The organism is Colwellia sp. SU-HH00943 (assembly GCF_057546125.1).
In genome coordinates, this window is sequence record NZ_BAAJLW010000001.1 from 1,038,087 (window position 1) to 1,095,757 (window position 57,671).

The following is a 57,671-nucleotide window of genomic DNA, read 5'->3' on the forward strand; positions in this document are numbered from 1 at the left end:
CCAGTCAATTGCCGTTTATGGACAACTTGACAGTCAACTTAGCAAACAGTGGTCACTTACCACAGGCTTAAGAGTTGAACAGCGCAGTAGCGACTATATAAATTCAGATGGTTTCAATGACAGTCCTGAAGATACCATGTTTGGCGGTAAGTTAGTTCTTAGCTACCAGCAAACTGATGACAGTTTTTGGTATGGTTCAATCAATCGTGGCTTTAAAGCTGGCGGAGCCAATACAGACGGTAGCTTACCTGATGAACTACGAACTTTTGATCCTGAATATTTACTTAACTACGAGTTAGGTTATAAGGTTTCTTTATTGGATAACGCCGCTTATCTACGAGCAGCTGTTTTTTACATGGACAGAGAAGATGTTCAAGTAAAAAGTTCCAAAACCATTGTTAGACCTGATGGCAGTTCAGAGTTTATTGCTTACCTTGGCAACGCAGCATCTGGCACCAATAAGGGTATTGAAATAGAGACGAGCTGGCAGATAAATGACCTCGTTGAGCTATACGGCTCCCTTGGCTTGCTTGATACTGAATTTAATGATTTCATCAATGCCAACGGTGAATCATTAAGTGGTAGAGAACAAGCACATGCGCCAAACTACCAATATAATTTAGGTGTTAATTTCCAACCAAACCAACATTGGCTAGTGAATATCTCAGTTGACGGTAAAGATAGCTATTATTTCTCTGATAGCCATGATGAACAATCAGAGTCAGTGGCACTGCTCAATGCTTCATTAAGTTATTTAGGCGATAGCTACCAAGTCAAAGTTTGGGGACGTAACTTAACAGACGAAGATTATGCTAACCGTGGTTTCTATTTCGGTAATGATCCTAGAGATGGTTATACTGCCAAGCAATATACTCAACTAGCTGAGCCGCTTGTTTTTGGCGTGACGTTAGATTATCAATTTTAATACTATTAGCGCGAGCAAGGTGATATCTTCATACCTAAGCTGATTAACTAACCTGAGGTTTGTATAAGAAATTGTGCAACACCTATTAAATCAAACGCTTAGGATTGTTTGACATTTCTAGCGAGGAATTTTTGCTATATTCAAGGAAAATTTGCGCGTCAATAGCTGGTCTATTGCAAGTAAGTTTAACGAAGAAGACAGTAAAAATAACCGCTTGAAACGCTTTGTTTATGCAAATTTCAGGTTAACTACTTGTTCACGCTAACATTAAGGAATTAAAATGCAAATTTCGATAGAGCTAAGCTTATACCCACTTGCTGAAGCGCAATATAAAAATGAAATTTGGGCTTTCATAAAGCGGCTACGCAATGTTGACGGCTTGAAGGTAGTGACTAACGGTATGAGCACACAGGTTTTTGGTGAATATGATTTAGCCGTTAGCAAGGTCATGGCAGAAATCAAACATGTGCATAGTACAACCAATGCCGCCGTTTTTGTTTGCAAGTTTATTAATGGTGATCGCTCACAGGTAGAAGCTGAAAATTAATGATTGAGCTCTTCAATAGTTTTATTCAATACAGTGCAACACTGCCTTGGTTAGAATTAACGGCCATGTTGTTGTCATTGGCTTATGTCATATTAGCAACCCAAGGCTCTATATGGTGCTGGCCTGCTGCCTTTATCAGCACAGCCCTATACTCCTTTATTTTCTACGATGTTCTACTGCTCATGGACAGCCTGTTAAACATCTACTACTTATTAATGGCGGTTTATGGCTTTTGGCTATGGAGACAAAAAACAAGTTTAGATGAGGAGGTACAACCCAGCAGTTTTATTGTCATCTCCCACTCAGCAAGCTGGCATTTAAAAGTATGCACTGTGCTGACAATAATCTCGTTGGTTGTTGGTTATCTAATGGCAACATTTACCCCTGCTGATTTTCCAATTCTTGATACCTTCACTACAGTATTTGCGGTATTTGCCACTTATTTAATTACTCAAAAAGTACTTGAAAATTGGCTTTATTGGCTAGCCATCGACTTTGTGTCTATCTATTTATACCTAGAGAAAGATTTACAGCCTACAGCCTTCTTATTTATTATTTATGTCATTATTGCCAGTTATGGTTATTTAAAATGGCGAGAGATGTATTCAGTTCAAATGAATGCAAATCACGCTAAATAAATTCAATGAACATAATAGAAACCCTCAATAATTTACCCTGTTTTACACAAATAAAAACCGTGATTCCAATCGCTGAAGGTGACAGCAATAAGTGTTATCAAGTGGTTGAAAATAGACAACAGTTTTTTGTTAAAAGCGCTCCTTCAATAAACGAAGTTAATGCCTCGCTCAAGGCTGCTAAAAAACACCTTAGCCCAATCGTGATTTATCATGATCCGAACTGGTTGGTCACACAATTTATTAACGGGGAAAGTTTAGCGCTCAAGCAATGTACAACGAATGAAAAAAGATTGATTGCCATAAAACTGATGGCAAAGCTCCATCAGATAGATCACTCTGTTAAAGAGCTTGAACCTGAAAACCTGATGCATGAGTTAATGGCTAACATTGAGTTTTCAACATCTCAAAGGCAAGTGTTATTAGCGTTTGCTAACAAAATCAGCTCTAAGTTGATTCACACTGATGACCTTGTTAATTGCCATGGTGATTTAAACTTTGGCAATATCATAATCACCCCAGAAAATCATAGTGTATTAGTCGATTTTGAGTGTGTTTGTGCTGCCCCTGCAGAATATGATTTAGCGATGTTTATCGCGATAAATAACTTAGACAACCAATACATTCCAACGCTTATTGAACAATACAAAGAATACGCTTCTCAAGATATTAACCGTTCACAATTAGCGCACTTTTTATTGTTTAGTTACTTCATCAATGGCTTATGGTATTTAAACGCCTACAACAATACATATGATGAAAAATTGAAAGGCTTAGCTGAGCAACAATGGAGAAATATTCCTAATTTGAAAATAGGGAATTTCTTTTTTAATTAACCAACCCCCCCTAATAACTCACTCGAAACTACCATTACTACCATTACTAAAACCCCACTCGTTGTAACGTTATTTATAGTGCATTTGCACCATATCAAAACTGACTTAATCCATTTTAAACACAAAACAAAAATAATACCCCTATATTTCAATAACTTATTAATTGGCTTGTTATTTGCGTGATAATGCTATAACTAACAAATAACTATGTAGAGGCATTATGATAGTCTTTCTACCTATAACGTATTTAGTCAGATTACTGGGTATTAAGTTCACCCTCGCCTTTTTCGTCACCCTAATGTTAGTGTTCATTGGTGTTGTGCTCGCCACTAACAGCGCAGGCATCATAATATTTGCTATCATACTTACTTATCTATTTACGGGATTAACCGTAATTCTCTCCAACCAATTACTGCAATTTAACCAGCTAATCAATAACTTCAACCCCGAAGATTTTGACTATCGTACTTTAAAGTTTGATACCTTATTGTCAGAAAATACCATTCTGCCGCTCTTACTCTCTTTTCGTGAATTAACGCGCATTAACAATCAACAAAAAGATCAATTAAAAGAAGTGGGGCATTCTGCAACACAAGTTATAGAAACCGCGCAAAGTGTATCAAATAATGTGAAAAAGCAATTTGACGCAACCTCTTCAACCGCTTCAGCAATATTAGAGATGAATCAATCGATTTGTGAAGTTAGTGACAAAATTTCGGCCACTCACCTTTTAGCCCAAGAGGCTAATAACACCGCTCAAAATGGTCAAAATCAAATTAATGCGCTAACAGAATCAATTGCGGAGGTCACTGATGTGACGACGCAAACACAAGAAGGAATGCATGCCCTCGATAAACTTGCTCAAGAAGTAACCTTGATCACAGAATCCATTCAAACTATCTCTTCCCAAATCAATTTACTGGCATTAAATGCCTCTATTGAAGCAGCGAGAGCAGGTAGTTTTGGTCGAGGATTTGCAGTCGTCGCAGAAGAGGTGAGGAACTTAGCCATAAGTACCCATCAATCAAGTGACCATATCGCCAACAAAATCAGCATGGTCCTTAATAAAAGCAATGAAACTGTTGAGCACATGAAATGTGTTGTTGAAAAAACCAATATCTGCAATGAGAAAGCGGTAAGTGTTAAAGAGAATTTAAGTTCTATTGCCTTAGCAACAGATTCAGTACAACAAGAAACAGAAGTTGTATCTGTAATCGCTGAGCAGCAAGCCCTAGCGACCGAAGAAATATCACAACATATTGAGAAAGTCGTTCAAAGCTCAGAAGCCAACGCCAATACTGCCATACAAGCTGAACTGGTCGCCGAACATTTAAGAGAGCTAACTAACTAAATCTGCAGTTATTAACCCAACAATTACTGAGACCTTTATGAACTTTTATCAAATAATTTTACCGATAATCCTACTACTCATTATATTTTCTTTGCAATTTAATATTGCCAAGAAAAATAAACGTAAAGCACAGCAACAAGGGTTGAATAACGTTACCAGCATTAAAAAAATCATCTTTTTAATCCAGCAACATAGAGGGATGACATCGGCGTACTTAAACGGTGACAAAAGCACTCTTAATCAAATCAACACGATTAGGCGAAACATTAAAAACAGTATCAGTAACAGCAGTAGTACTTTAGATGATAATGAACGTTGGCAGAGCTTTCTTGAGCATTGGCAGCGCCTGGGTAACGGTGAAATAAAAACAAGTTCAGAAAATAGCTTTGCTCAGCATACCAAGTTAATCAGCAACTTATTATATTTAGTGGAAGATGAAGCTGAGAAGGGGTTGTTATTTTCGCAATTCTTACCCCAGTTTCCACAAGCGGGTTATGTATGGCGAGAAGTTATTAATGTCACCGAATTGATCGGACAAGCAAGAGCTATCGGAGTAGGTGTTGCCACACAAACCGTTTGCTCCAGTATCGATAACATTCGGTTGAGTTTTTTACAGCAACAAATCAGTGAAGTAATCGGTAAAGTATTAAACGACCTATATAGTTTGCCGCAATTTCAATTACAACATAACCAGTTAATCAGCACCGCTCAAACTCATGCACAAGCATTGATAAAAACCATTGAACATGAATTGCTTAGCCATGAGAAGGTTACAATTAACCCGCAAGAGTATTTTGACCAAGCCAGCTCTGTCATTAAATCAATCGATGATGTTTTCGAACACCAATTAATGCAAATTAGTGACGTGTTAGGAGTCATTAGGTAATGCATTGTAAAGTTATTAAAGGTGAAAGAAACTAAATATGGATTCTCTGCTAACCATCATTGTTATTTCTTTAGCTATTTCAAGCATTATCAATATTATATTGACGAAATTATCTATTTCTCACATTGTCGGTTACATCATTACGGGCGCATTAGTTGGCGGCCTTTTCACTAAAACCATTGATGAAAATCAGCTGTCACTTGAGTTAATTGGTGAGTTCGGCATTGTTTTTTTAATGTTTACCATTGGCCTTGAAATGTCTGTGCCTAAGTTAAAAAAACTGCGAAAAGCTATTTTTATAAATGGTGCCATACAGGTTTGTTCAAGCGCAATTATCATCTTTGCTGCTTGTTATTATTTGTTTGCTATTGCCCTCACACCTGCGGTTATCATTGCCCTAGCGTTTAGTTTGTCGTCTACCGCTATAGTACTAACATATTTAAAAAAATCTAAAGATATTGTTACTCCTTATGGTCAACAATCGATGGCAATATTGATTTTTCAAGATTTAGCCGTCATTCCTATTTTATTATTACTCGGCTTTTTATCGAATGATGACTTACCAATAATAGATGTACTGACAAACACGCTGATTTACGCAATTTTAGTGATTGTTTTTATGTTTACCTTAGGTAAGCGCCTTATTAATTGGCTTTTGCACTTTTCCACTAAAGCTAAAATGGAAGAGATCTTTTTAGGCTCAGTACTTACCATAGTACTCAGTTCGTCAATAATCGCACATCACCTAGGTTTCACCTATTCACTAGGCGCCTTTATAGCCGGTATGATCATTGCCGAAACGAACTTTCATATGAAGGTTGAGTCAGATATTGCTTCATACAAAGATTTGTTATTAGGTGCGTTTTTCTTTTCTATCGGCAGCAATATTGATCTTGGCTATTTTCTAGAAAATGTTCATATAGTTTTAGCTATTTTAGCGCTCGTAATGCTAATAAAAGCATTAGTCGTGTACCTTTTAATTCGTCAAGAAAGTAATAAAAGCGACGCGATAAAGTCTGCTCTTGCCTTATGCCAAGTCGGCGAGTTTTCTTTTGCTATTTTTGCCCTTGCCAGTAAGCAGTCACTTATTGAAGCACCATTAATAGACATTATGATTTTAATCAGTGTCTCGTCTATGCTAATTACCCCATTCATGGTGAACAATATTTATAAAATAGCAGCTCTTTTTGTCACTGAGTTTTTTGAATCGGACAAAATTACCCCTATCAAGGCCAAGGACCACTGTATTGTTTGTGGTTTTGATGTACTTGGACGTATTGTTGCTAAAGAGCTGCTGAAACTAAATGCACCTTTTGTCATTATTTCAGACAACCTGCAGCATGTGCTTTTAGCAAGGCAGAAAGGATATTCTGCTTATTTTGGACATTTAGATAAGCTACCAGTGCAAGAATCACTTAAGGTAGAGCAATCAAGCAGTATTATTGTCACAGTGAATACTATCGGCTCAAAAGTACTTATTTGCGAATCGATTATCGAGTACTTTAGCCATGCTAAATTAATTGTTAATATCAATTCATTAGAGGAACGGGAGCAATTAGCTCACCTACCGATTAAAGCCTATGTTCATGCACAACGTGAAACAGCCTCATTGCTAGTGCAACAGAGTACTTTATTAACTAAACCACTTGAGTAACAAGGCTCAGAGTATGTTTCAATTAAGAATACAAAGCTAAAACCAGATCCGTAATTAACTCGATTTTGAGGGGTTTAATGATGAGATATCATTACTTGGTTGTTTGTGTATAAAATTCAGCGATATATTGGCCACCCTTAATTTTAGCAATCAAACGTAGCTTATAACTATCGCCTTTTTTACTAGCCACATTACGTAAATGTGTTGGGCTTTCCCAATAATAAGGACTTTTTTGCATGCCAAGGGGATAAGGAGACATTTTATCCTCTTTATCAACTAGAAACAGCGTTGCACTATCTAATGGAAAGGTCGAATTTACTTCCGTCACACCCGCTTCATCAGAAATATTTACTTTAAATTCGCCTGATTTCAGAATACAGCTTTGATTAATAATATCACAATGACCTTCTGGCACGAGCTGAATTACTTTTTCTTTTAATGCTTGATTTTCATCATATATATCTGCACCAATATAGCCTAACAAAGCCAAAAAAGGAGCAACCATAAAAGCAACTTTAAGGTGTCTATTCATATTAAATTTCTTTTTAAAATTATTGTCTTATCTAAAGTAATTAGAACAAATCTGTGCTGAAAAAGAAAGGCTAGACAACATGTTACAAAGTAAGAGTCGACTAGCCTTTTATTCAATTTTGATAGGTTCGATACTTAATGGTCAAATATCAAACTCATCATTTTAGTGAGCGTGAGCTGCAGTAGTTTTACCTGGTAAACGCATATGGTCAACCATATCTTGTATTTCAGATGGAGCTGGACCAGTCACTTTAAGCATGGCAAACGCTACACCAAAGTTAACTAATGCGCCAACTGAACCAAATGCATTTGGTGAAATACCAAAGAACCAGTTCTCACCCATACCACCTAAGAATGACGTACCTGGGATAAACATAATGCCTTTGTGTTGGAATACATAAAGCATAGTTACACCGATACCAGCAATCATACCTGAAATAGCCGCTTTACCAGACATCTTCTTAGAGAAGATACCCATCATTAGCGCAGGGAAGATACTTGATGCTGCTAAACCAAAGGCTAACGCAACCGTACCAGCGGCAAATCCTGGCGGATTCATACCTAAGTAACCTGCAAATAAGATGGCAATCGTCATGGTTATACGACCAGCAAGTAACTCATTTTTCTCCGTCATATCCGGAACAAAGACCCCTTTCATTAAATCATGGGATACTGATGAGGATATTGCTAATAACAAACCAGCAGCTGTTGATAGTGCTGCGGCTAAACCACCTGCTGCCACTAACGCGATAACCCAGTTTGGTAAGTTAGCGATTGCAGGGTTAGCTAGTACCATAATGTCACGGTCAACTTTAACCATTTCATTGGTTGCTGTATCTGCAGTGTACTGTACTTTACCATCGCCATTTTTGTCTTCAAATTGCAGTAGACCTGTTTTTTCCCAGTCTTTGAACCATTGTGGACGTTCGTCATATACAAGGTTTTCACCTGCTGTTGGCTCAATAGTGTTCATTAAATTGAAACGAGCCATAGCACCAACCGCTGGAGCAACTGTGTATAATAATGCGATACAAATTAATGCATAACCTGCAGACTGACGTGCTGCTTGTACTGAAGGTACAGTAAAGAAGCGCATAATTACGTGAGGAAGACCCGCAGTACCGATCATAAGAGACATAGTATAAGCGAACATATTTAATGTACCGCCTAAATTAGCCGTAGTATATTCTTTAAAGCCTAAATCAGTAACCACCATATCCAATTTATCTAGTAAGTAAACACCGCTACCATCAGCTAACGTGCTACCTAAACCTAATTGTGGAATTGGGTTACCGGTAAGTTGTAGTGAAATAAATACCGCTGGAATAGTGTATGCAAAAATCATTACACAGTACTGAGCTATTTGCGTATAAGTAATACCTTTCATACCACCAAGTACAGCATAAACCCAAACAACTACCATACCAATCACTAGACCAAAGTCATAATCAACTTCTAAGAAGCGAGAGAATGCAACACCGACACCCTTCATTTGACCGATAACGTAAGTCACTGACGCAATGATTAGACAAACTACAGCAACAATACGTGCTGTTTTTGAATAATAACGATCAGAGATAAACTCAGGAACAGTAAATTTACCATGCTTACGCATGTAAGGAGCAAGTAACATGGCTAGTAATACATAGCCACCGGTCCAACCCATAAGGAAAACAGAACCACCGTAGCCTAAGAATGCAATTAAACCTGCCATTGAAATGAATGACGCCGCACTCATCCAGTCAGCGCCAATCGCCATACCGTTTTGAAATGGTGTAATACCACCACCCGCTACATAGAAATCACTCGTTGAACCTGCACGAGCCCACCAAGCAATACCGAAATATAAAGCGAAGGTGCCGAATACAGCGATATATGTATATAGTTTTAACTCATCCATGCTTAATCCTCCACGTGATATTTTTGATCAAGCTTATTCATTTTGGCGCCATACCAAAAAATTAAGGCAAGAAATGAGTAAATTGAACCTTGCTGTGCAAACCAAAAACCAAGTTTGTACCCACCTAGACGAATTGCATTCAGTGGCTCTACAAGTAACAAGCCTAACCCAAATGAAACTGCAAACCAGATTGCAAGACATATAAAGATTAGGCGAAGATTCTCCGACCAATAGGTTTCTTTATTTTCCACAATAGTCTCCTAGCGACGTTATGACCTTTATTTCACATTAGTGTGAGTATTTTTATTAGGCCTTTTTATTTAGTAATAATTATCAGTAAAAGTATGGATATAGATTTTCCCCAAAGGCTGCAAACTGCAGTGGCAAAAATCCATATTCAACTTTAACTATTAAACAATCTAACAAGCTTTTTTTTTTTCGGGTATTAAACTTTAGTCTAGATCGCCAGCTCTACTGTTGACTGTGCTAGTTGACAACTCTAAATTAGAACTATCTTAGTAGCTCATTAACTTTCAATGTTTTTATGGGCAACTTACACCTTTGCGCTCAAACCGGACGTTAGCTTTAGGACACCATTATGGATACAGAACTTTCTGAAATTTCGAGTTTTATTCAAAGTATTCCACCTTTCGACAGCCTACCTACGCCGGCGCTATCGCGTATTATTCGTGAATTGAGTATTAACTACATAAGACGCGAAGAAACCTTGCCTCCCAAAGGAATATCTGAGCCAAGACTGTACATATTACGTAAAGGTGCCATGAGCTGCCTTGCTGCCACTGATGGCTCTGAGGATGGCGAATTAATTGCTCGATTTGGCGAAGGGGACTTATGCACTGAATTTTGCAAGCAAGCACTTTACCCAAAAAACAAACATAACGATGTGCTCGCTAAGCCGCGAACAATCAAGGCTGATGAAGACTGTTTAGTTTACAGCCTAGACAGTGAAGTATTACGTGACATTGGCGATAAATACCCAAGTATTAGTGATTACTTTAGCAATAACTCCGCTGATCGCCTTAAACAAAAAATGTCGAAAATTAATGAAGATGCCATTATTTCTTCGACACTAATGAACACCTCTGTCAGCAACTTTTACCACGCTCCCGTTGCAGGTGTAGACGCAAGTAAAACTATACAAGAAGCAGCACAGCAAATGACCGAGCAAGGATTCTCTTGCCTAGTTGTCCTTGATAACAACAAATCGGTGGGTATAGTCACAGACAAAGATATACGACGCCGATGCGTTGCGAAAGGATTACCTATCACCACCAGTATTTGTGAAATCATGACGCGTGATATGAATACCATAGACATCAAAAGTAATGCTTATGATGCCCTCATGGCAATGACCGCAAAGCATATTCATCACTTGCCAGTAACCAAACAAGGTGAAGTAGTGGGTATGATTACCGTGACTGACTTGATGAATAATGAAGGTCATAATGCCGTCAATTTCTCGAGCATTATTCGTAAAGCGAAAAGTATTGATGACTTGAAAGAAATCAGTAATTTACTCCCTAAATTACAAATACGGTTAGCCAAGCTGGGTGCTAGTGCAGATCATGTCGGCAAAAGTGTCAGCGCTATCACCATGGCATTTACCAAACGATTAATTGAAATGGCCGAACAAAAGTATGGTACTGCGCCTGTTCCTTACGCATGGCTAGCGGCTGGCTCACAGGCAAGGCAGGAACAACTTGCTCATTCAGATCAGGACAATGCCATTATCATTTGTGACTCCATGAAGCCCTATGATGATGCTTGGTTTGAAAACCTCGCACACTTTGTCTGTGATGGTTTAGCCGCGTGTGGCTTTATCTATTGTCCCGGCGATATTATGGCCACCAACCCTAAATGGCGACAACCAGTGAAAGTCTGGCAAAAATACTTTAACGGCTGGGTTGATACTCCCAATCCCAAAGCTCTACTGAACTCCAGTGTCTTCTTTGATTTAGATACTATCTTTGGTGATAAATCACTCCTTGAAGCCGTGCGTACCAATGTCTTATCAAAAACGAAAAACAATAGTTTATTTATTGCCCATTTATCAAAGAATGCCTTAGGACTTAGGCCACCACTTGGTTTTTTCAGAGACTTTGTCCTCAAGCAAAATGGCAAACATAAAGCGACTCTCGATTTAAAACATAATGGTATTGCCCCTATTGTCGATCTGGCTCGAATTTATGCGCTTTCCCAAGGCATAAGTGCAGTAAATACTATTGAACGTATTCAACAAGCAGCAGGCACATCAGCAATCACCAAGTCTTCCGCTGAAAACCTTCTCGATGCCTATGCGTTTTTAGGTATTCTACGGGTGAAGCATCAAGCCAAAAAACTCATGAGTGGGCAGGAGGCTGATAATTACTTGTCACCCAAAGATCTTTCAAAGTTAGAAAGAGAGCATTTAAAAGACGCCTTTAAGGTGATAAAAACGTTACAAGACTCAAGGCAGGCAAGTTTCTAATGGTGCTCAATTCACTTGTACATTATCTAGCCGGCTATGAGGCAAAACGTAAACGGCTGTTAAAAAAAGCCCCTGAAGGTGCGCTAAAAGATTTTTTATCTGTACCTTTTCCTGCACTAGACACCCCCATTCATAAAGTCCCGATGTTAGCGCTTGATTTTGAAACAACCGGCCTAGACGCAATAGAAGACAAATTACTTAGCGTTGGTTTTGTTGCCATGGAACAGGAGCAAATCAAACTCAATACTTGTTACCATCAAGTGATTAAAACCAAACAACAACTCGAAGAAAGTAACGTTATAATTCATCACATTACTGATGAACAAAAAGATCGAGGAGAGAAATTAAGAACAGTGATTGAAGTACTACTCAAGGCATTAGCGGGGAAAGTCATGCTAGTGCACTTCGCGCGTATTGAGCGGCAATTTTTAACGCAAGCCTGTATTTTACTTTATGGCATGGCACCTGAGTTTCCAATCATTGATACTTTAGTAATCGCTAAACGGCAATTAGATAAACGTGATGTGGCGTACGATCCATCGGAATTACGTTTACCAAACTTACGACATAAATATGATTTACCCGCTCACCATGGCCATAATGCCCTTAACGATGCCATTGCCACAGCCGAGTTATTACTTGCACAAATCAAAAGTAAGCCTAAAGCCGATAAAATCCAACTGAAAGATTTAATTTTATAACCCTTCGACCAGCTCAGGGAAAACGGGTCTGAGGTATATATCCTGAAACTCCACTTATCCTACCCCTGAATCTCCGCTTGCCCTGAGCTCAAGGTACGAGCAGTCGAAGGGTGATTTACTCCGACCCTAATAGAGAGTTCTCATCCCCTGGTGCATAGGTTACAATAAAAGCCATGCTTCCCCCTCTATCAAGGCAATCCATGAACTCACTAATAAATTCAGAAACTACGGGTACACCACTTGTCGTTATTGAAAAATCGGCTTACCCACAGTGGTTAAAAGAACAAAGCCAAACTAGCCAACATTGGTTACAACAAATCAATTATGGTGGTGACGGTTTAGCCTTAATACCTAACTTTTCAGCGCCTGATGAAAACGCCATCAATTCAGCCCTGTTTGTAGTTAAAGATGCTCATCACTATTTTGCTTGTGGCGATTTGATCACGCAATTACCTGTAGGGCAATATTTACTGAAAGCTGCCGCTGAACACCAACAAGCGATATGCTTTGGTTGGTTAGTGGGCGCCTATAAATTTTCTGCCTATAAAACCAGTCAAGCAGATAAAAGCTTGCCAAGTTTAGCGGTACAAGATCAAGCACTCGTTGAAAGCACAACCAAATACGCACAAGCAACCGCCTTAGTGCGAGATTTAGTTAACACACCTGCCAGTGACATGATGCCTGTTAACTTAGGTGATACTGCACAATACTTAGTGGATACGTTTGGCGGCAAAATAAAACAAATTATTGGTGATGAGCTGCTACTGACTAATTACCCAACTATTCATGCAGTTGGTCGCGCTAGTATTAATCAACCTCGTCTTATTGACTTTAGCTGGGGTGATGAAAAGCACCCTAAAGTTACCTTAGTGGGTAAAGGCGTTTGTTTTGATAGTGGCGGCCTCGATATTAAACCTGCTGCAGGTATGCGCAACATGAAAAAAGACATGGGCGGTTCAGCTCATGTACTTGGTTTAGCACAACTCATTATGTCTCATCAATTACCAGTGAACCTGAGAGTACTAATCCCCGCGGTAGAAAATTCAGTATCAAGTAATGCTTTACGGCCCGGTGATGTTATTACCACACGTAAAGGTTTGACGGTTGAAATAGATAACACTGACGCCGAAGGTCGCTTAGTATTAGGTGATGCTCTATGTGAAGCTTGCCAAACTAATCCTGAATTAATTATAGATTTTGCCACCCTTACCGGTGCTATGCGTGTAGCTTTAGGAACAGAGCTGCCCGGCTTTTTCTCAACCAGTGATGAAGTCGCCACAGGCATTACTCAAGCTGGCAACAAAATTAGTGATCCTGTGTGGCGTATGCCTTTGTATGAGCCTTATGAAGATTTATTCAAAAGTACCATTGCCGATATGACCAACTGCTCAACAGGCCCTTTTGGGGGCGCAATTACTGCCGCCTTATATCTACAAAGATTTGTTGAACAGGATATTGATTGGGTACATTTTGATATTATGGCTTTTAATGTCCGTGCGCTTTCAGGGCGTCCTTTAGGGGGAGAAGCTTTTGGTATTCGCGCTGTTTTTGATTACCTACAAGCAAGATATCAATAAGCTCTGCTCTATAACATCTAAATAATTAAACCTCAGCAAAGGCAATATTACCTATGCCTTTGCTGCCTTCACTTCATCTTAAAGTATCATTGCTACAGTTCATCTCATGCAAACTGTTGGAAGTACTTTTTTATGTACTGTAATTGCAATATCAATCATTTATTAGGCTAGATAGCATCACTTTCACAGTGAAATAATAGATTACATTTCAATAACTAGACTAAAGTCTACCTCAAAACCCTGCCTTCTTAGACTTAGGTCTAATTCCTTTATCCGATGATTAATTCTACTTTATTATCTGAATAAAAATTAATCATCATTTAAAAATGATAGATAAAAACAAAAGAGACATAGAGCTCTAATTAAAAAACATAGCAAATAACAAAAATCAACTGCTTCGGCAGACAAAGTGGGGATACATAATGTTTAAATTTCAAAAGAGTAAATTATTACTAGCAACTGGCTTACTCACAGCAGCTGGCGCAGCTAATGCCGGCTACACCTTTGACCTATCAGATAATGACAAACTAACCTTTGGTGGCTTTATAAAAGTCGATGCTCGTTACACCAGCGGTGATGTTGGCTACCGTGACTTCTGGATAGGTACTGGTTCTGTTGTTGATGATCAATCATCGTTTAAATTACTCGCTAATGAATCACGTTTTAATACAAAATATGTCCATGGTGATGTCACAGGTTTCATTGAAATGGATTTTTACGGTGGCCAAGGTACAGGTGAAGCATACACCAATGGTTTGAACCCAAGATTACGTCATGCAACTATCAGCTATAAAGGCTTAACGGTTGGTCAAACTTGGACCACGTTTATGAACACCAGCGCTTTAACTGAAACCGCTGATTTTGGTGGCCCTATGGTGGCTGAAGCTTTCGTACGTAACGCACAAATTCGTTATACCATGGGTAACTTCCAAGTAGCATTAGAAAACCCTGAAACAACAGGTGGTAGTGCAGCTAATGACTCGTTACCTGATGTTATTGGTAAATACACCTTTAAAGGTGATTGGGGTAATGTCTCTGTGGCAGCGTTATTCCGCCAATTAAGTGTTGATGCTGATAACAACGAAACTGCGCTTGGTTACTCTGTTGCAGGTCGCATCAAAACCTTCGGTAAAGATGATGTACGCTTCCAAATTCACGGCGGTAATACAGGTCGTTATGTGGGTGTCGCGGCGGCAAGTGACTTAGTGGGCGGTGAAGCCGAAGAAACACTAGCATTTAAAGCGTCTTATCGTCATTTCTGGACAAAAGATACACGTAGTTCAATCTTCTACGGTAACATCACTACAGACTTAAGTGATGCAGATCGCACTCATTGGGGTGTAAATATCTTCACTAACTTAACGAAGCAATTATCTTACGGTGTTGAACTAGGTCAGTTTGACATGGCCGATAGCGATGCCTCTTCTATGTACGGACAACTATCATTTAAATACGTACTTTAAGCGAAAAGAAATTTACGCTTATTTACCATCTTGCGTTAGTTAACCTCCAATCGAGGTTATTTTATGGGGAAGCTTTGCTTCCCCTTTTTTATTATTTCAATAAAGCTCCCACCCATAGTTTTTTTAGATATCTGTACTAAACTAAAGTTAAAATCACAGCTAGTTGAAAACATATATGGACTTACTAAGACAATACTCAATCCAAAAACGCTTCGCACTTATTCTCATCATTGTTGCGATCGGTATGGTGGCACTTAGCGCCATCAGTTTATCGAAAGCATACCAATTATTGTTGCAACAAAAATATACGGCTAATCAACAAGTTGTTGAGGCTGCATACGGTGTTATTCAGCACTTTCATCAACAGCAAACTGTTGGAACGTTAAACGAAGAGCAAGCCAAGCAACAAGCTATCGAGGTATTAAAAGCCCTAAGATACGATGGCAACAATTACTTTTGGGTAAATGACTTTTCCCCCAACATGATCATGCACCCAATCAAACCATCACTCAATGGCCAAAGTATCAGCGGTGTGAAAGATCCTGACGGCACAGCACTATTTATCAACATGGTGAACGTGGTTAAAGAAAAAGGCGAGGGCTTTGTACCCTATAAATGGCCAAAGCCCGGAGTTGATGAGCCTGTTGATAAAATTTCATTTGTGAAAGGCTTCTCACCTTGGCAATGGATTATTGGCTCAGGTACTTATATTGATGATATTGATGATATCTTTGCCTCAAAGCGCAATACACAATTAACCTATGCATTCATCTTAACTTTACTTATTATCACGCTAGGTTATTTCATTGGTAAGAGTATTATTGTACCAACCCATGAAGCCTCTAACCTGATGAAAGATATTGCCCACGGTGAAGGAGACTTAACACGCATATTAAATCATAATGCCCGTGATGAAGTATCTCGTTTAGCGCATTATTTTAATCAGTTCACCCAGAAAATTCGAGACTCATTACGTGATGTTGCCAGCAACTCAGACATTGTACTTAGCCATGCACAAACGGTTGCTAGTGGTAGTGAAGCAGCGCAAGCGTTAACACAAAGCCAAAACGACATTACTACTCAAGTTGCTACGGCTATGGAACAAATGACCTCTCAAATACGCGATGTGAGTGATAATGCCAATGCTGCTGAAGGTGCAGCCAACAACGCTCGATGCAACACCTCCCAAGGTAAAGAAATTGTTTCAAATACCATAAATCAAATGCAGTCACTTTCAAGTAACATCAATAGTGTTTCAGAAGTTGTCGCAAGCCTTGCGGCTGAAAGTGATAATATAGGCTCGGTATTGGATGTTATTCACGGTATTGCTGAGCAAACCAATTTATTAGCTTTGAATGCCGCCATTGAAGCAGCTAGAGCTGGAGAACAAGGACGGGGCTTTGCTGTAGTAGCCGATGAAGTTCGTACGTTAGCTAATAGAACAGAACAAAGTACCAATGAAATTCAACAAATGATTCAAAAACTGCAATCCGGCGCACAAGAAGCCGTTTCAGCGGTGAAGTTAAGCCAAGATATCTCTAGCCAAACTGTTGAACAAGCCAATAAAGCCGATGATTCTTTGTCTGAAATAGATAAACTTATGGAGTTAATCCTAGAAATGAATACACAAATTGCCCGTGCTACCGAGCAACAATCACAAGCAGCTGATGAGGTCAATTTACGTATTAATGATTTATCAAATATGACTGATGACTCTTTACTAACATCTGAACAGTTAAATGAAGCAAGTATTCAATTAAAATCAAGCAGTAACAATATGTCAGAAGTGCTAAGTCGCTTTAAGTTCTAGCTTTATTATGAGCAAAAAAAAAGCCAGTAACTATTGTAGATACTGGCTAAACCATCAAAAAGTTTCGTTGATTCAACGGGAAAAAATTGAATCGTACAATAAAGAGGTGAGAAGGAACTTAGTGATCATGTGTCCTGAAGCATAATCACTAAGCTACCTGCCTCATACCAAAAGAAGTACCTTTTTCACGCTGAGTGTGGTTCATTCAGTTGGTATCTGTTGATTATACGTGTGAGAGAGCGTTCACTTGCCTAACCAACAAGTAAATGATAATCATTCTTATTTGTATCGTCAACCATTTTTTTAAAATAATTGCTTTTTATTTTTTCAGCTTAGCAAATGCATCCGCAAAAGCGTTACCCATTGCCGCATTTTCAACTTTTCTTGGTTTTTGATTTGACTGAGATTTATGATGAGGTTTATTACCTTTATTATGGTGTTGCTTGGTTTTATGCTGAGTATTCACCCTATCATGACTAGCTTGCTGAGACATTCTACCACTTGGCTTACCTGTGGTTTCATCATCTAAACGCATGGTTAAACTAATACGTTTGCGGTCAACATCAACCTCGGTGACTTTCACTTTCACAATATCTCCCGCTTTGACCAATTCTCGCGGATCGCTAATAAATTTGTTTGTCATCGAAGAAATATGTACTAACCCATCTTGATGAACACCTAAATCAACAAAGGCGCCAAAATTAGCAACATTAGACACAACCCCTTCTAATACCATACCTATCACGAGATCATCGATTTTGTTAATGCCTTCACTAAAATTAGCAGTTTTAAATTCAGGCCTTGGATCACGACTAGGTTTAGCCAACTCAGTCAGAATATCTTTAATAGTAACTTCACCAAACTGCTCTGTTGCTAACTCATCAATATTGACTTGTTGTAAATTTTCATGCCCAGCCAGTGAACTCACATTATCAAGTTGTAGCTGTTTAATAAGTTTTTCAACAATAGGGTAAGTCTCAGGGTGAACAGCTGTTTGATCTAACGGATTGTCGCCACCACTAATACGTAAGAAGCCAGCAGCCTGCTCAAAGGCTTTCGGCCCTAATCGCGCTACTTTTTTCAGTTGCTTTCTATTGGTAAAAGCGCCTTGCTCATCTCGAAAACTCACAATGTTATTGGCCATGGTTTTATTTAAGCCTGCAACGCGTGTTAATAAAGCAGCAGAGGCTGAATTTAAATCTACGCCAACCGCATTCACACAATCTTCAACCACATCATCTAAACTTTTTGTTAACTGGCTTTGACTGACATCATGCTGATATTGCCCTACACCAATAGCTTTGGGATCAATTTTAACTAACTCCGCTAAAGGATCTTGTAAACGTCTAGCAATGGACACTGCACCCCGTAGTGATACATCAAGTGATGGGAATTCATTTGCTGCAAGTTCAGAAGCAGAGTAAACCGATGCCCCCGCCTCACTCACCACCATTTTTTTAGGTTTAGCTAAGCCATTTTCAATAAGTTTAGCAATGACATCAGTCACTAACTTATCGCTTTCACGTGAGCCTGTGCCATTACCAATAGCAATAAGTTCAACCTTATGTTGTCGGCAAATATTCACTAAAGTACGTACTGATTTATCCCAGTGGTTTTGGGGCGCATGTGGAAAAATGGTGGTGGTATGTAAGAGCTTACCTGTAGCATCAACAATGGCAATTTTACAACCGGTACGCAGGCCAGGATCTAAACCTAAGGTGACTTTCGCACCTGCAGGTGCAGCCATCAGTAAGTCTGATAAGTTTTCAGCAAAGACCTTAATCGCCTGCAATTCCGCTTGTTCTCGCAACTGGGCTAACAACGCATTAGTTAAACTCACACTTAACTTGCTTTTCCAAGCCAGTCGTACTGTATTAGTTAAGAAATCAGCGGCTTGTGGTGTTCTTTGAGCAAAGCAACGCAGGGTTAAATGTTCGCTGATCAATTGCTCTGCACTCGAGATAGCAGGTTTATCTTGTTCAGGATCAACATCAATACTTAACTGCAGTACCCCTTCATTACGCCCACGTAACATGGCGAGCATACGATGTGATGGCACAGTTTTTAACTTCTCACTATGTGAAAAATAGTCGCGATATTTTGCCGCGGCTTGCTCTTGTCCCTTGACTAGCTTACTCGTTAAATGCGCTTGTTTGAGCATATGATGACGGAGCTTTTGCAATAAGTTAGCATCTTCACTATATCGCTCAGCTAGAATAGCACTTGCTCCTTCTAACACCGACTTTACCTCACCAAAACCCGCCTTAATATTGATAAAGGCCTCTGCTTCGTGCTCAGGATTTAATTGCCAATGGTTAAATAATTTATTCGCTAACGGCTCTATACCTGCTTCAATAGCAATTTGCCCTTTTGTGCGACGCTTAGGTTTAAAAGGTAAATACAAATCTTCTAAATGAGTTTTATTATCTGCGCTAGCAATCTGCTTAGCGAGTGACTCTGTTAATTTATTTTGCTGTTTAATACTGGTTAGAATAACCTGACGACGCGCTTCTAAATCGCGTAAATAGCTTAGTCTGGCAGCCAATTCTCGCAAGTGATTATCATCTAAACCTTGTGTTGCTTCTTTACGGTATCTGGCAATAAATGGCACTGTCGCACCATCATCCAATAAAGCGACTGCGGCACTAACTTGACAGGGTTTTACGTTAAGTTCTTGAGAAATTTGTTCGACAATTGCTGACATTAACTAATATTCCAACATTGGTTGACTAGGTTTTAAGTATTTATTCCTACAATTCAACGAGTAATGTTTAGGTTGAACGAATACAGTAGGCTTAATACACCTGTTTACACTATGCTGGCAATTATATCAGAAAGTCTCTTTATCAATTAACAATTAATAGCAAATTTCATTGCCACCTTTCATTTTTGCTTGATAGGCTGCAACATCAGCCATAGAGAAAAGTTGCTCAAAAATAAAGTTGCCTTCCTCCGTTGAGCTTAAACCAAAGCTGGCTGAAGTTTGATGACTGCTTGGCGGCAACGCAAAAATAGCTTCGCGAAGGGTATTTGTTTTTAGCTTGGCTTGCTCAATTGAACAATGTGGTAATACGAGTAAAAATTCATCTCCGCCCAAACGAATAGCGGCATCTTCATTACGGCAGTTTTCTTTTAATACCTCGGCAATATCACACAATAATTTATCACCCGCATTATGGCCTAATTCATCATTAATCAGCTTAAACTTATCTAAATCTATCATCACAATCGATAATGGGTAGTTGTAACGCTGTGCTGAACTCAGCGCCTTTTTAATATAAGGCAGTAAAAAATGTCGGTTGTACAGACCTGTCAACTGATCTGTCATGGCCATTTTCTCTAATGCGTGCTTCTGCGCTTTCACCTGTTGATAAAGTCGCTGAGTTAATAAAAGATTTTTTAATCTAGCTGACAGCTCTGCCTGTATAAAAGGCTTATTAATAAAGTCATTAGCACCTTTTTTCAGCGCATGAATTCGCTGGCTATCATTCATGGTTGCCGAAATGGCAAGGATAGGGGTAAAGGCTTTTTCATCCGGTAAGCTTTTAATATCTTCAATTAAATCAATACCATCTTTCTTTCCTTCTAAGACGATATCAAGCAAGACCAGATCATAATGGTGCTCTAGATAACTATCAAAACCAGCTTCAGCACTGGTATAGTGGTCAACTGTCAGCCCCATATCTTCAAGCATACACATGGTGGCTCTTGCCTGTGAGAGGTTATCTTCAATTAGCAGAATATGGCTTGAATCATCGCATGACACCAGTTCATCTTGGGTTATATGAGCAAACAGAGTTTTAAGCTTATCTAGCGCCATTTTTTGACAAATATAGTTCACTTGCGCTGTTTTAGCTTTAGCAAGCTTTTCTTGGCTTTGTTCACTTGAAAAAATAATGATAATAGACTGTTCGAATCGCTTAATGCTTCTTATCTTTTTTGCCAATTCAACACCTTGCATGTCTGGCAAGTGCATCGCTATACAAATGAGATCGAATTGGTGCTCTTCAACACTATCTAGCGCATCAACACCATTGCTGACTTCTTTCGCGCTAATAGCAAAACCTTGTAAAAACTCACTCAGTAATAAACGGTAAGTTTTAGAAGGTTCAACGATCAATGTCTTCATTTAACAGCTTTCTCTTTGAAATATAGTAATTATTTAAGTATGGATGAAAAATATATTTCTGCCAGTTTAATCACCAATACTCACTGGAACTAAGTCACTGGTACTAAGGTGCTAAATAAAACCACCTTAAATTGCGTTAAGGTATCTGATAACTCCTCATAATAAGTTACTAGCCAAAGAGTGTTAGTGTGCAAACCTTACATTAAATGGATTTGCTACGCGTTGCTCAAAAATAGCAGTAGTTACGCTCACTAGGCTTTCAAGTCGCTTTGAAAAATGAAATAGGAAAAAAGATGTTAAAGAACAAAACAGCGCTAATAACTGGCTCCACTAGCGGGATTGGTTTAGCTACGGCTCACGTATTAGCAGAGCAAGGGATTAATTTAGTATTACACGGTTTAATGAGTGATTCTGAAGGTGAGGCTTTAGCGACAGAATTCGCCAATAAATACAATATAAAAACCCGCTTTGATAATGCTAATTTAATGGAGTCTCAAGCGATTGATGCACTAATATCTAAAGCGCAAGATGACATGGGCAGCATCGATATCTTAATTAACAATGCTGGTATTCAGCATACTGAGGGTGTTGATACTTTTCCAGAAAATAAGTGGAATGCCATTATTGCTATCAATTTAACCGCAGCGTTTCATACTATTCAAAAATCTCTACCCGGTATGAAAGAAAAAGGCTGGGGACGTATTATCAATATCGCTTCAGTACATGGCTTAGTCGCCTCGTTAAATAAAGCCGCTTATGTCGCCGCAAAACATGGCATTGTTGGTTTGACTAAAGTAGTCGCTTTAGAGTGTGCAGAACAAGGCATTACCGCTAATTCGATTTGCCCGGGTTGGGTTGATACCCCATTGATTAACAATCAAATCAATGATATCGCTGAAAAACAGCAGGTCGATTTTGAACAAGCCAAATATAATTTAGTGACGGCTAAGCAGCCATTACCTGAAATGATGGACCCTCGTCAAATTGGTGAATTTATTTTATTCCTATGTAGTGACAGCGCGCGCAGTATTACAGGCGCTTCATTACCTATGGACGGTGCTTGGACTGCGCAATAATTTTAAAAGGTATCGTAATGACAGTACAAAAGGGCGAGCAAATTCGACGACAAGTCATGGGACATGACTTTGTTGATAAAGCGCTAAATAACACCGACAGCTTTACCCAACCTATGCAAGAGTACATCAATGCGCATGGGTGGGGATCAACTTGGCAGCGCGGGGGGATAGATTTAAAAACACGCAGTCTCATCACCATCGCAATGTTAGCCGCACTAAAAGCACCACAAGAGCTTAAAGGGCATATTCGAGGTGCAATTAATAACGGAGCCACCCCCGAAGAAATACGTGAGGTATTACTACATAGCGCAGTATACTGTGGCGCTCCAGCAGCGCAAGAAGCCTTTCGAGCAGCGAAAGAAATACTCAAGTAATAAACTTTTTTCGCATACCAACAAGTAAACTATCAATTCCGAATCTGGCTAGTGTTGCTAAGAATTTACCATTACACTGAGTAAATAACTTCTTAGCAAACACAGCAAATGGACAAGCAACAATATCAACAAGCGAGACTGTCACGTGACGCCCGTTTTGATGGCCAATTTTTTGTTGCTGTCAAAACCACAGGCATTTTCTGTCGACCCATTTGCCCGGCACCAGCACCGAAAGAGCAAAATGTTGAGTACTTCTCAACCTCGGTTGCGGCAACTAGCCATGGCTACAGACCTTGTTTACGGTGTCGCCCCGATGCAGCGCCAGACTCGTTTGCTTGGCAAGGAAAAAACACTAGCTTTAAGCGAGCGTTGTCGCTAATTAACGAAGGAGCACTTACCTCGCACAGTATCAGCTATTTAGCCGAGCGATTAGGTATTTCCAGTCGATATCTTAATAAACTATTTCAAGAGAATCTCGGTACCAGTGCGAAAAATTATGCTCAGCATCAACAGTTAATGTTTGCCAAAACATTATTACAACAAACGCGCATGAGCATAACCGAAATTGCCTTTGCCGCTGGTTTTAATAGTCTGCGTCGATTCAATGATTGCTTTAAAACAAAATTAAAATTAACCCCCTCTAGTTTGAGGAAAACACTATATGAAGCCTCTGAAACGAAAACAATCACACTGTTTTTAAGTTATCGTCCACCTTATGCCTGGGCACAGCTTAGAGATTTTTTACAGCGCAGAGCTATTTCTCCAATAGAACAAATATCAGCGCATAGCTATGGCAGGACCTTTACCTGGTTAACTGACAAGAACACGGTAATATACGGGCAATTTAACGCTCAGCATATGAGTGACAAGCATGGTTTTGAAGTCAGCATTAGCCTTGATGACATTAATTACTTAATGCCTGTGGTCAGAAATATTCGCCGAATTCTAGATTTAGATGCATCTATAGATACAATTGATCACCAACTATCAAGCTTACCTGGCTTTACTGAAGGTTATTGTTCTGGCTTGCGATTACCGGGCACGTGGAATTTATTTGAAGCCGGTGTCAGAGCAATTTTAGGTCAACAAATCTCTGTTGCTGGCGCGCTAAAACTAGTCGCTACCTTGGTGGAGCATTATGGTCAAAAGCAGGGTAAATTAAGCTTTTTTCCCTTGCCAACAGATCTTCTTCAAGGTGATTTATGCGAATTAAAAATGCCCGCAGCACGGCGAGAAACTTTATTGCGTTTTGCACAATTTATGGTGGATCACCCGCACGCCTCACCAGATAAATACATGTCAATAAAAGGTGTTGGCCCTTGGACGGTCGATTATATAAAAATGCGTGGCTTAAGTGCGCCTAATATATGGTTAGGGGGCGATCTTGGTGTTAAAAAAGCACTAAACCAACACAGTATTACATTGAACCCCGAAAGTGCCTCGCCTTGGCAATCATATCTCACTTTTCATGTTTGGAATTTATTATGACGACGGTTTTTGCAAGCTTTTTATCCACTCCCATTGGTGAAATAGGCATATTTGCCAACCATGAAAATCTCATTCGAGTTGAGTTTATTGATAAGCTCAGAGAGCTTAAGATAGACAACCGGCAAAGACTACAGACAAACACCATTACACTCGCTGCCAGACAACAACTAATGCAATACTTTGCTGGCGAGCGAAAGGCATTTAATTTACCTTTAGCGCCACAAGGCACGCCTTTTCGACAGCAAGCCTGGCAAGCACTTTTAACAATACCTTATGGAGAAACCTGCTATTACAGCCAACAAGCAGAACTGATGAATAACCCAAAAGCAGTGAGAGCAGTAGGTGCGGCCAATGGTGCAAATCCTATTGCTATTATTATTCCATGTCACCGAGTCATAGGTAAAAGTGGCAGCTTAACAGGGTATGCAGGCGGCTTAGATAGAAAAGCTTGGTTATTAGAATTTGAACTACAACAGTAAGAAAATTCACCATAACTAAATTGAACGTACACCTACTTCAAGTTGCCTCTATAAACTTTGCCAATGGCTGGGCTTTATTGTAATTTATTACGCTAATTGAATTGTTTAGGAGTAGTAATGATAAAAGTTTATGGCGATATAAAATCAGGGAACTGCTATAAAATCAAACTATTATGTAGCCTTTTAGCGATTGAGCATCAATGGCTTGATATTGATATTTTAGCGGGTGAAACGACACAAGCAGAATTTCTTGCGAAAAATCCCAATGGAAAAATTCCACTTCTAGAGTTACCAAACGGCCAGTATTTAACTGAGTCTAATGCCATTTTAAATTATTTAGCCGCTGGCTCTCACCTTCTTCCCACAGACACTTTTGAGCTTGCTAAAGTACAACAATGGCAATTTTTTGAGCAATATAGCCATGAGCCCTTTATCGCTGTAGCTCGTTTTATTGCTAAATATTTAGGCTTACCGGATGATCGAAAAGCTGATTATGAAAGCAAACATCAAGGCGGCTATAAAGCCCTCGACGTGATGGAAGCCCAGCTAGTTAAAACACCATATCTTATAGGTAAAAGCCTAACTACCGCCGACATTGCCTTATATGCTTATACGCATGTAGCCGACGAAGGTGGCTTTGACTTAACAGATTATCCGGCTATTTCAGCTTGGTTAAGTAGAATAAAAAACCAAACTAACTATATCGGTATGAACTAAGTGAGCAGGGCATAAATGATGATACGCTCAGCCACAACTGAAGATGCACCGCGTCTAGCGGAAATTTATAATCACTATATTACCGATACAGTTGTTACCTTTGAAGAAGAAATCATCAGTATTGATGAAATGAAACAGCGCATCATCAAAGTGCTTGAGCAAAAGTTGCCTTGGCTAGTCATTACTCAAAACAACACTGTTATGGGTTATGCTTATGCCTCTCCTTGGAAGTCACGTAGTGCCTATCGTTATAATGTGGAAATCACCATATACCTATCACCTAACGCGAAAGGAAAAGGTCTAGGTACACAGTTATACCAAACATTATTTACTCAGTTACAACAACTCAAGGTGCACACGGTAATTGGCGGAATCACACTGCCCAATCCGGCCAGCATCGCCCTTCACGAAAAATTTGCTATGACGCAAGTTGCTCACTTTACCCAAGTAGGCTTTAAGTTTGAGCAATGGCTTGATACTGGCTATTGGCAACGAGTGCTAACTGACTAAGCTATCAAGCTCCTTTTTATACTACTAAAGAGCCACTTATTTTTTATTCGTTTTTGACTACTCTACTGGTGTTTGTTGATATTTTAATCAACAAACCATTCGCACGGAGAAGCATTACTAGGACAAGTCAAACAAAAACAAATAAAACAGGCTTTTTATGAAACATATAATTAAAACAAAAATATTGCACTTTAAATCGAAACTAACAACCCCGTTTTGTCTTCTTTTACTACTTTGTTCTACCAGTACGTTTGCTGGTAGTTGGCAACAAAATGTTAGTATTGGAGGCTTTAACTCTGTTCACATTTATACCCCTGACACTACTTCCAGTATTGGTGATGGAAAATCATTACTGATAGTGCTGCACGGTTGTGTGCAACCAATTAATAACTACTTAACGGCTCAGCTGGAATCTGCTGCTGAAAATCATGGCATGGTGATAGCTGTTCCTGATTCTATGAATAAGGCGGGTTATAGCTGCTGGTCATATTGGCAGGGTACAGTTTCAAGAACCTCCGCCGATTATAAAAACCTAATTAGTTTAGCAAACACCATGAGTGGAGATTCCACAAGAGGAATAGACCCGAAACAAGTTTATATTGCCGGTTTATCATCAGGCGCGGCAATGTCAGCTCAAACCGCTTGTTTAGCACCTGACGTATTTGCAGGTGTTGCACCAAGTGCAGGTCCAACGATAGGTACCAGCTCAAATGGTGCAATTACCACATGTGAGACAGTGTCAACATCAACCTTTAAGTCTCGATGTGAGGGTTATGCTGGAACGGCTTCAAGTCACTTTGAGACTCAAATAGCTGTGATAGGCCACGGAACCGCAGATACCACAGTGAATACTTGTTATAACCAACAAAATGCTGATGGTTTTGCGACGGTTTATGGCGTGAATCAATTACCCGGTACAAATAATTTATCTGATGGTATCGGGCATACGGCTTCTGAAACACTGTGGACTGATAATAGAGTTAGCATGCTTTGGTTTGATAACTTAGATCACTCGTGGTCTGGTGGTACCGGTGCATCTGGCGATTATATCGCTGATGACAGTATTAATTTCGCTGATTATTTAGGGCAATTTTTTGCTGATAATAATAAACGTGTTGATAGAAATTCTGGCCCTGAAATCAGTGACTTTGTGGTTACGGCTGGCAATAGTCAACTTATCATTAACGGCAAGGCTATTGATGAAGAAGGCAGTGTCAGTGTTGTGACCCTTACTATCGAGGCCATTGACACAGGTACTCCTATATTCGTTGAAACGCTAACTACATCAACGTTTGATGCAAATGACGCTTTTACAGTCACATCGAGTATCTTAACCGATGGCTTATACAAAATTACCGCCGTTGGCACCGATAATGAAAATAAAGAGGGCGATAGTGTCTCTGCCAACCAACGTATTGGCGATGAGCCTGCCGCGACCGCGCCAACTTTATCAGGAATCAATGCCCTTGTTGCTGGGCAATGTGCAACCATCACGGGCAGTGTTATAGATGTAAACCAAAACTTAACCACTGTTGTGGTGAGCTTTGCTAATGGCAATGTCACTGCAAATATCAGTAACAACCAATACTCAGCAGAACAATGTAATCTAGCGGGAGGCAATAACTCCGCCACAGTAACCGCTAGTGATACAACATCACTTTCAAGTACTGACAGTATTGATTTTACCATTGATGCTGGCGTCACAGGCGATTATAACTTACACATCAATGAAGGTCATATTACATGGGGAGAAGGCTACTCTGCTTGTTATCTTGAGTTTGGTAGCGATGCATTTACTATGCGTGAATATGCCGCGGGTACAGATCAATGTCAGTGGATAGCTGATGGTGCTCCTAGCTGTGCAGGTCCTACTCAAGCGTGCGTTGGTGGTAGTACAAATAATACAGACACTGACAATGATGGCGTTATTGATAGCCTAGATAATTGTCCTAACGACGCTAATGCCGATCAAGCTGATAATGACAGTGATGGCCAAGGTAATGTTTGTGACAGTACACCTGATGGTGAAATTTTAGATACTGATAACGATGGTATTGTTGATGACGAAGATAATTGTCCTAACGACGCCAACGCTGATCAGGCTGATAATGACAACGATGGTATAGGCAATGTTTGTGACAGCACACCTGATCCTATCATTGAGTGTTCAGAAACAACCGCAAGCAACTATGCGCACGTACAAGCTAATAGAGCTACAACTAATGGAATTTACGCATTTGCCGTTGGCTCAGGAGAAAATATGGGCTTATATAATTTGTTCTATACGACCACTTTAGCAGAAACAGCAGATAACTATTTCGAAGTAGGCAGCTGTCAATAACTCAGTATGCCAATAAATTAAAGCGCTAAGTATGAAATACTTGGCGCTTTAGCCTTGGTTTTTATTGTTTTGACTAATACGTTATCAAGTTTTTTCATTACCATCTGCGCATTAGGCACCTGCTTAGACAAAATAAAATATAACGGTAATGTAGACAAGTGAAAAACGCTGAGGTTTTCAATAGCCATACCCCTTAATGTCAAATTTGTAGGTCGTTGATAAGCTAATAAATAGTTTGCTCTTTTTTGGGCCAACATATGTAACGCCGATTCGTGATCATTCGTAATATACGCAGTAATATTATTATTTTCATCGTTAATATAATCAATTAAGCCACCATAGCTATAACCGCGAATAACAATCACTTTATTATTATTTAAGCCTGAGATACTGGTTATGTTTTGCCCCTCAGCAGAGTAAATATTCAGAACCATCGAAGTCAATTGATACTGACCTACTATAACTTGCGCTTTTATTTCCTTATTTGGCTCAATACCCACCCAAACATCAACATTACCTGCTAACAAGTATTTTTTTAGCCTCTTTGCCGGTAAAGGTATGGTTTCAACTGCGTAGCCCGATTGATTGATAACATTAATGGCCGCTTTCAATATAAAACCATCAGCTTGGTCATACTCATTGGTGTAAGTATAAGGGGGGAAATTGACATAGCCTAAGGTTAGACTCGGCTGCTCAGTACTATCAGCGTAAGCCACCAGTACTAAGCAAGAAAAGAGTATTGAGATTAGCAACTTTAGCATATCAACAAAAATCGATATCAGAATAGGTTGCTTTAACTATAGCTTAAAAATTAATGACTCGTTTTCGAGTTAACTGTTGAAGTTATGCACGGATGAATTCGCCTATCATTTGATAGGTTTGCTGACACTCCTCTTCAAGCATAGAGTCTAGCAACATATACGCGTGAATCATGCCCGGAAAGTGATGTTCTTTCACCTTAACACCGGCCTTAGTCAAAGCGTTAGCGTAAGCAAAGGCTTCGTCTCTCAGAGGATCACAGCCTGCAGAAAAAATAAGGGTTTCTGGCATACTGACTGCCATTTCCATAAATAAAGGAGAGGTGTTTTTTCTGGTTTCGTTATGTTGGAAATAGTTATCAAAGTACCAATCAACTTTTGCTTTTTCTAGTAAAAAACCTTCACCATTTTCACTCACCGACGGGGAAGATAAAGTATAATCAACACTTGGATAAACTAAGATTTGTTTATCAATATTCACCTTTGCATTATCAATATTAGTGCTGGCTAAGGTGGTACAAATTGCGCCACCAGCACTATCGCCAGCAATCATTAACTGATGATTAAAATTAACCCCTTGCAGTACTTCTTTATAATGAGCTAAGGCATATTGGCAGTCATCAATACCTGCTGGGTACGGGTATTCTGGCGCTAATCGATAGCCAACAGTAATAACCACACAATGTCCTGCTTTCGCTATTTTTCGGCTAATAGCATCATACAAGTCAATACTACCACACATATGGCCACCGCCATGATAATGTAGCACCACAGGTAATGCTTCTTCAGGTGCTGGGCTATAAACTCGCACTGGAATGGAATGTATTTCAGTGTTCAATTCTGCGTCTTTTACCAAGGCTAGATCTGGCCCTTGACCAATAAATACTTCAAGCTTGTCTAAATTGCCACGCACCAACTCAGGTGTTAAAACAATATTGTTTGCTTTTGCTTCACGTGCAGCCACATTAACTTGCTCAATAAAATCCGTAAGTTTAGGAGAAATTACGCCTCGCATGATGAATCCTTTTCATTAACTAGTGTGTCAGGTTGCTTAGCCGTTTCAGGTAAAAAGAAACTACCAATGAAAAAAGTACTGCTAAGTAGAGTTATCAACAAAAAAGCCGCGCTGTAATCACCACCATTAATATCCACCAACTTACCAAAACCCCACAACACAACGGTGGCAAGTAAATAGCTAATAGAATAAAACAAGCTAAATATTACCGTAACTTTTTGCCCTGTCATTTTGGGAAGCTCGTGGGGAATAGTGACTAAGGCAGTTATAGGAAGAAAGATAAAGAATCCTAACGCCATAGCACATATTGTTTGTAATAACGGTGAACTACTAAAAGATAAACCAAACACTGTAACAACGATCACCAAACCTGACCAACGAATAATGGGGACACGCTTAGTGAAGGTTTTACTATAGAAAATACCCGCCAAAGTTCCCACGATACCTGCCCCTATCACTAAGGCACTTTGACTGATGCCTGCTTTAGGGTAGAAGGTAAATAAACAAATATAGAAAGCTAGAATGCCTGAATAAGTAAGAGCATAAACCCAGTTGAACTTATCTTTTAAACCATCAATATAAGAGTAGTGAATTTCAGGTTCACTTTGGCTAGCTCCACCACTGACTTTTTGCTCTTTATCTTGGGTTAATAACCACACTAGGCTTAATGCTAAACTCGCTAAAGAGAAAATAACTAAGGTACTTTGCCAACTGCCTGTTAAGCTATTGAAGTTTGCCATCTGCCATAAAATAATGCCGGTACCGACATTAAATGCGACAGCATTAATACCATTAATGGTCGGCCTTTCTTCCGGCTCAAACCACGCCATCACAATAGGATTAAAATAAACAATCATAAAGGCGCCACCAAGCCCCATTAAAAAGCGACTCACTAATAGTAATTCGTAATTCGGCGAATATGGCGTTAACAAGCCGACGGAAATTAACACACCTGAAACAAAAAACGCCTTTTTAACCCCTAACTTTAAAGCTAACCAAGCCGCCATAAAGGTGCCGCATATTTTAGCTAAAGTAACGGCGCCACTGATAAAGCTTGCCGATGCTAAGCTGTCTATATCCATGGCTGCCATAATTTGGTTCATGCTTGCTGTACCACCAACCCACGCCATTGCGAACAGGGTGTAACTAATAAAAACCAATGCAGCTACTAGGTGCTTATTATTTATTTTGCTCAAACTCATATTTCACTTCTACCACTGAAAAATGCTTAATCGTTCAAGCTTACTGCACAAATTGATACAATGATGTACTACCTTCGTTCCCCTGTGTTTATTTTTTACTCGTGATATGCTGTCAGTGATATTAATTGCGGCTCATTTTAATATTGATCCGCCTTCAAATTTTTAAGGAACGTCGTTGTTAGTTTGGCTCTCTCTTGATACTTGGCTTATATCTTTATTATCTATTGCCTACTTACTTTTATTATTTGTTGTTGCTTACTGGGGGCAGAAACAAACAAACAGCGGCTTAAAACATCCTTGGGTTTATAGTTTATCTTTAGGGGTAAGTTGTACTTCTTGGGCGTTTTACGGCACTGTAGGTCAAGCGGCCGCAACAGGGGCTTGGTTAGCACCCATATATTTTGGTTCAATTTTTTGCCTAGTGTTAGCTTGGCCAATGTTGCTCAGAATTTTGCGTATTACCAAAGAGCAAAACCTTAGTTCAATCGCTGACTTTATTGCTTGTCGCTATGATCGCTCTCCCATTATTGCCGCCACCGTTACTTTAGTCGCTTTATTAGGCACCATCCCCTACATTGCCTTACAACTTCGTGCTATCAGTACCAGTTTTGATTTAGTAACAGGTACTTATCAGTCAGGTATTAGCACCACTTTTGTCGTTACTGTGGTATTGATCATATTCAGCATTTTATTTGGTGCCCGACAGGTCGTCATTAATAAACAAAATCAAGGCTTAGTGCTTGCGATTGCTTTTAGCTCAATTGTGAAGTTATTTGCTTTAACGGCGGTAGGCATTTTTGCCACTTTTTTTGTCTTTGATGGCGTCAATGATTTATTGACACAAACTCAATATATTCAACCCGAAAAATCTAGCGGCAATACCGTTTACTTTGCTATTTCACAAGCCATTTTAGGTATGATCACCATTTTTATCCTGCCTCAGCAATATCACATGCTGATGATAGAAAATCATCAAGAAAAAGAGCTAAAAACAGCGCGATGGCTATACCCTCTTTACCTTATTCTAATTAACTTATTTGTGTTACCTATTGCCCTTGCCGGACAAAGCTTATTTCCAGGGGGAAGTGTTGATGCAGATACTTATGTCATCACCATTCCGTTATTTTTCCAACAAGCATGGCTTGGCGGTTTAGTGTACATAGGTGGCTTGGCGGCAGCCACTAGCATGGTGATTATTGCCACAATTGTACTCAGTACCATGGTCACCACTGAAATAATCAACCCTCTGTTATTACGCCATAAAAACTTTATGGTGAAACAAAAAAGCGAGCTGTCTGGCTTGCTACTCAATTTACGCCGTATCGCTATTGCTTTATTGCTTTTATTAGCTTTTGTATTTGAACGCACCATAGCCCAGAAAAACCATTTAGCAGACATTGGCTTGCTATCCTTTGTGTTGCTGTCGCAGTTAGCGCCTTTAGTTTTAGGTGCCTTATATTGGCGAAATGCCACCAGTAAAGCCGCTTTAGTTGGTTTGATTGTCGGTAGTGTTATCTGGCTTTATACGTTATTACTGCCTAGCTTATTACCTGAATCAAGCTGGTTAGCAACAGGCTTATTCGGCTTAAGTTGGTTGAAGCCTTACGCCTTATTTGGAGTGAGTTTTTTAGATAATATCAGTCACGGCTTATTATTTAGTTTATTAGCGAATAGCTGTTGCTTTATTGGTATCTCATTATTCAGTCAACGAAGTGTTGGTGAAAAGCTTCAGGCTGAATTGTTCTTGAATAAACAACAAAAAACGTTTGAACAAAATCTTACCCATAAAGACCTCTATCAATTACTGCAGCGCTTCGTCAATAACGAAGCTGCTAATGCATTCAAACAACACTATACTGAAGCCAATAAAAATACTGCCGCCAGTATTGAACTTTGCAACTACACTAGACTTCAACTGGCAAGTGTTCTCGGCTCCGCATCTACGCGTATGGTTATGTTGGCAGCAAGTAAACAACAAAGCATGCCTTTTGAAGATGTAGTTAATATTGTTGATGAAGCCAGTGAACTGTTTCAATTTAATCGCGAACTGTTACAAGCTGGCGTTGAAAATATAGAACAAGGCATCAGCATGGTGGATGCCGACATGCGTTTAGTGGCTTGGAATCAACGCTACATTGAACTACTCGAATATCCTAACGACCTAGTTACCGTAGGCAAGCCTATTGCTGAGCTCATTCGGTTTAATATTAAGCGTGGCCTAATTTCAGATAAAGAAGATAACGAAATTCAAGAAATACTGATTTCAAAACGTTTAGCCCATATGCGTGCTGGTAACAATCATTATTTCCAACGTCAAATGCCTAACGGTATGGTCTTAGAAATTCGTGGTCAGGCTATGCCCGGTGGTGGCTTTGTCAGTACTTTTTCAGATATTAGTGAACACATCAAAGCCGCGAAAGCCTTACAACAAGCCAATGAAAACTTAGAGCAAAGAGTTAATGAGCGAACCCTTGAGCTTAGTCAAGCAAAAGCCGAAGCCGAAGCGGCCAACACCAGTAAAACTAAATTTTTAGCCGCCGCCAGCCATGATTTAATGCAGCCTTTTAATGCTATGTCATTGTTTACCAATATGTTGACTAAAAAAGCACAAGGCTCAGACTTAGAAGAGCTCGCAAGTAATATTCAACACTCGCTTGTTGCTGCAGAAACCTTGTTATCAGATCTGGTTGAAATATCACGCTTAGACAACAGCTCACAACCCGTTGATATACATACCTTTGCTATTAATGACTTACTGACACCATTAAGTAATGAATTTGCCATTTTATCGCAACAAGCCGATATCGCCTTTAGTTATGTAAAATCCTCTTGCGTGGTGGAAACAGACGCCAAATTATTGCGACGGATTGTGCAAAACTTTCTCTCAAATGCCATCAATTACTGTCCTCAGCCCTCTCGTGAAAGCAAAGTATTACTAGGCGTTCGTCATCAACAACAACACATAGTGATTGAAGTTTGGGATAATGGCCCCGGTATCCCTGAGGATCAACAAACGACCATATTTAAAGAATTTGAACGCTTAAACCCTAATCAAACAGATTCAGGTTTAGGGCTAGGTTTGGCGATATCAGAGCGCATCGCTAAGTTACTTGGTTTTACTATTTCGGTGAAGTCTACCCTAGGCAAAGGCACCTGCTTTAGTATTATACTGCCACGTAGCAATAAGCGTATTGATACATTAGCAACAAGTTCCATGCATCAACCAGCGGCTGGCAATGAGTTTGAAAACTTAGCAGTTCTATTGATTGATAATGAACCTTTGATGCTAACGGCAATGACAAGCCAGTTAGTAGAATGGGGTTGTGCAGTGGTTGCCGTTGCCGATGAATCTATGCTCAATGAAGCATTAACAAATAAACACTTCATTCCTAGCCTGATTATCTCAGATTATCACCTAGATAATGATAAAAATGGCGTAGATCTAGTACAAAAAAGTAAAGTGAAACATGGCTGGCAAGTACCGGTAATTATTTGCTCTGCTGATCCTTCTGAGCAAGTGCGACAACAAACCAGTGAAGCTAAGTTTTCATTTATGCGAAAACCGATAAAAGCGTTAGCGCTGAAAAAGTTAATGCGCCAACTATTAGCTCGTTAGTCGTTATTATTAATCGTGAATGACTCAACTACTTCAAGGGATGAAGTAGTTATCACAATTAAAGGTTATTGTTTTCCTGCGGAGCTAGCATCAGCTGCTGATACACTAACCCTGCTTGCGTACGGTTATAAACACCTAACTGCAATAAAATAGCTGATACATGTTTTTTAACGGTATTTTCTTTAATGTCGAGCACACCAGCAATTTGCTTATTCAACTGCCCATCCGCCACTAAAGACAATACCGTGTATTGTTGAGGGGTCAATTGCGCTAACTGTTGTGCTAACTGCTTATGCTCTTGGGCCAGTTTTGCATCATGGTTGATGGGCATATTCGCAGGTAACCAAGTATCGCCTGCCAGCACGGTATTAATCGCTTGGCTAATAGTGGTTAAATCCACAGATTTAGGAATAAAAGCGGCAGCACCAAAGTTAATCGCTTTTTGCATAATGTCTGGGTTTTCATCCGAAGACACCATAATAACAATCAAGTCTGGATGATTATTCTGTAATTGAGTTAAGCCAGTAAAGCCATCATTGCCCGGCATATGTAAATCTAAAAAAATAATTTCTAATTCAGGAGATTGTTCAACCACTGCAAGCAAGTCGCTAAAACTCGATGCTTCTTTAATACCAGCCTGAGGCAAACAGTCAATTACCGCTTGCTTTAAGGCTGTTCTAAATAATGGATGATCATCAGCAATAACCACTTTCGCTTGATTCATACTTTACTCTTTCTTAAAAATATTAATTTATTTGACTATATCAAATAGAGCTGAAAATTACCTAGTAACTACAAATTTAATATAGCTGGCAGAATGAAATCTTGTAACCACATCTCTCGAGTTCTTACATTACCATACTCACGAGGATACTCATGTGCTGTAAACGTCACAACTAAATCTAACTCTTTAAAGCTATAGATTTGTTGACCACCAAACCCTAATGATGAGATAGCAGAAACAGTGTTGCCATTCACTTCAAAAGTATTCATCCACCATTGATAGCCATAACCGCTTATATTTGAGTCAGAATACGCTAATGCAAATCGCTGTTGAGTTGCTTCTTCTATCCATGAGTGGCTTAGTAATTGCAGACCATGCCATCGACCTTCATTTAACAGCAGTTGCCCAATCTTTTGCATTGATCTTGGCGTTAACCATAAGCCACCACCCGTTTGTATTTCATTGTTAGGGCCTCTGCCCCACCAGTGCTTTTCAATACCTAAAGGAGAAAAAAAGTAATCGGCAGCAAATTCATCTGCGGATAAACCAGAAGCTTGCGCTAAAATTCCACCCAACAACATACTCAAACCACTGTTATAAACATACTGCTGACCTGGGGCTGAAACCAATGGACGATCTAATACAAATTTGTACCAATCACTACTTTCTTTCAGCTTATAGGCATCATTTAAATTATTAAGGTATGAATATGTGCCTTCATCCCATTGAAAACCAGCAGACATGCTTAGCACATCTTGCAGCGAAATATCTCCTTTAGACACTAGCTCATCGTTTATTTCATAGCCATGTTGCCAATCAATATCAGAGTAATGGCTAAAAAACCCTTCAAGCTTTACCTCTGTATTTTCAATATAACCTTGTTCAATTGCGATGCCGATAAGTGTGGAGGTGATACTTTTAGTTGAAGATGCCAATGCGTGGGTTGTGTATTTATCATAATCAACAATAGTGCGATCAGTAGCGGTTTTAAATCCCGGAAAGTAAGCTTCGTGAATCAAATTACCCTGCAAGGAAATTAAAACACTGTTAAGTTGATGTTCAAACTCACCACAGTGCATTCGCTGTGCCATATCCAGTAACTTATGAGTATCAATTACCTGATCATAGTCGTAGATACTTGCCACGGTTAGTCCGTCTTGAATATCTTCTGGCGCTTGATACTGGTAGGGTTGCTCACAATTAATTTCAACGCGATCCAAGGCATGTGTTTTATAAGTCGAGCTATTCGTGTCACTTTTACATGAAGCAACTAATATCAAGACTAAAAGCCAAAAAAAACGCATAGTGAATTTCCACCTTAGGGTTTGCGATCAAAAAGAGCTAGTAAAAACTAGCTCTTTTAAAGGTCGATGTATCTTTAGAAAGAATAACCGATAGTGAAAGATACCGTAGAAGGGTCACCATAATAAGCGATTAATGTAGTATCGCCACCAAAGCCTGGTAACCAAGTACCGTTATCATCTTGACCACCAGTGAAGTTATAGGCACCCACCATATACTCTTCATCAGTGATGTTTTTCCAATGAAGTGCTGCAGTCCAATCACCGTCATTGCTGTACCAGTTAACACCAAAGTTTAACAAACCGTAAGCATCTTGAGTCAATACATTACCGATTTCAACAAGGTCATAATCACCACGGTAGTAGTAATTACCGTTAATTACAAATGAACCAACTGAAGTTTCAAGGTCGTAACTAGCGCCAAAGTTTGCGGTAGTATCAGGTGTATTTGCAACGGTATAAGTATCTGAGATATCGTCATAATCAGTACCATTCCATGTTAATACTTCGGTAAATTCTGCATCGATATAACCTAACGCAAAGTTAAAGTGTAAGTTATCTGTTGCCGCATATTCCATTTCTAATTCAATACCTACAGATTCTGACTTACCAATATTACCTAAACGAGTATCTAATACAGATGGGTCTTCATTAGCCACAACACTGGTGTATTGGCGATCTTTGTGCTCTAACGCAAAAATAGTACCGTTCACACGTAGTTGATCAAACCACTCACTCTTAATACCTAGCTCAACTGAATCAACAATTTCAGGGTTAACTGCAGGTTCATTCGTTGATGCACGCGGGTTGAAAGTACCTGATTTAAAGCCTTGTGAATAACTAGCAAAAACCATCATATCGCTATCAACTTGATATTCCACACCCACTTTTGGTGTAAAACGAGACCAGCTTTTCTGACCATTTAACACTTCAGTTTGTGGTAGTTCACCACGTGTATAACCTGGGATCCAGCCTGTAAACGGATACTCAATTGAGGCATACAAGTCACTAGTAACATTGGCAATTTTCTCTTCATCCGTATAACGAGCACCTAAAGTAAAGGACAACTGATCCGTTACGTTGAATGAACCTTGGGCATAGGCGGCAATACTTTCACTGCTATTACAACCGCTTTTATCAGCCGTTAATGCTTGGAAAATTATCGCATCGTAGTGACCACACGATTCTGAATCAAAATAATATAAACCAGACACTAAACTTAGGTTTTCACCGCTATAGTTTAACTGAACCTCTTGTGAAAACTGCTCATCATCATATACCGCAGGTACATCGAAGATTTGTAGTGGTGTGTTATCAAAATCAATATTGGTTGGAGAATAGTTTTCACGCGCTGCTGTTACTGACTTTATCGACCAATCGTCATTGATAAAGTACTCAGCAGTTAAGCTCCAACCTTCATTTTCTACAAGGTTTTCAGTAGGTAAACTTGTGTATGAGTCATAAACACTATCCGGCACAGGTGCATCAGTTACAATACTTGGTAAAATTCTGTAACCACCTTTAGCATTCGATTCATCTTTAGTATTGTCGTAGTTAAAACGGAAGAATAAATCTTCAGTTGGTTCAAATTCAACCGTAATTCTGCCCGCGAAAATATCTTTATTATAGTTTTCTAAATCCTGATTCGGTAAGGCTGATTCTAAGAAATTACCAAAGCCGTCACGGGTTAAGTTCGCTAAGGCAAAACCCACATAAAGTTTATCATCAACAACAGGGATTTTTGCCGCCACTTTATAATCTTGGCGACCGTATGTGCCAAAAGTCGCTGATAAATCCACTTCAAAGTCACCCGACATTTTTTTGGTGACATATTTTATCGCGCCACCTATGGTGTTTTTACCATATAAGCTGCCTTGTGGACCACGTAACACTTCAACACGTTCAACATCGATAATATCAAGTACAGCACCTTGTGGACGAGCAAAATATACATCATCAACATAAATGCCCACACCCTGCTCATAACCCCAAAGTGGATCTTCTTGACCAACACCACGAATAAAAGCGGTTAACGTTGAGTTAGTACCACGACTTGATTGCAAAGTAGTATTAGGAGAAAACTGTTGAATTTCAGTCATCACATTAATGCCGTTTTCACCTAACTGTTCAGAGCCAATCGAAGTAACAGCAACAGGTACTGATTGTAATGTTTCTAACGATTTACGAGCAGTAACCTCAATGACCTCAAGGCCACTATCTTTTGCCGATGCGTCGTCAGCAGCTTCTTCTGCAAAAGCAATATTGCTTGTCAGTGCCGCTGCGATAGCTAACGCTAGGTAGCTTTTATTTCTGATGTTATGTTTCATAAGGGAACCTTTATTTATAATTCTTTTTTAAGTGAAGCTTGTTTTTATGTTGTTTTATTTAGTTGTTTCGCCAACTAATAACACTCTATCTTATAAATTTAAAAAAATATTTAGCACTATGGTGCTATACATAATTAATTGTTTTTAAATGAATTATTCTGTCTTTGTCACAGATCAGTCATCTAAACCCCAAAAATTGATTACGTGTTTTGCCGTACTTATTGGTGCTGCCAATAAATAATCAGCTACCTCACCACCATCTTCTTCTGCTGGATTAATCATAAAGCCATGACCTAATGCATTAAGCTCAATTAATTCAATTTGAATATTGTCTTGAGCATCTTGCCAACGAGTTATTGTGTAGTCGGTTTGTTTATCGATTAGCGGCTTATTTTCTAGTGCTAATAATTGCAGCCACTGCTGGGCATATACTGTAGAGTTTAGAGGGTTGACTATCACGTCATTAATCCCTGTCCATATCGACAGCTTAGGCCAATGTGTTTGATCAGGGTTTAATGCTTTTACATGATTGGCCAGTGTTACTGCCGATTGAGAAGGCCCATTTTTCATGCAAGATATACCAGTTATTAAACCGTCTGCACAAGGGAAAGGAATGCCCGCAGCAATAGCGCCGGCAGTAAAGCTATCTGGGTAGTTAGCCAACATAATACTCGCCATAGCACCGCCACCAGATAAGCCAATGATATAAACGTTTTTGCTGCCAAATTGCTGTTTTGCCCCTGTAATCATATTACTAAGCGATAAGCTCTCTCCCTTATCTTTTGTGTAATCATCAGCTGAATACCAATTAAAACAGCGCTTAATGTTATTTTTTGAACTTTGCTGGGGCACTAATAAGGCAAATTGGTGTTTTTGGGCTAGGGCGAGTAAACCGCTTTGTTGTGCTAACTGTTCACCATTTTGCACACAACCATGCAACAAAACCACAAGCGCTGGAGCTTGATGCTCAGGGGCGTAATAGCTTGCGCTTAAGGAACCAGGATTGTCACCAAAATTTTTCAATACAGTAAAATTAGCTGCTGCTGAAAAGCTAAATGGTAAGATCAAAAATGATAGAACCAGTTTTATCAGGGTGTGCATAAGTCATTTATCCATTAATTTCTTTATGCTGATAATGACTGAATTTTACAAAAAATCACAATGGCACTTTAGTGTAGGTTATCAATATTTTCATTCTTGATAGTGAATACTTAACACTGTCCAATACTTTTCGCCCGCGGGCGTCGTCACTACGGCTTCATCATCTACTGCTTTTTTCAGCAAGGCACGTGCCATAGGAGAATCGATAGAAATATAATCCTTGCGACCGAAAATTTCATCCGGTCCAACGATTTTAAACTTAAGCTGCTCGCCATCATCATTCTCAATTTCAACCCAAGCTCCAAAAAACACCTTGCCAGCTTGTTGTGGGTTGTAATCAACTATTTGAATATCTTCTAGGCGTTTGGTCAGGTAACGCACACGGCGGTCTATTTCGCGCAGGCGTTTTTTATTATATTGATAGTCAGCATTTTCCGAGCGGTCACCTAAACTTGCGGCCCAAGACACTTTTTTAGTCGTTTCAGGGCGCTCTACTTTCCATAAATGCGTCAGCTCTTTTTGTAGCAGTTCAAATCCTGCCCGAGTGATTAAATTAGTTTTCATACTTGGTTAAAACGTCCATGAAATTCACTAATATTCAAATTGCACACCGACACGAATATTCACTCCCCGCATCAATTCATTACCGTCTAATTCAACAGTATCTAGGGTAGAAGCTAAATCTATATTCACTATTTTCATTACCGTAACGCCAGCATTGAGATAAGCCAGCTTAGAGCCGGCTAAATTTCGACTAAAACCGACACGAACCCCTGGTAACCACCAACTATCTGCGGCATAACCTGCTGTGGCTGAAAACCATTGGTACCTATCACGCATAGGGTCAACAACTGGATTTGCATCATACTCGACATTTAAGCTCCATTGACGATCTTGGGTGTAAATTCCAAAATCAAGTTTTAATTGCCGCTGCATGGTAAATTCTTCATGAAAATCAAGCTTTTTGATAATTTCATCAGATTTATAACGTCGCCTGTCTATTTCTGGAAACTCATAGGTATGCTCAAAAATACTCGTTAGTGATGCCCCTATCTGATAATGATCAGAAGCCCATACTAAGCCTAGATCGAGATCCATGCCATTTTCATAAATAAAATCAGCATTTTTAATATCGTTGAAGAATTCCTCTGCATCGGTAATATCACCAATTCTAGCAGTCACATTAGATAAACCCACACGATAAAAGTTTGGTTTCACCCCCCAATACAAATTACCTGCATCGTATGAAGCTAACTTTCGGCTATAAGTTAATGACGTTTGAAAGATTTTTGTGGCTTTCACTAACAATAAACTGTCATTATCTATCGATATGCTGACTTTATTATTAGACGGGTCGTAATAAAGTATAATACCACCGCTTAAGTCTAATTCTTGGATAGGATCAGTTTCATCAAAATCTGGTATTTTGGCTATTTGCTCTCTTGCTTGTTCACTATCGAACGTAATAACCTCCATTATACCAACGGCTTCTGCATTTCCTTTGTATGAAGAGCCAAATAACAAGGTTCCTCCATATAAGTCTTCATTCAACACAAAACTTGCTTCAGCGTTTGCTTCTGCTTTGGCATACCCTTCCACCGCAATTAGTGCCAACAAAGCTGCCGTTTCAACAACACGATCTTTGATAACATCGACACGATCTTCCAAGTCAGGGTAGAGTTCAAACAGATCTTCCCAGCGATAATCTCTTATCGGGTTTTCTGGCGTCGGTGGTAAATCAGAGGGTGGCGCTTCGGAGGGGGGTGGTGAAAAATCCTCTTTCAATTTATTAATAGTGTCAAATAATTCATCTAAATCACCGTACTCAACACCACCACCCATTTCAATTGTGCCACCAGTCATCACATTCAAATCGTTACGTTCTATTACTAATGCTGCTGCGGCTGGGTTACCTGCATTAGAGAGCGCTTTTTGTGAGTAACTAAGGCTTGATGAACGCGGAAGAATATTGGCAACAGTCATCGTAGTGGTGAGCATTGCTAAAACGGAAATAGTAACGCTAAGCAAGTTTTTTGAAACAAATTTTTCTAGTGACATCTTATTCAATAAGTTCCAATAAATACTAAAATTAAGAGGTGTTAATTGCCATGAATATGGCAATTATATTAGCATAAATGTACATTTACAGTATAAATAAACAGCAATTCGTTACAAAGCGATAACATTCTATTGTTTCGTTGAAACAATGCGACGACTTCTAACAGGCACTTGGCAAACATCAAGTACTGGCGGCGGCTTTTGATAGAAAAAATCACTCTCTCGTACGCGACGTTTTACAAGGCGCTCTTTAAACATTGGGGAACTGGTATTTTCTACTTCAATAATGATACGGTCCTTTTCAGGCACATCCGCCATTAATTTCATACTCACTATCGGAGTGAAATCCCTACTGTCGATTCCATACTCTCCTTCCACCACTTGAGTACGCTGAATAGCTTGGATATGTTCCATACCATATACCACTCGGCCAAACACAGTCATAATTTTATCTAAATAGCGTGGCGCTTGACCAATAACAAAATAGAAATGACTAGTTGCCGTATCGGGCTCATTGTTTCGAGCCATACCTAATACACCGGGGCAATGCGCTAGCCACGCACTGTTTTCATTGTTTCGTGCAACAGCAAAGCTATCTTTAAAGCCCGTTTCTTTTGCAAACAGATCATTATTTTGAACGGGGGTAAATGACCAGTTTTTATCTGTAGCAAACTCATTTTCTATGGGGAGTAAAGATACAGACTCATCTTTTTTGCCGCCATCTTCTGGGCCCCCTTGAGCAACAAAACCATCAATAACACGGTAAAACTTTTCATTATCATAAAAAGATTTTTGCACAAGCGAAGTAAAACGTTCAACATGGTTTGGCGAAAATTGCGGTGCTAATTCAATAACAACTTTGCCATGTGGTAGGGTTAATAACACAGTATTTTCTAATGATAATGTGCGCCACTGTTGATCAGCACCATTATCAGCGCCACAAGCGCTCACAAACAAAAAGGTACAAACCGCGAAAGCTTGCTTTATAGATTTTGTCATAGTCTCTACTTAGGTATAATAATGAAAAATTTAACTATATCACTATTTTGGAGTTTTGCAGTGAACAAAAGCCTAGTCACTAATTTTATCGCGTTAGTCTGTACGCTTTCTGGTTTTATGTTAGCTAATCCCATCTTATATACCGTAGGCTTATTTGCCCTATCTGGTGCAATTACCAACTGGTTGGCTGTTCATATGCTGTTTGAAAAAGTGCCGCTGTTATATGGCTCTGGTGTTATTCCCGCACGCTTTGAAGATTTTAAACTAGCCATTCGTCAATTGATGATGGAACAGTTTTTCACTAAAGAAAATATCGATCGCTTTTTATCTACAAGCTCAGGTACTGCCAGCAGTATTGATCTAACACCTGTTATTGAAAAAGTTGATCTCACGCCTGCTTTTAATAACCTCGTAACCGTAATCGAAAACTCATCATTTGGACCAATGCTTGCTATGGTGGGAGGTAGTGAAGCGATACAGCCAATGAAAGAGCCTTTTATTGAGAAAATGAAAGCCTCTATCAAAGAGATTAGCCAAAGTGAACAATTTAACCACTTGTTGCGAGAGGAGTTAGAGCAACCTGATATGATCGCGAATATGCAAGGTAAAGTCAGTGATATTATTGAGAAGCGATTAAATGAATTAACACCACAATTAGTGAAAGAAATCGTTCAAGGCATGATAAAAAAACACCTTGGCTGGCTCGTAGTTTGGGGTGGCGTTTTTGGCGGTATTATTGGCTTGCTTGCAGCAACAACAAATACCTTTTAACACCAATGTAAACCTCATGTTCCAGTAGTTAAGGTTGGTATTAAAAATTTGTCTTAAATTGCTTTAGCTTTAATGCACTTTTACGCTATGCTTGCCCTTCACGCTTACGTATACATTAAGCATTGTTAAACCTTAAATATTCATACTCAACCGATAAGGTAAATTTCAGCCATGTTTGCTAGCTTAAAAGCTTCATCTGCCGACCCTATTTTAGGACTATTAGCTAAATATCGTGCAGATTCCAACCCAAATAAAATAGATTTAGGTGTTGGTGTTTATAAAAATGAAGCCGGTGAAACCACTGTGCTCAATTGTGTAAAAAAAGCTGAGCAACACCGCACTGATACCGAAACGAGTAAGGTATATATAGGCCCAACCGGATCTGATCTGTTTAATGAAAAAATGACTGAGCTTATTTTCGGTGCCACACATAAAGTCATCAATGAAAACCGAACCCGCACCGTTTCAACGCCTGGCGGAACTGGTGCATTACGTGTTGCAGCTGAGTTTATTAAAACATGTAAAGCTGGGGCAACCGTTTGGATGAGCAATCCAACTTGGGCTAATCATACAGGTTTATTTGAAGCCGCTGGACTGACAGTAAAAACATACCCTTACTATGATTATGAAAATAAAAACCTAGATTTTGAAGGTATGTTAGCGGTACTTAAACAAGTATCGAGCGATGATGTCGTACTATTACACGCATGTTGCCACAACCCAAGTGGTATGGATTTAAGTCAAGAGCAATGGCAGCAAGTTGCTGAAGTTGCCAAATCAGTAGGCTTTACGCCGATTATTGATATGGCTTACCAAGGTTTTTGCCAAGGTTTAGATGAAGACGCATACGGCTTACGTTTGATGGCCGAATCCGTCAAGGAGATGTTAGTTTGTAGCTCATGTTCAAAAAACTTTGGCTTATACCGTGAGCGTATTGGTGCTTGTACTGTTATTGGTGAATCTAGCCTGCAAGCTGATATTGCCTATTCGGTGCTGTTATCTGTAATACGAGTCATTTACTCTATGCCACCAGCCCATGGCGCGGCACTGGTTGAAACCATATTATCTTCAGATGAATTACGTAACGAATGGTATAGTGAATTAGCTGAAATGCGTAACCGCATTAATGGTAATCGTCAATTATTGGTTGAAAAATTAATCGCTAATGGTGTCACACGAGATTTTAGCTTTATCACACGTCAATCGGGTATGTTTTCTTTCCTAGGTATTACGCCTGAGCAAGTACAACAGCTACAAGATGAATACAGTATCTACATGGTTGGCTCAAGCCGCATGAGCATTGCCGGAATTGCTAACAGTAATGTTGACTACTTAGCGCAATCAATAGCCAAAGTACTATAATACGTAAAAAATAAGGCACTTATTTCACTTATCCGAGAGTAAGTGCCGATCTAAAAATTAACGCCCTGTAAGGAAATAACAGTGACAGTTTCAGGTAACTTATTCATTCTCTCTGCTCCAAGTGGCGCAGGAAAATCTAGCTTAATCAAAGCGTTGCTTGAGCAAGGGGCACAAGCCTCATCAAGACCTATGCAAGTGTCAGTATCACATACCACGCGCGATCCACGCCCCGGCGAAAATAATGGCGAACATTACCACTTTGTATCTGTTGACGCTTTTAAACAACAAATAACAGAAAATGCTTTTTACGAATATGCTGAGGTTTTTGGTAACTATTACGGTACTTCAGAAGCCGCTATCGATGCGCAACTTGCCCAAGGAATTGACGTTTTTCTGGACATTGACTGGCAAGGTGCACAGCAAGTGCGCATGAAAAAGCCCAACGTCACCACCATATTCATTAGTCCGCCTTCACGCCAAGCGCTTGAAAGCCGATTACGAAATAGAGGTCAAGACAGTGATGAAGTAATCTCACAACGCATGGCTCAAGCACAAAGTGAGTGCTCACATTTTCAAGAGTTTGATTACATCATTATCAATGATGACTTTGAACAAGCGTTAGAAGACCTAACTACCATAGTGAATAACCAACGCTTAAAACGCTCCCAACAAGTTGCCCAACACAAAGAATTACTCGACGAGTTAGCCGGTGAATAAATACCACTTACATCACAAACTTAGCTAGAGTAGTAAAAGCCTGACTAAAGACCACTAAAAATGAATAATTTTTTAAGCAAGTGCTGCTTTTGCTTGCTAAATCATTAAGTGGGCAGTAAAATGCACCGCTATTTTATATATTTAAGTTGGAGTGCCCAAATGGCTCGCGTAACTGTTGAAGATGCCGTAGAAAAAATCGGTAATCGTTTTGACTTGGTGTTAGTTGCATCACGTCGTGCTCGTCAAATTGCCACGGGCGGTAAAGATCCTTTAGTTGAAGTTGAAAATGATAAACCAACCGTATTAGCGTTGCGTGAAATTGAAGCTGATTTAATCAGTACAGAATCAATGGATGACTCAGATCGTCAAGAAAAAATTGAGCAAGATACAGCTGAATTAGATGCGGTTGCAGCTATTGTAGGTAATCAACCACAAGAACTAGGTTAATTACCGCAGAAAACCTGCCAATATTAACCAAAAACGCGTAACTTTTTTCTATAAAATATAGATATTAAGCTACGCGTTTTTTATTGCCTTCAGGTTCATCGACCTAACGAAGACAAATTCCTTTGCATTTACTATAAAGCCACGTATTCTTAACTGTATACTCGCTTCATTATCTTGAGATCTAGGCTCCAAGATAACAGAGTTATTCATACTACTTATTTTTGTTGTCCGTCAATTTGGAGTAATAGGTGTATCTATTTGAACCCTTAAAAGAATTAAGCGCAACCTACCTTTCAAAAGTGCAACTTGATCTACTTAAGCAAGCCTATATTGTTGCTCGAGATGCTCATGATGGTCAGATGCGCTCGAGTGGTGATCCTTACATCACACATCCTGTGGCAGTAGCGTTGAACTTAGCAAAAATGCATTTGGATCATGAAACCCTCATGGCAGCATTACTTCATGATGTCATTGAAGATACCGAGGTCACCAAAGACGAACTTGCCGAGCTATTTGGTCACACAGTCGCCGAACTTGTTGAAGGGGTGAGTAAGTTAGACAAACTCAAATTTGATAACAAAGAAGAAATGCAAGCGGAAAACTTCCGCAAAATGGTCTTAGCCATGGTGCAAGACATACGGGTAATTTTAATCAAGCTCGCTGACAGAACTCATAATATGCGCACCCTTGGCTCGTTAAGACCAGATAAACGTCGCCGCATTGCCCGTGAAACCCTTGAAATTTATGCACCGATAGCCAATAGGCTCGGTATTCACGACATTAAAAATGAATTAGAGTTATTAGGCTTTCAAGCCCTATACCCTATGCGCTCTAGGGCACTCAAATCAGCAGTAAAAAGTGCCCGCGGTAATCGAAAAGCCATCATTGATAATATTCAAGAAGAAGTATTAAGCCGTTTAGCCGAGAGTAACATTGAAGCTCAGGTAATAGGGCGTGAGAAACACTTGTATTCGATCTACCGTAAAATGCTCAACAAAGAGCTAATGTTTAACGAGGTTATGGATATCTATGCATTCCGCGTTATTGTAGATAATAATCTTGATGATTGTTACCGTGCTTTAGGCGCTATGCATAATCTATTTAAACCAATAGAAGGTCGCTTTAAAGATTACATAGCTATTCCAAAAACCAATGGTTACCGCTCATTGCATACCTCCTTAATTGGTCCTCACGGTATCCCTGTCGAGATTCAAATCAGAACTAAAGACATGGATCAAATGGCTGATAAGGGTGTTGCTGCACATTGGTTATATAAAGAGGGCGGCGGTAACGCAGACACCACTGCCCAAATGAAGGCTCGCCGCTGGATGCAAAGCCTTCTTGAATTACAACAAAGTGCTGGTAGTTCATTTGAATTTATCGAAAACGTAAAATCAGATCTATTCCCTGAAGAAATCTATGTATTCACCCCAGAAGGTCGCATTATTGAATTGCCTATGGGAGCAACTGCTGTTGATTTTGCCTATGCAGTACATACTGATGTTGGCAACTCTTGTGTTGGTGTAAAAGTAGACAGAAAGCCTTACCCTATGAGTCAACCTCTCGATTCAGGTCAAACCATTGAAGTGATCACTTCCGCAGCTGCAAGGCCAAATGCAACTTGGTTAAACTTTGTCGTAACAGCAAAAGCACGTTTACAAATAAGAACTTACTTAAGAAGCAGAGAGCAAGCTGAATCTAAACAGCTTGGTCAAAGACTACTTAGTCACGCATTAGGTAAAGTAAAATTAGAAGATATTGAAGAAGAAAAGGTAACCGAAGTAGTTCAACAAAGTGGCTACAATAATTTTGATGAACTATTAACCAATATTGGCTTGGGTAATGCCTTGAGTATTGGTATTGCAAGACGACTAACAGACGAATTTACTGAAGATAGTGATATCACGTCAAGCGGCAGTAAAGCTAAAATGCCAATCAAAGGTACTGAAGGCATGCTAGTCAGTTACGGTAAATGTTGTCGTCCAATTCCTGGTGATTCCATTTTAGCTTACCTAAGCCCTGGCAAAGGGTTAATGGTACATCAGCAAGGCTGTCGAAATATCAAAGGCCATGAACAAGGCGCCTTATTCCCAGTAAAATGGGATAGTGACATTAATAAAGAATTCGTCGCAAAACTGCGAGTTGAAATAGTTAACCACCAAGGTGCACTGGCTCTACTCACTAATGTAGTCGCTAAATGTGGATCTAACGTACATAGTTTAAATTCTGGCGAAAAAGATGCTGGTCTGTATTTAATAGACATGGAAATAACTTGTCGTGACCGTATCCATTTAGCTGACATTATTCGAAAAATTAAAGTGATGGTTGATGTTCAACGCGTCATCCGTAATAAATAACCACTGGAAAATACCATGAAAAGCATTATCAAAACTGAACAAGCGCCTAGTGCTATCGGCACATACAGTCAAGCGGTTAAAGTGAACAATACCGTTTATTTATCAGGTCAAATACCACTGATTCCTGAGACAATGGAAGTTATTGAAGGTGGCTTTGCCGATCAAACAGAGCAAGTATTTAAAAATTTATCTGCTGTATGCGAAGCTGCTGGTGGCACAATCAATGACATGGTGAAGGTTAATATTTTCATGACCGATCTAAGCAATTTTGCGACGGTAAATGAAATTATGGCAAAATACTTCCAACAACCGTATCCTGCACGCGCAGCCATTCAGATTTCAAAATTGCCTAAAGATGTTGAAATCGAAATTGATGGCATCATGGAACTTCCCAACTTACGCTAGACACTCAAAAAGATAAACTTACATGACCCCTGAAAGACTGCAACGCATAAACGCTATGCTAGATAAACGCCAACCGGATCTTACTGTATGTATGGAAGGCGTACATAAAACCCATAATTTAGCAGCGGTTGTCCGAACTTGTGATGCTATTGGTGTTAGTGACGTACATGCCGTATGGAAAAGTGAAGAAGCTGAAGTGCGTGGTGGCAGCGCTGCAGGTAGCCAAAACTGGATTGATGTTCATAATTATCACAACACAACCGACGCAATTAATACCTTAAAAGCCCAAGGGATGCAGGTATTAGTAACAAACTTATCAGATACCGCTGTTGATTTTCGCGAAGTGGATTACACCAAGCCCACAGCCATTATTTTAGGACAAGAAAAGTTTGGCGCTTCTGAAACTGCGTTAGCATTGGCGGATCAAGATATTGTTATTCCCATGGTTGGTATGGTTCAGTCATTGAATGTATCTGTAGCGTGCTCTGTTGTTTTATATGAAGCTCAACGCCAACGCCAACTTGCAGGTATGTATGATCTGAAAAAACTCAGCGATGAACGTCGTCAACGTGTTTTATTTGAAGGCGGTCACCCTATTTTTGCCGAGGCCTGCCAGCGTAAGGGCTTACCTTATCCAGCCATCAATGAAGAAGGGCAAATTATAGCTGACGAGCAATGGTGGCAAAAAATGCAAATGGACAAAAGTGCTTGGCAGCACCTTGATGATTAAACCATTGAGTTAGTGCTGAGTAGGTAAATCAACCATGGAAGCATTAAGTAAGCTATCACAAGTATCCCTAACCACTTTCAAAGGTGTGGGGCCAAGTATGGCAGCTAAGCTGGCTAAAATTGGCTTATTAACCGCTCAAGATCTATTGTTTCACCTGCCACTGCGCTATGAAGACAGAACTCGAGTTACCACCGTTAGAGATTGCTTAGCGGGCACACATACCAACCTGATAGGTGAGATTACTCACAATCAAATAACTCAGGGTAAACGTCGTATGCTAGTGGTAGATTTACACGACGGAACCGGTAGTGTGCAATTATGCTTCTTCAGCTTCTCTGCCAGTCAACGAATTAGCTTAAGTGTTGGTCGCACAATACGCTGTTATGGTGAAATAAAACGAGGACCTCGTGGCTTTCAAATTGTTCACCCAGAATACAAAGCTCTAGATGACGACCGTGCACTCACGCCTGTAGAAGAAACACTTACGCCTGTTTACCCTACCACCGATGGCTTAAAACAAATTACCCTGAGAAATTTAACCGATCAAGCGTTAACACGTTTACAGCGTGGTCAAATAGACGAATTGCTACCACACAGTTTATTCGATGAAAGTTATTCATTAGCGCAAGCGTTATCGGTGATTCACCGACCACCACCTGATACTTCAACTAGTCAACTAGAAAATGGTAAACATCCAGCACAAATACGCTTGATCAAAGAAGAGTTACTCGCTCACAATTTAAGCATGCTAAAAGTGAGACAAAGTAGTGATGTTCATCAAGCCATTTCACTTTCTGTAGATAACAAAGTAGAAAGTGAGTTTTTATCAACATTACCTTTTTCACCCACAAAAGCACAGCAACGTGTTGCAGATGAAATAAAACAGGATTTAAACAAAGCTCAACCTATGATGCGCTTAGTACAAGGTGATGTTGGCTCAGGAAAAACCTTAGTAGCCGCCTTGGCTGCCTTAGCTGCTATTAGCCAAGGTTATCAAGTGGCACTGATGGCGCCCACTGAAATTTTAGCAGAGCAACACGCCATCAATTTTCAGCGCTGGTTTCACCCCTTAGCAATTCAAGTGGGTTGGTTAGCAGGGAAAACAAAAGCCAAAGCACGTAGAGAAGCACTAGCATTGATTGCCAGTGGTGAAATGCAAATGGTTATCGGCACCCACGCCTTATTTCAAGCAGAGGTTAGCTTTAATAAATTAGCATTAATTATTATTGATGAGCAGCACAAATTTGGTGTACAACAACGGCTATCGTTGCGAGAAAAAGGAGAATTTGATGGCAATCACCCTCACCAGTTAATCATGACTGCCACCCCAATTCCTCGTACCTTAGCCATGACTGCTTATGCTGATTTAGACACCTCTGTTATTGATGAATTACCACCAGGGCGCACTCCCATTAATACCATCGCACTGCCTGATTCTCGCAGAGATGATGTTATCGAACGTATCCGCCAAGGTTGCACTAAGGATAATCGCCAAGCTTATTGGGTATGTACCCTGATCGAAGAGTCTGAAGTATTACAATGCCAAGCAGCTGAAGATACTGCCATATTTTTGCGCGAGCAATTACCTGAGCTCAAAATTGGTTTAGTGCATGGTCGCATGAAAGCAGATGAAAAACAGCAAGTCATGGATACCTTTAAAGCCGGTGATACTCATTTACTGATTGCCACCACAGTCATTGAAGTTGGCGTTGATGTGCCAAATGCCAGCTTAATGGTGATCGAAAACCCAGAGCGATTAGGATTAGCACAACTGCACCAGCTTCGTGGCCGTGTTGGTCGTGGCTCGGTGGCTTCTCACTGTGTGCTTATGTATAAAGCACCTTTATCAAAAACCGCCACTAAACGCATGGCAGTGCTTCGAGACAGTAATGATGGTTTTGTTATTGCAGAGAAAGACCTTGAGATAAGAGGTCCTGGAGAGTTATTAGGTACCAGACAAACAGGCTTGGCGATGCTTAAAATTGCCGATCTTATTCGCGACGGTTACCTCATTCCCGATATACAACAAAAAGCGTATTTACTCGCTCGCCAACACCCTGATTGTGCGCAAGCTTTGATTCAACGTTGGTTAGGAAATAAGGAACGTTTCTCTAAAGCCTAAAATAATGTCTCAAAAATTAACTGATACTTAATAATTTGCTACACAAAATAAATAGTTTTTAGCCTTTATCTGCGTAATTGCTAGCGCTCACCAATAAAAAGTACTAAATTTATTTGATAGGCCTTTCAATTAATACTCATATTGCTTAGGGCTATTCATACAGTTTTAGGAGTGCTTCATTAATATCAAACTCATATTATTACTCTTCATTAATGGACTAATTTTTATAGCTCAAATTGCGCAAGCAAATAAGCTCTCTTTAGATTCGTCTCAAGATCCTCAATATTATATGGAGTTAGTATACCAGTTTGAACATACCGATATTGAATCCGCCAATAGCGCGCTGCTAAAGGCCTTAGATATTCTAAAAAACAATCCCAATAATAAGTTAAAGTTTCACATTCTAATAAAACAAGCATCTCTTGCAAAAAAACAGCAAGATTACCAAAAAAGCCAAGAGTATTTAGATAAAGCAAAAGCATTGCGAAATGTAATTAGCAAGCAGCTAATAGAGGCTGAAGCTGATAAGCGTGACTCGTCTCTCAATTTCAACTTACTACTAGCCGACATAAAGCTCTTCCAGCTAGAAGCTGAATTAATGTACTTTCAAAAAAAGTTCTCTGAAGCTATCAATCTGCTCGATGAAGCTATTTCGTTAGTAGAAGAAACAGGTAATAATTCTGCTCTTTTACACCGCCTTTTCAATACCAAAGGTGTCGTGAACCTTAAAGATAAACAGTATAAATTAGCCTTAACATCCTTTTTGCTTGCTAAACAACATGCACACACTCAGCCCAGTCTGGTAAAGGTAAGGCTGTATAATGATATAGCCTTTATTTATACTCGATTAAACAATAATTATTCCGCCATAAAATATTTTAAACTTACCCTAAGTTTATTAGAGAGCAAGCCATCAATATCGCAAAAAACAGAAACGCTCTTGGAAAGTGATGAGCTATTTCCTACTAAGGCAAGAGTCTTATTAGACATTTCTAGATCTTATAAAAAAGCAGGCGCTTTTAGAGATGCATTAACTTATGGTAATAGAGCACTAACTGACGCAAAATCGACAAACAATGAAGAGTTTACCTTAAAATCTTTAGTGCATCTTTCTAGCATATACAGACGATTAAGCAGTTATGAAAATGCCATTGAACTTGCCGTCGACGCCCTACAAATATACAAAAAAAATAACGATTTAAGTGGTATAGCTTCATCAAATAACGCTATCGGTTTAATTTATAATCGACTAAATGAACATGAAAAAGCAAAGACTTACTTTGAAAAAGTCACCAGCCAACCAAAAAACAAAATTCAACCCAAATACTATGCCGCGGCATTACGTGACTTGGCACTATATCATTTGTATCAACATGAGTATTCCGAAGCGTTAGCGCTAAACGAACAAGCTTACCAACTCTATGAACAAATCAATGATCTAAAAGGTAAAGCAACTGTTAAGAAAAATGAAGGCATGATTTACCAAGCTATGGGTAATGTTGAACTTGCATTTCAAGCATTTACACTTGGTTTTGAAAACTCTAAAGAAACAGGAAATGCTTGGGAACAAGCAAGTAATTTAGTAAATATTGCCCTTCTATTTGCACAAGAACAGCCACATAACACTCAATTATGGGCCGACAAAGCTTTACGGATAGCTCAGAGAATACAGGCGAAACCAATTATTGAGCAAGCCTACTTTGCACTAGCAAGTGCAGAAGAAAGAATGAGTAATTATAAACAAGCATTACTTTATACAAAATTACAAACACGTACTTTAAATGATATCAAAAGCGATACAATTAGCATGCATGCCAATGAAATTAACACTTTACAAAGTATGATGAATAATATGAATCAAGTAGATATATTGAAAGAAGAGGTATCAGTGCTAAATGAAAAGCTATTCAAACAAGATGAAATAATAGCTGACCTAAACAACCAAGAAGATCAAAGTAACACTCTAATACAGAACTTACAGATACTGATATTCATCTTTATGTGCTCTGTTGTTTTATTAATGTTTAAACTAAAGAACAGCACTAAAGGAACAGCTAATGACTAGATTATTTTATTATTTCTTGTTTGCCATGATTAGCTTATCTTTTTTTAACCACAATAAGTCTTTTGCCTTAGACCTTAAAGACGATGAAATTGATATTGTTAAAACAACTAGCTCAAGCTCAAAGTTAGATGTACGTGATTTATATAACAATGAAATTATTGAACAAGCGTTAAGCTATTCTGCTGATAAATACGGCCCCTATAAAATTATTAAAAAGCCTATTTCTATGATAAGCACTACTAATTTTTACGAATTATCTAGAGGTAAAGTGATTAATTTGGTCATGAGCCCAGCAACCCCAGATAAGGACCATTTGGCTATTCCAATTAGAATCCCTATACGAAGAGGCATTCTGAATTATCGGTTGTTAGTCGTGAATAAAGATAAGGTAGACTTATTCAAAAAAGTGACTACTCGCAGTCAATTAGAATCATTTACCGCAGGTATACATTCAAATTCTACGACTGGTGAAATTATGGATATTCTCGGCTTTAATATTATAGAAAGATCGAGTTATGACGGAATGTTTAAACAATTATCATTGGGTAGGTTTGATTATATTCCTAGAGGTGTTCATGAGGCTTATGACGAATTAGAACTCAGAAAAGGTACTATTGATAATTTAGTTATTGAACCTAATTTAGCGATTTATATGCCTATGCCCTACTATATCTACGTCTCACCTGCATATCCAAGATTGGCAGAGCGCTTAGAGTACGGGTTAGAAAAAATGATAGAAAATCAACAAATTAAAAAAATATTTAATCGCTATTATGGTGCTGATATAGAGAGAGCAAACCTAGCTAAACGCACAATTATTGATATAGGCAACCCCTTTTTATCACCTAAGACTCCTTTCAATAGAAAGGAATTATGGATTAATGAGTACGCAATTAAAACGCCAAAGCCCTCTGTAATTTATAGTCAACAGTAATCTATTTACAGCTTACATAAACACCTAATGCTTTTATGACATTAGGTGTTTATTTCAAACGATTAATGCGCTTCATCCCAGTTATCACCACTACCTGCTTCGGCAATTAAAGGTACGCTTAGCTCAACAGCATTATTCATCAGCTCAACCAATTTTTCTGTTGTTTCTTCTAGAATATCTTGATGAATTTCAAAAATTAATTCATCGTGAACTTGCATGGTCATTTTAATACGTTCGTCATTATTCTCATCTAACCACGTTGATACTGCCAACATCGCTTTCTTAATAATATCTGCCGCGGTTCCTTGCATTGGCGCATTGATAGCAGCGCGCTCTGCAGCTTTCTTGCGCATACCATTCTTAGCATTAATGTCAGGCAAGAATAGACGACGACCAAATAAAGTTTCCACATAACCTTGTTCGCTAGCTTGTTGACGAGTCTCCTCCATGTAAGTTAATACGCCCGGGTAACGCTGGAAGTATTTATCTTGATATTCTTGCGCCTGTTGACGACCAATATTTAACTGTTTAGCTAAACCAAATGCTGACATACCGTATATTAAACCAAAGTTAATCGCTTTCGCGCTGCGTCGTTGATCACTGGTCACTTCATCTAGTTCAACAGAAAATATTTCGGCCGCGGTAGCACGGTGAATATCCTTACCTTCTCCAAAGGCGGTAACTAAGCCTTTATCATTCGATAAATGCGCCATAATACGTAGCTCAATTTGAGAGTAATCAATAGCAACAATTTTATAATCTTTTGGCGCTATAAATGCTTGGCGTATTTTTCGTCCTTGCTCGCTACGAATAGGGATATTTTGCAAATTTGGATCAGTAGACGATAATCGTCCTGTGGCGGTAACCGCTTGATGATAAGAGGTATGTACTCTGCCTGTTTTATCACTGACCATTAAGGGTAGTTTATCCGTATACGTTGATTTTAACTTACTTAAACCACGGTTCTCTAGGATGACTTTAGGCAAAGGATAGTCTAATGCCAACTCTTGCAATACCTCTTCAGCAGTTGACGGTGCACCCTTAGGTGTTTTTTTGATGACCGGAATCTTTAACTCTTCAAACAAAATTTGTTGCAATTGCTTTGGCGAACTTAGGTTGAAACTTTTGCCTGCTAAGTTATGTGCTTCAATCTCTAACTCGTTTAAGCGTTGACCGATACTGTGACTTTGCTGATCCAGTAAATCACAATCAATCAGTACACCGATTTGCTCCATTTTTGCCAACACTGGCATTAAAGGCATTTCAATGTCGGTATAAACACTCAGTTGTTCGGAAGATTTTTCAAGTGCAGGGAAAATAGCTTGGTGTAGTCGTAAGGTAATGTCAGCATCTTCAGCAGCATAGTGACCCGCTTTGTCTATTTCAATTTGATTAAAGGTTAATTGTTTGGCGCCCTTACCAGCAATATCTTCAAAATGAACGGTTTTATAATCAAGGTATTTTAGCGCTAAGGCATCCATATTGTGGCGAGTCGCAACACTATTAAAGCAATAAGATTCAATCATGGTATCAAAATCAACACCGTGTAATTGGATATCATAATGGCTCAACACATTGGCATCATACTTTAAGTTTTGACCAATCTTTTTAATAGTTTTGCTTTCAAGTAACGGCTTTAATTGCGCCAGCACCCATTGCATATCAAGTTGGTCAGGTGCATCAAGATAGTCATGTGCCAATGGCACATAAGCGGCTTTGCCAGCTTCAACAGCAAAAGATAAACCGACTAAATCAGCTTTCATGTAATCAATACTGGTTGTTTCTGTGTCAAAAGCAAACGCTTTACTGCCCGCCAATTTAGCTAACCAAGCGGAAAAGCTTTCTTCATCTAGAATGATGTCGTACTCACTGTTCTCAACAGGTACTGAACTAACCTCGATCGCGCTTGACTCTGAAGAAGCTTTACTACTTGGTTTGGCTTCCTCACTACTATCAGTATCGCCTTTGGTTAAATCTGCCAATAAACGTCTTAATTCATACTCTTGGTATAAGGTTGTCAGTGTTTCAACATCTGCGTCAGCAGGTTGTAGCTGTTCAACAGTTTGATCTAATTCAACGTCACACTTAATCGTAGCTAACTGATAAGACAGTGGTAACTGCTCAAGGGCGTCACGTAAGTTTTCACCTATTTTGCCTTTCACTTTATCTGCATTAGCAATAACCTCTTCAAGAGTACCATGCTCCGTTAACCATTTAACCGCAGTTTTAGGGCCACACTTAA

The 57,671-nt window shown here is 39.4% G+C and carries 46 protein-coding genes (2 of these 46 cut by a window edge); 30 read left to right on the top strand and 16 right to left on the bottom strand.

Going from position 1 to position 57,671, the window contains the following annotated elements; genetic code table 11:
- The 7 genes from AC27GZ_RS04585 to AC27GZ_RS04615 form a co-directional block, all read left to right on the top strand.
- Positions 1-925, top strand: the end of a protein-coding gene (locus tag AC27GZ_RS04585; RefSeq protein WP_487093695.1) for a TonB-dependent receptor. Its footprint begins 1,190 nt before the window's first position; the window shows 925 of its 2,115 coding nt (coding positions 1,191-2,115); its start codon lies beyond the left edge, outside the window; its stop codon occupies positions 923-925.
- A 280-nt stretch (positions 926-1,205) separates the two neighbouring features.
- Positions 1,206-1,472, top strand: coding sequence for a hypothetical protein (locus AC27GZ_RS04590; RefSeq protein ID WP_487093696.1), 267 nt, complete (start codon positions 1,206-1,208; stop codon positions 1,470-1,472).
- Positions 1,472-2,110 carry a nicotinamide riboside transporter PnuC gene (pnuC, locus tag AC27GZ_RS04595; RefSeq protein WP_487093697.1) on the top strand — a complete coding sequence of 213 codons (639 nt, stop codon included), beginning with the start codon at positions 1,472-1,474 and terminating at the stop codon, positions 2,108-2,110. Before AC27GZ_RS04590 ends, pnuC begins: the two co-directional genes overlap by 1 nt.
- Before the next feature lie 5 nt (positions 2,111-2,115).
- The gene (locus AC27GZ_RS04600) at positions 2,116-2,943 is read left to right on the top strand and encodes a phosphotransferase (protein WP_487093698.1); all 828 of its coding nucleotides are present in this window, start codon (positions 2,116-2,118) and stop codon (positions 2,941-2,943) included.
- 220 nt (positions 2,944-3,163) lie between these two features.
- Complete coding sequence (locus AC27GZ_RS04605; protein WP_487093699.1) at positions 3,164-4,294, top strand: methyl-accepting chemotaxis protein; 1,131 nt, start codon at positions 3,164-3,166, stop codon at positions 4,292-4,294.
- Between the two features lie 37 nt (positions 4,295-4,331).
- The gene (locus AC27GZ_RS04610) at positions 4,332-5,180 is read left to right on the top strand and encodes a nitrate- and nitrite sensing domain-containing protein (RefSeq protein WP_487093700.1); all 849 of its coding nucleotides are present in this window, start codon (positions 4,332-4,334) and stop codon (positions 5,178-5,180) included.
- Positions 5,181-5,217: 37 nt separating this feature from the next.
- A complete protein-coding gene (locus AC27GZ_RS04615; RefSeq protein ID WP_487093701.1) occupies positions 5,218-6,834 on the top strand; it encodes a cation:proton antiporter domain-containing protein in 1,617 nt (538 codons plus the stop codon).
- A gap of 91 nt (positions 6,835-6,925) precedes the next feature.
- Here the strand turns inward: AC27GZ_RS04615 and AC27GZ_RS04620 are convergent, their stop codons facing one another.
- The 3 genes from AC27GZ_RS04620 to AC27GZ_RS04630 all read right to left on the bottom strand — a co-directional run bounded on the left by AC27GZ_RS04620 (position 6,926) and on the right by AC27GZ_RS04630 (position 9,516).
- Positions 6,926-7,366: a hypothetical protein gene (locus tag AC27GZ_RS04620; RefSeq protein WP_487093702.1), complete on the bottom strand. Its 441-nt coding sequence runs from the start codon at positions 7,364-7,366 to the stop codon at positions 6,926-6,928.
- Between the two features lie 162 nt (positions 7,367-7,528).
- A complete protein-coding gene (locus tag AC27GZ_RS04625; RefSeq protein ID WP_487093703.1) occupies positions 7,529-9,265 on the bottom strand; it encodes a sodium:solute symporter family protein in 1,737 nt (578 codons plus the stop codon).
- Between the two features lie 2 nt (positions 9,266-9,267).
- Positions 9,268-9,516 (bottom strand): DUF4212 domain-containing protein, encoded by a 249-nt coding sequence (locus AC27GZ_RS04630; RefSeq protein WP_487093704.1) that lies wholly within the window; start codon positions 9,514-9,516, stop codon positions 9,268-9,270.
- Between the two features lie 347 nt (positions 9,517-9,863).
- Here AC27GZ_RS04630 and AC27GZ_RS04635 point away from each other — a divergent pair, with 347 nt between their 5' ends.
- The 5 genes from AC27GZ_RS04635 to AC27GZ_RS04655 all read left to right on the top strand — a co-directional run bounded on the left by AC27GZ_RS04635 (position 9,864) and on the right by AC27GZ_RS04655 (position 17,304).
- The gene (locus AC27GZ_RS04635) at positions 9,864-11,753 is read left to right on the top strand and encodes a putative nucleotidyltransferase substrate binding domain-containing protein (protein WP_487093705.1); all 1,890 of its coding nucleotides are present in this window, start codon (positions 9,864-9,866) and stop codon (positions 11,751-11,753) included.
- Entirely contained in the window at positions 11,753-12,454 is a 702-nt protein-coding gene (locus AC27GZ_RS04640; protein ID WP_487093706.1) for an exonuclease domain-containing protein, read from the top strand. Before AC27GZ_RS04635 ends, AC27GZ_RS04640 begins: the two co-directional genes overlap by 1 nt.
- Positions 12,455-12,654: 200 nt before the next feature.
- A complete protein-coding gene (locus tag AC27GZ_RS04645) occupies positions 12,655-14,031 on the top strand; it encodes a leucyl aminopeptidase family protein (protein ID WP_487093707.1) in 1,377 nt (458 codons plus the stop codon).
- 422 nt (positions 14,032-14,453) lie between these two features.
- Entirely contained in the window at positions 14,454-15,494 is a 1,041-nt protein-coding gene (locus AC27GZ_RS04650; RefSeq protein ID WP_487093708.1) for a DcaP family trimeric outer membrane transporter, read from the top strand.
- A gap of 175 nt (positions 15,495-15,669) precedes the next feature.
- Positions 15,670-17,304, top strand: coding sequence for a methyl-accepting chemotaxis protein (locus tag AC27GZ_RS04655; RefSeq protein WP_487093709.1), 1,635 nt, complete (start codon positions 15,670-15,672; stop codon positions 17,302-17,304).
- 319 nt (positions 17,305-17,623) lie between these two features.
- Here AC27GZ_RS04655 and AC27GZ_RS04660 read toward each other — a convergent pair whose 3' ends face one another.
- Together AC27GZ_RS04660 and AC27GZ_RS04665 are read right to left on the bottom strand one after the other, a co-directional pair.
- The gene (locus AC27GZ_RS04660; protein WP_487093710.1) at positions 17,624-20,008 is read right to left on the bottom strand and encodes a Tex family protein; all 2,385 of its coding nucleotides are present in this window, start codon (positions 20,006-20,008) and stop codon (positions 17,624-17,626) included.
- Positions 20,009-20,161: 153 nt separating this feature from the next.
- Complete coding sequence (locus AC27GZ_RS04665; protein ID WP_487093711.1) at positions 20,162-21,433, bottom strand: GGDEF domain-containing response regulator; 1,272 nt, start codon at positions 21,431-21,433, stop codon at positions 20,162-20,164.
- A gap of 293 nt (positions 21,434-21,726) precedes the next feature.
- On the opposite strand from AC27GZ_RS04665, the gene AC27GZ_RS04670 reads away from it, so the two are divergent.
- The 7 genes from AC27GZ_RS04670 (at position 21,727) to AC27GZ_RS04700 (ending at position 28,418) form a co-directional block, all read left to right on the top strand.
- Complete coding sequence (locus tag AC27GZ_RS04670; RefSeq protein ID WP_487093712.1) at positions 21,727-22,509, top strand: 3-hydroxybutyrate dehydrogenase; 783 nt, start codon at positions 21,727-21,729, stop codon at positions 22,507-22,509.
- A gap of 17 nt (positions 22,510-22,526) precedes the next feature.
- The gene (locus AC27GZ_RS04675) at positions 22,527-22,883 is read left to right on the top strand and encodes a carboxymuconolactone decarboxylase family protein (protein WP_487093713.1); all 357 of its coding nucleotides are present in this window, start codon (positions 22,527-22,529) and stop codon (positions 22,881-22,883) included.
- 108 nt (positions 22,884-22,991) lie between these two features.
- Positions 22,992-24,371, top strand: coding sequence for a DNA-3-methyladenine glycosylase 2 family protein (locus AC27GZ_RS04680; RefSeq protein WP_487093714.1), 1,380 nt, complete (start codon positions 22,992-22,994; stop codon positions 24,369-24,371).
- Positions 24,368-24,850, top strand: coding sequence for a methylated-DNA--[protein]-cysteine S-methyltransferase (locus AC27GZ_RS04685; RefSeq protein WP_487093715.1), 483 nt, complete (start codon positions 24,368-24,370; stop codon positions 24,848-24,850). Before AC27GZ_RS04680 ends, AC27GZ_RS04685 begins: the two co-directional genes overlap by 4 nt.
- A 120-nt stretch (positions 24,851-24,970) precedes the next feature.
- Positions 24,971-25,567, top strand: a complete 597-nt coding sequence (locus AC27GZ_RS04690) for a glutathione S-transferase family protein (protein WP_487093835.1) — start codon at positions 24,971-24,973, stop codon at positions 25,565-25,567.
- A 15-nt stretch (positions 25,568-25,582) separates the two neighbouring features.
- Entirely contained in the window at positions 25,583-26,077 is a 495-nt protein-coding gene (locus AC27GZ_RS04695) for an arsinothricin resistance N-acetyltransferase ArsN1 family B (RefSeq protein ID WP_487093716.1), read from the top strand.
- Between the two features lie 157 nt (positions 26,078-26,234).
- A complete protein-coding gene (locus AC27GZ_RS04700) occupies positions 26,235-28,418 on the top strand; it encodes an extracellular catalytic domain type 1 short-chain-length polyhydroxyalkanoate depolymerase (RefSeq protein WP_487093717.1) in 2,184 nt (727 codons plus the stop codon).
- A 17-nt stretch (positions 28,419-28,435) separates the two neighbouring features.
- Here AC27GZ_RS04700 and AC27GZ_RS04705 read toward each other — a convergent pair whose 3' ends face one another.
- The 3 genes from AC27GZ_RS04705 to AC27GZ_RS04715 all read right to left on the bottom strand — a co-directional run bounded on the left by AC27GZ_RS04705 (position 28,436) and on the right by AC27GZ_RS04715 (position 31,393).
- Positions 28,436-29,179: a substrate-binding periplasmic protein gene (locus AC27GZ_RS04705; RefSeq protein WP_487093718.1), complete on the bottom strand. Its 744-nt coding sequence runs from the start codon at positions 29,177-29,179 to the stop codon at positions 28,436-28,438.
- 82 nt (positions 29,180-29,261) lie between these two features.
- The gene (locus AC27GZ_RS04710) at positions 29,262-30,191 is read right to left on the bottom strand and encodes an alpha/beta hydrolase (protein ID WP_487093719.1); all 930 of its coding nucleotides are present in this window, start codon (positions 30,189-30,191) and stop codon (positions 29,262-29,264) included.
- Positions 30,179-31,393: an MFS transporter gene (locus AC27GZ_RS04715; RefSeq protein WP_487093720.1), complete on the bottom strand. Its 1,215-nt coding sequence runs from the start codon at positions 31,391-31,393 to the stop codon at positions 30,179-30,181. The genes AC27GZ_RS04710 and AC27GZ_RS04715 overlap by 13 nt, the downstream gene beginning before the upstream one ends.
- A 175-nt stretch (positions 31,394-31,568) precedes the next feature.
- Here AC27GZ_RS04715 and AC27GZ_RS04720 point away from each other — a divergent pair, with 175 nt between their 5' ends.
- Positions 31,569-35,009 carry a hybrid sensor histidine kinase/response regulator gene (locus AC27GZ_RS04720; protein WP_487093721.1) on the top strand — a complete coding sequence of 1,147 codons (3,441 nt, stop codon included), beginning with the start codon at positions 31,569-31,571 and terminating at the stop codon, positions 35,007-35,009.
- Between the two features lie 58 nt (positions 35,010-35,067).
- Here the strand turns inward: AC27GZ_RS04720 and AC27GZ_RS04725 are convergent, their stop codons facing one another.
- The 7 genes from AC27GZ_RS04725 to AC27GZ_RS04755 form a co-directional block, all read right to left on the bottom strand.
- Positions 35,068-35,733, bottom strand: a complete 666-nt coding sequence (locus AC27GZ_RS04725; RefSeq protein ID WP_487093722.1) for a response regulator transcription factor — start codon at positions 35,731-35,733, stop codon at positions 35,068-35,070.
- Between the two features lie 68 nt (positions 35,734-35,801).
- Complete coding sequence (locus AC27GZ_RS04730; RefSeq protein WP_487093723.1) at positions 35,802-37,037, bottom strand: serine hydrolase domain-containing protein; 1,236 nt, start codon at positions 37,035-37,037, stop codon at positions 35,802-35,804.
- A gap of 74 nt (positions 37,038-37,111) precedes the next feature.
- Positions 37,112-39,361, bottom strand: a complete 2,250-nt coding sequence (locus AC27GZ_RS04735) for a TonB-dependent receptor (RefSeq protein WP_487093724.1) — start codon at positions 39,359-39,361, stop codon at positions 37,112-37,114.
- 174 nt (positions 39,362-39,535) lie between these two features.
- Entirely contained in the window at positions 39,536-40,462 is a 927-nt protein-coding gene (locus AC27GZ_RS04740) for an extracellular catalytic domain type 1 short-chain-length polyhydroxyalkanoate depolymerase (RefSeq protein ID WP_487093725.1), read from the bottom strand.
- 90 nt (positions 40,463-40,552) lie between these two features.
- A complete protein-coding gene (gene greB, locus AC27GZ_RS04745; protein WP_487093726.1) occupies positions 40,553-41,026 on the bottom strand; it encodes a transcription elongation factor GreB in 474 nt (157 codons plus the stop codon).
- A 27-nt stretch (positions 41,027-41,053) separates the two neighbouring features.
- Positions 41,054-42,520, bottom strand: a complete 1,467-nt coding sequence (gene traF / locus AC27GZ_RS04750; RefSeq protein WP_487093727.1) for a conjugal transfer protein TraF — start codon at positions 42,518-42,520, stop codon at positions 41,054-41,056.
- A 129-nt stretch (positions 42,521-42,649) separates the two neighbouring features.
- On the bottom strand, positions 42,650-43,519 hold the full coding sequence (locus tag AC27GZ_RS04755; protein WP_487093728.1) for a peptidylprolyl isomerase: 870 nt from the start codon (positions 43,517-43,519) through the stop codon (positions 42,650-42,652).
- Between the two features lie 60 nt (positions 43,520-43,579).
- Between AC27GZ_RS04755 and AC27GZ_RS04760 the strand changes: the two genes are divergently transcribed.
- The 10 genes from AC27GZ_RS04760 (at position 43,580) to AC27GZ_RS04805 (ending at position 55,429) form a co-directional block, all read left to right on the top strand.
- The gene (locus AC27GZ_RS04760; RefSeq protein WP_487093836.1) at positions 43,580-44,290 is read left to right on the top strand and encodes a DUF445 domain-containing protein; all 711 of its coding nucleotides are present in this window, start codon (positions 43,580-43,582) and stop codon (positions 44,288-44,290) included.
- Between the two features lie 171 nt (positions 44,291-44,461).
- Complete coding sequence (locus AC27GZ_RS04765) at positions 44,462-45,652, top strand: amino acid aminotransferase (protein ID WP_487093729.1); 1,191 nt, start codon at positions 44,462-44,464, stop codon at positions 45,650-45,652.
- Positions 45,653-45,733: 81 nt separating this feature from the next.
- Positions 45,734-46,369, top strand: a complete 636-nt coding sequence (gmk, locus tag AC27GZ_RS04770; protein WP_487093730.1) for a guanylate kinase — start codon at positions 45,734-45,736, stop codon at positions 46,367-46,369.
- A 159-nt stretch (positions 46,370-46,528) separates the two neighbouring features.
- Entirely contained in the window at positions 46,529-46,816 is a 288-nt protein-coding gene (gene rpoZ / locus AC27GZ_RS04775) for a DNA-directed RNA polymerase subunit omega (RefSeq protein ID WP_487093731.1), read from the top strand.
- A 248-nt stretch (positions 46,817-47,064) separates the two neighbouring features.
- On the top strand, positions 47,065-49,173 hold the full coding sequence (gene spoT / locus AC27GZ_RS04780) for a bifunctional GTP diphosphokinase/guanosine-3',5'-bis pyrophosphate 3'-pyrophosphohydrolase (RefSeq protein ID WP_487093732.1): 2,109 nt from the start codon (positions 47,065-47,067) through the stop codon (positions 49,171-49,173).
- Between the two features lie 15 nt (positions 49,174-49,188).
- Positions 49,189-49,578: a RidA family protein gene (locus tag AC27GZ_RS04785; RefSeq protein WP_487093733.1), complete on the top strand. Its 390-nt coding sequence runs from the start codon at positions 49,189-49,191 to the stop codon at positions 49,576-49,578.
- Between the two features lie 22 nt (positions 49,579-49,600).
- A complete protein-coding gene (gene trmH / locus AC27GZ_RS04790; RefSeq protein WP_487093734.1) occupies positions 49,601-50,308 on the top strand; it encodes a tRNA (guanosine(18)-2'-O)-methyltransferase TrmH in 708 nt (235 codons plus the stop codon).
- 34 nt (positions 50,309-50,342) lie between these two features.
- The gene (recG, locus tag AC27GZ_RS04795; RefSeq protein WP_487093736.1) at positions 50,343-52,430 is read left to right on the top strand and encodes an ATP-dependent DNA helicase RecG; all 2,088 of its coding nucleotides are present in this window, start codon (positions 50,343-50,345) and stop codon (positions 52,428-52,430) included.
- A gap of 289 nt (positions 52,431-52,719) precedes the next feature.
- The gene (locus AC27GZ_RS04800; RefSeq protein WP_487093737.1) at positions 52,720-54,495 is read left to right on the top strand and encodes a tetratricopeptide repeat protein; all 1,776 of its coding nucleotides are present in this window, start codon (positions 52,720-52,722) and stop codon (positions 54,493-54,495) included.
- On the top strand, positions 54,488-55,429 hold the full coding sequence (locus AC27GZ_RS04805; protein ID WP_487093738.1) for a hypothetical protein: 942 nt from the start codon (positions 54,488-54,490) through the stop codon (positions 55,427-55,429). Before AC27GZ_RS04800 ends, AC27GZ_RS04805 begins: the two co-directional genes overlap by 8 nt.
- A gap of 62 nt (positions 55,430-55,491) precedes the next feature.
- On the opposite strand, the gene polA is transcribed toward AC27GZ_RS04805, so the two are convergent.
- A protein-coding gene (gene polA / locus AC27GZ_RS04810) for a DNA polymerase I (RefSeq protein ID WP_487093739.1) crosses the window boundary here: on the bottom strand, positions 55,492-57,671 show its 3' portion. 598 nt of this gene lie beyond the right edge of the window; the window shows 2,180 of its 2,778 coding nt (coding positions 599-2,778); its start codon lies off the right edge, out of view; its stop codon occupies positions 55,492-55,494.

What these genes read in the sequence shown, in the direction of transcription:
- AC27GZ_RS04650 (WP_487093708.1), top strand. Translation starts at nt 14,454, where the DNA reads ATGTTTAAATTTCAAAAGAGTAAATTATTACTAGCAACTGGCTTACTC.
- AC27GZ_RS04640 (WP_487093706.1), top strand. Translation starts at nt 11,753, where the DNA reads ATGGTGCTCAATTCACTTGTACATTATCTAGCCGGCTATGAGGCAAAA.
- AC27GZ_RS04685 (WP_487093715.1), top strand. Translation starts at nt 24,368, where the DNA reads ATGACGACGGTTTTTGCAAGCTTTTTATCCACTCCCATTGGTGAAATA.
- AC27GZ_RS04700 (WP_487093717.1), top strand. Translation starts at nt 26,235, where the DNA reads ATGAAACATATAATTAAAACAAAAATATTGCACTTTAAATCGAAACTA.
- AC27GZ_RS04605 (WP_487093699.1), top strand. Translation starts at nt 3,164, where the DNA reads ATGATAGTCTTTCTACCTATAACGTATTTAGTCAGATTACTGGGTATT.
- AC27GZ_RS04710 (WP_487093719.1), bottom strand. Translation starts at nt 30,191, where the DNA reads ATGCGAGGCGTAATTTCTCCTAAACTTACGGATTTTATTGAGCAAGTT.
- AC27GZ_RS04705 (WP_487093718.1), bottom strand. Translation starts at nt 29,179, where the DNA reads ATGCTAAAGTTGCTAATCTCAATACTCTTTTCTTGCTTAGTACTGGTG.
- AC27GZ_RS04615 (WP_487093701.1), top strand. Translation starts at nt 5,218, where the DNA reads ATGGATTCTCTGCTAACCATCATTGTTATTTCTTTAGCTATTTCAAGC.
- AC27GZ_RS04680 (WP_487093714.1), top strand. Translation starts at nt 22,992, where the DNA reads ATGGACAAGCAACAATATCAACAAGCGAGACTGTCACGTGACGCCCGT.
- AC27GZ_RS04610 (WP_487093700.1), top strand. Translation starts at nt 4,332, where the DNA reads ATGAACTTTTATCAAATAATTTTACCGATAATCCTACTACTCATTATA.
- recG (WP_487093736.1), top strand. Translation starts at nt 50,343, where the DNA reads ATGGAAGCATTAAGTAAGCTATCACAAGTATCCCTAACCACTTTCAAA.
- AC27GZ_RS04660 (WP_487093710.1), bottom strand. Translation starts at nt 20,008, where the DNA reads ATGTCAGCAATTGTCGAACAAATTTCTCAAGAACTTAACGTAAAACCC.
- AC27GZ_RS04765 (WP_487093729.1), top strand. Translation starts at nt 44,462, where the DNA reads ATGTTTGCTAGCTTAAAAGCTTCATCTGCCGACCCTATTTTAGGACTA.
- AC27GZ_RS04805 (WP_487093738.1), top strand. Translation starts at nt 54,488, where the DNA reads ATGACTAGATTATTTTATTATTTCTTGTTTGCCATGATTAGCTTATCT.
- AC27GZ_RS04735 (WP_487093724.1), bottom strand. Translation starts at nt 39,361, where the DNA reads ATGAAACATAACATCAGAAATAAAAGCTACCTAGCGTTAGCTATCGCA.
- rpoZ (WP_487093731.1), top strand. Translation starts at nt 46,529, where the DNA reads ATGGCTCGCGTAACTGTTGAAGATGCCGTAGAAAAAATCGGTAATCGT.
- AC27GZ_RS04785 (WP_487093733.1), top strand. Translation starts at nt 49,189, where the DNA reads ATGAAAAGCATTATCAAAACTGAACAAGCGCCTAGTGCTATCGGCACA.
- AC27GZ_RS04715 (WP_487093720.1), bottom strand. Translation starts at nt 31,393, where the DNA reads ATGAGTTTGAGCAAAATAAATAATAAGCACCTAGTAGCTGCATTGGTT.
- greB (WP_487093726.1), bottom strand. Translation starts at nt 41,026, where the DNA reads ATGAAAACTAATTTAATCACTCGGGCAGGATTTGAACTGCTACAAAAA.
- AC27GZ_RS04695 (WP_487093716.1), top strand. Translation starts at nt 25,583, where the DNA reads ATGATGATACGCTCAGCCACAACTGAAGATGCACCGCGTCTAGCGGAA.
- AC27GZ_RS04665 (WP_487093711.1), bottom strand. Translation starts at nt 21,433, where the DNA reads ATGAAGACATTGATCGTTGAACCTTCTAAAACTTACCGTTTATTACTG.
- AC27GZ_RS04635 (WP_487093705.1), top strand. Translation starts at nt 9,864, where the DNA reads ATGGATACAGAACTTTCTGAAATTTCGAGTTTTATTCAAAGTATTCCA.
- AC27GZ_RS04725 (WP_487093722.1), bottom strand. Translation starts at nt 35,733, where the DNA reads ATGAATCAAGCGAAAGTGGTTATTGCTGATGATCATCCATTATTTAGA.
- AC27GZ_RS04620 (WP_487093702.1), bottom strand. Translation starts at nt 7,366, where the DNA reads ATGAATAGACACCTTAAAGTTGCTTTTATGGTTGCTCCTTTTTTGGCT.
- AC27GZ_RS04670 (WP_487093712.1), top strand. Translation starts at nt 21,727, where the DNA reads ATGTTAAAGAACAAAACAGCGCTAATAACTGGCTCCACTAGCGGGATT.
- pnuC (WP_487093697.1), top strand. Translation starts at nt 1,472, where the DNA reads ATGATTGAGCTCTTCAATAGTTTTATTCAATACAGTGCAACACTGCCT.
- AC27GZ_RS04625 (WP_487093703.1), bottom strand. Translation starts at nt 9,265, where the DNA reads ATGGATGAGTTAAAACTATATACATATATCGCTGTATTCGGCACCTTC.
- AC27GZ_RS04590 (WP_487093696.1), top strand. Translation starts at nt 1,206, where the DNA reads ATGCAAATTTCGATAGAGCTAAGCTTATACCCACTTGCTGAAGCGCAA.
- AC27GZ_RS04755 (WP_487093728.1), bottom strand. Translation starts at nt 43,519, where the DNA reads ATGACAAAATCTATAAAGCAAGCTTTCGCGGTTTGTACCTTTTTGTTT.
- AC27GZ_RS04655 (WP_487093709.1), top strand. Translation starts at nt 15,670, where the DNA reads ATGGACTTACTAAGACAATACTCAATCCAAAAACGCTTCGCACTTATT.
- AC27GZ_RS04600 (WP_487093698.1), top strand. Translation starts at nt 2,116, where the DNA reads ATGAACATAATAGAAACCCTCAATAATTTACCCTGTTTTACACAAATA.
- trmH (WP_487093734.1), top strand. Translation starts at nt 49,601, where the DNA reads ATGACCCCTGAAAGACTGCAACGCATAAACGCTATGCTAGATAAACGC.
- AC27GZ_RS04740 (WP_487093725.1), bottom strand. Translation starts at nt 40,462, where the DNA reads ATGCACACCCTGATAAAACTGGTTCTATCATTTTTGATCTTACCATTT.
- traF (WP_487093727.1), bottom strand. Translation starts at nt 42,520, where the DNA reads ATGTCACTAGAAAAATTTGTTTCAAAAAACTTGCTTAGCGTTACTATT.
- AC27GZ_RS04645 (WP_487093707.1), top strand. Translation starts at nt 12,655, where the DNA reads ATGAACTCACTAATAAATTCAGAAACTACGGGTACACCACTTGTCGTT.
- AC27GZ_RS04730 (WP_487093723.1), bottom strand. Translation starts at nt 37,037, where the DNA reads ATGCGTTTTTTTTGGCTTTTAGTCTTGATATTAGTTGCTTCATGTAAA.
- AC27GZ_RS04675 (WP_487093713.1), top strand. Translation starts at nt 22,527, where the DNA reads ATGACAGTACAAAAGGGCGAGCAAATTCGACGACAAGTCATGGGACAT.
- AC27GZ_RS04800 (WP_487093737.1), top strand. Translation starts at nt 52,720, where the DNA reads ATGGAGTTAGTATACCAGTTTGAACATACCGATATTGAATCCGCCAAT.